Source organism: Kribbella sp. NBC_00889, assembly GCF_045207705.1.
GTDB lineage: Bacteria > Actinomycetota > Actinomycetes > Propionibacteriales > Kribbellaceae > Kribbella.
The window spans coordinates 9,060,599-9,117,115 of the sequence record NZ_CP108783.1 but is presented as its reverse complement, the minus strand read 5'-3'; the positions used below and the strand labels follow the sequence as shown (position 1 = coordinate 9,117,115).

Annotated in this window: 57 protein-coding genes and 1 pseudogene (2 of these 58 only partly in view); 17 read left to right on the top strand and 41 right to left on the bottom strand. The window is 68.4% G+C overall.

What is annotated here, in order from left to right:
* Both OG817_RS44950 and OG817_RS44945 read left to right on the top strand, forming a co-directional pair.
* Positions 1-31: the end of a PadR family transcriptional regulator gene (locus tag OG817_RS44950; protein ID WP_396396795.1), read on the top strand. It extends 671 nt beyond the left edge of the window; 31 of the gene's 702 nt are visible here — the last part of the coding sequence; the start codon falls outside the window, past its left edge; the stop codon is at positions 29-31.
* Positions 28-648, top strand: a complete 621-nt coding sequence (locus OG817_RS44945; RefSeq protein WP_406051277.1) for a DUF1707 domain-containing protein — start codon at positions 28-30, stop codon at positions 646-648. The genes OG817_RS44950 and OG817_RS44945 overlap by 4 nt, the downstream gene beginning before the upstream one ends.
* Positions 649-660: 12 nt before the next feature.
* Here OG817_RS44945 and OG817_RS44940 read toward each other — a convergent pair whose 3' ends face one another.
* Positions 661-1,050, bottom strand: coding sequence for a VOC family protein (locus tag OG817_RS44940; RefSeq protein ID WP_360447999.1), 390 nt, complete (start codon positions 1,048-1,050; stop codon positions 661-663).
* Between the two features lie 214 nt (positions 1,051-1,264).
* Here OG817_RS44940 and OG817_RS44935 point away from each other — a divergent pair, with 214 nt between their 5' ends.
* From OG817_RS44935 to OG817_RS44920, 4 genes are all read left to right on the top strand, one after another.
* Positions 1,265-1,651, top strand: a complete 387-nt coding sequence (locus OG817_RS44935) for a DUF4234 domain-containing protein (protein ID WP_396396793.1) — start codon at positions 1,265-1,267, stop codon at positions 1,649-1,651.
* A gap of 102 nt (positions 1,652-1,753) precedes the next feature.
* Positions 1,754-2,077, top strand: coding sequence for a hypothetical protein (locus OG817_RS44930; RefSeq protein ID WP_406051276.1), 324 nt, complete (start codon positions 1,754-1,756; stop codon positions 2,075-2,077).
* Between the two features lie 74 nt (positions 2,078-2,151).
* On the top strand, positions 2,152-2,781 hold the full coding sequence (locus OG817_RS44925; RefSeq protein WP_406051275.1) for a dihydrofolate reductase family protein: 630 nt from the start codon (positions 2,152-2,154) through the stop codon (positions 2,779-2,781).
* A 12-nt stretch (positions 2,782-2,793) separates the two neighbouring features.
* The gene (locus OG817_RS44920; protein ID WP_406051274.1) at positions 2,794-3,639 is read left to right on the top strand and encodes a PhzF family phenazine biosynthesis isomerase; all 846 of its coding nucleotides are present in this window, start codon (positions 2,794-2,796) and stop codon (positions 3,637-3,639) included.
* On the opposite strand, the gene OG817_RS44915 is transcribed toward OG817_RS44920, so the two are convergent.
* Positions 3,623-4,672, bottom strand: a complete 1,050-nt coding sequence (locus OG817_RS44915; RefSeq protein ID WP_406051273.1) for a biotin/lipoate A/B protein ligase family protein — start codon at positions 4,670-4,672, stop codon at positions 3,623-3,625. The two genes, OG817_RS44920 and OG817_RS44915, sit on opposite strands and share 17 nt — an antisense overlap.
* 83 nt (positions 4,673-4,755) lie before the next feature.
* Between OG817_RS44915 and OG817_RS44910 the strand changes: the two genes are divergently transcribed.
* Entirely contained in the window at positions 4,756-5,388 is a 633-nt protein-coding gene (locus OG817_RS44910; protein ID WP_406051272.1) for a hemerythrin domain-containing protein, read from the top strand.
* A gap of 45 nt (positions 5,389-5,433) precedes the next feature.
* Here the strand turns inward: OG817_RS44910 and OG817_RS44905 are convergent, their stop codons facing one another.
* The 3 genes from OG817_RS44905 to OG817_RS44895 form a co-directional block, all read right to left on the bottom strand.
* Complete coding sequence (locus OG817_RS44905; RefSeq protein ID WP_406051270.1) at positions 5,434-6,033, bottom strand: adenylate kinase; 600 nt, start codon at positions 6,031-6,033, stop codon at positions 5,434-5,436.
* 122 nt (positions 6,034-6,155) lie between these two features.
* Positions 6,156-6,530 (bottom strand): VOC family protein, encoded by a 375-nt coding sequence (locus tag OG817_RS44900; RefSeq protein ID WP_406051269.1) that lies wholly within the window; start codon positions 6,528-6,530, stop codon positions 6,156-6,158.
* 2 nt (positions 6,531-6,532) lie between these two features.
* Positions 6,533-6,907, bottom strand: a complete 375-nt coding sequence (locus OG817_RS44895) for a YciI family protein (RefSeq protein WP_406051268.1) — start codon at positions 6,905-6,907, stop codon at positions 6,533-6,535.
* A 138-nt stretch (positions 6,908-7,045) separates the two neighbouring features.
* Here OG817_RS44895 and OG817_RS44890 point away from each other — a divergent pair, with 138 nt between their 5' ends.
* The gene (locus tag OG817_RS44890) at positions 7,046-7,810 is read left to right on the top strand and encodes an SDR family oxidoreductase (RefSeq protein WP_406051266.1); all 765 of its coding nucleotides are present in this window, start codon (positions 7,046-7,048) and stop codon (positions 7,808-7,810) included.
* Between the two features lie 104 nt (positions 7,811-7,914).
* On the opposite strand, the gene OG817_RS44885 is transcribed toward OG817_RS44890, so the two are convergent.
* The 3 genes and pseudogenes from OG817_RS44885 to OG817_RS44875 all read right to left on the bottom strand — a co-directional run bounded on the left by OG817_RS44885 (position 7,915) and on the right by OG817_RS44875 (position 10,285).
* The gene (locus OG817_RS44885; RefSeq protein WP_406051265.1) at positions 7,915-8,811 is read right to left on the bottom strand and encodes a hypothetical protein; all 897 of its coding nucleotides are present in this window, start codon (positions 8,809-8,811) and stop codon (positions 7,915-7,917) included.
* 160 nt (positions 8,812-8,971) lie between these two features.
* A pseudogene (locus OG817_RS44880) lies at positions 8,972-9,771 on the bottom strand (SAM-dependent methyltransferase).
* A gap of 160 nt (positions 9,772-9,931) precedes the next feature.
* A complete protein-coding gene (locus tag OG817_RS44875) occupies positions 9,932-10,285 on the bottom strand; it encodes a hypothetical protein (protein ID WP_406051263.1) in 354 nt (117 codons plus the stop codon).
* 89 nt (positions 10,286-10,374) lie between these two features.
* Between OG817_RS44875 and OG817_RS44870 the strand changes: the two genes are divergently transcribed.
* Entirely contained in the window at positions 10,375-10,500 is a 126-nt protein-coding gene (locus OG817_RS44870; RefSeq protein ID WP_406051262.1) for a hypothetical protein, read from the top strand.
* 58 nt (positions 10,501-10,558) lie between these two features.
* Positions 10,559-11,101 (top strand): dihydrofolate reductase family protein, encoded by a 543-nt coding sequence (locus tag OG817_RS44865; RefSeq protein ID WP_406051260.1) that lies wholly within the window; start codon positions 10,559-10,561, stop codon positions 11,099-11,101.
* Here the strand turns inward: OG817_RS44865 and OG817_RS44860 are convergent.
* Positions 11,098-11,394: a hypothetical protein gene (locus OG817_RS44860; RefSeq protein WP_393379757.1), complete on the bottom strand. Its 297-nt coding sequence runs from the start codon at positions 11,392-11,394 to the stop codon at positions 11,098-11,100. The two genes, OG817_RS44865 and OG817_RS44860, sit on opposite strands and share 4 nt — an antisense overlap.
* Before the next feature lie 60 nt (positions 11,395-11,454).
* On the opposite strand from OG817_RS44860, the gene OG817_RS44855 reads away from it, so the two are divergent.
* Positions 11,455-11,982, top strand: a complete 528-nt coding sequence (locus tag OG817_RS44855) for a GNAT family N-acetyltransferase (protein ID WP_406051258.1) — start codon at positions 11,455-11,457, stop codon at positions 11,980-11,982.
* On the opposite strand, the gene OG817_RS44850 is transcribed toward OG817_RS44855, so the two are convergent.
* Both OG817_RS44850 and OG817_RS44845 read right to left on the bottom strand, forming a co-directional pair.
* Entirely contained in the window at positions 11,975-12,742 is a 768-nt protein-coding gene (locus OG817_RS44850; RefSeq protein WP_406051256.1) for a class I SAM-dependent methyltransferase, read from the bottom strand. The genes OG817_RS44855 and OG817_RS44850 overlap by 8 nt on opposite strands.
* Positions 12,739-13,680, bottom strand: coding sequence for an SDR family oxidoreductase (locus OG817_RS44845; protein ID WP_406051255.1), 942 nt, complete (start codon positions 13,678-13,680; stop codon positions 12,739-12,741). Before OG817_RS44845 ends, OG817_RS44850 begins: the two co-directional genes overlap by 4 nt.
* 96 nt (positions 13,681-13,776) lie before the next feature.
* Between OG817_RS44845 and OG817_RS44840 the strand changes: the two genes are divergently transcribed.
* The gene (locus OG817_RS44840; protein WP_406051253.1) at positions 13,777-14,442 is read left to right on the top strand and encodes a TetR family transcriptional regulator; all 666 of its coding nucleotides are present in this window, start codon (positions 13,777-13,779) and stop codon (positions 14,440-14,442) included.
* Here OG817_RS44840 and OG817_RS44835 read toward each other — a convergent pair whose 3' ends face one another.
* The 6 genes from OG817_RS44835 to OG817_RS44810 all read right to left on the bottom strand — a co-directional run bounded on the left by OG817_RS44835 (position 14,443) and on the right by OG817_RS44810 (position 23,280).
* On the bottom strand, positions 14,443-15,294 hold the full coding sequence (locus OG817_RS44835) for an HAD family acid phosphatase (RefSeq protein ID WP_406051251.1): 852 nt from the start codon (positions 15,292-15,294) through the stop codon (positions 14,443-14,445).
* A gap of 100 nt (positions 15,295-15,394) precedes the next feature.
* Complete coding sequence (locus OG817_RS44830; RefSeq protein WP_406051250.1) at positions 15,395-15,871, bottom strand: GNAT family N-acetyltransferase; 477 nt, start codon at positions 15,869-15,871, stop codon at positions 15,395-15,397.
* A gap of 19 nt (positions 15,872-15,890) precedes the next feature.
* Positions 15,891-19,493, bottom strand: a complete 3,603-nt coding sequence (metH, locus tag OG817_RS44825; RefSeq protein ID WP_406051248.1) for a methionine synthase — start codon at positions 19,491-19,493, stop codon at positions 15,891-15,893.
* A gap of 188 nt (positions 19,494-19,681) precedes the next feature.
* Entirely contained in the window at positions 19,682-20,215 is a 534-nt protein-coding gene (locus tag OG817_RS44820) for a TetR family transcriptional regulator (protein WP_406051247.1), read from the bottom strand.
* Complete coding sequence (locus OG817_RS44815) at positions 20,212-21,654, bottom strand: MFS transporter (RefSeq protein ID WP_406051246.1); 1,443 nt, start codon at positions 21,652-21,654, stop codon at positions 20,212-20,214. Before OG817_RS44815 ends, OG817_RS44820 begins: the two co-directional genes overlap by 4 nt.
* 318 nt (positions 21,655-21,972) lie before the next feature.
* Positions 21,973-23,280, bottom strand: a complete 1,308-nt coding sequence (locus OG817_RS44810; protein WP_406051245.1) for a S1C family serine protease — start codon at positions 23,278-23,280, stop codon at positions 21,973-21,975.
* A 138-nt stretch (positions 23,281-23,418) separates the two neighbouring features.
* Here OG817_RS44810 and OG817_RS44805 point away from each other — a divergent pair, with 138 nt between their 5' ends.
* Positions 23,419-23,982: a hypothetical protein gene (locus tag OG817_RS44805; RefSeq protein WP_406051243.1), complete on the top strand. Its 564-nt coding sequence runs from the start codon at positions 23,419-23,421 to the stop codon at positions 23,980-23,982.
* A gap of 40 nt (positions 23,983-24,022) precedes the next feature.
* On the opposite strand, the gene OG817_RS44800 is transcribed toward OG817_RS44805, so the two are convergent.
* On the bottom strand, positions 24,023-24,580 hold the full coding sequence (locus OG817_RS44800) for a TetR family transcriptional regulator (protein ID WP_406051242.1): 558 nt from the start codon (positions 24,578-24,580) through the stop codon (positions 24,023-24,025).
* Between the two features lie 96 nt (positions 24,581-24,676).
* Between OG817_RS44800 and OG817_RS44795 the strand changes: the two genes are divergently transcribed.
* The gene (locus OG817_RS44795) at positions 24,677-25,507 is read left to right on the top strand and encodes an oxidoreductase (protein WP_406051241.1); all 831 of its coding nucleotides are present in this window, start codon (positions 24,677-24,679) and stop codon (positions 25,505-25,507) included.
* An 85-nt stretch (positions 25,508-25,592) separates the two neighbouring features.
* Here OG817_RS44795 and OG817_RS44790 read toward each other — a convergent pair whose 3' ends face one another.
* On the bottom strand, positions 25,593-26,735 hold the full coding sequence (locus OG817_RS44790; protein ID WP_406051240.1) for an epoxide hydrolase family protein: 1,143 nt from the start codon (positions 26,733-26,735) through the stop codon (positions 25,593-25,595).
* Between the two features lie 61 nt (positions 26,736-26,796).
* On the opposite strand from OG817_RS44790, the gene OG817_RS44785 reads away from it, so the two are divergent.
* Both OG817_RS44785 and OG817_RS44780 read left to right on the top strand, forming a co-directional pair.
* Positions 26,797-27,741: a helix-turn-helix transcriptional regulator gene (locus OG817_RS44785; protein ID WP_406051239.1), complete on the top strand. Its 945-nt coding sequence runs from the start codon at positions 26,797-26,799 to the stop codon at positions 27,739-27,741.
* Between the two features lie 16 nt (positions 27,742-27,757).
* Positions 27,758-28,582, top strand: a complete 825-nt coding sequence (locus OG817_RS44780; RefSeq protein WP_406051237.1) for an alpha/beta fold hydrolase — start codon at positions 27,758-27,760, stop codon at positions 28,580-28,582.
* 142 nt (positions 28,583-28,724) lie between these two features.
* Here OG817_RS44780 and OG817_RS44775 read toward each other — a convergent pair whose 3' ends face one another.
* From OG817_RS44775 to OG817_RS44700, 16 genes are all read right to left on the bottom strand, one after another.
* Positions 28,725-30,329 (bottom strand): phospholipase C, encoded by a 1,605-nt coding sequence (locus tag OG817_RS44775; protein WP_406051236.1) that lies wholly within the window; start codon positions 30,327-30,329, stop codon positions 28,725-28,727.
* Between the two features lie 20 nt (positions 30,330-30,349).
* Entirely contained in the window at positions 30,350-31,555 is a 1,206-nt protein-coding gene (locus tag OG817_RS44770) for a Dyp-type peroxidase (protein ID WP_406051235.1), read from the bottom strand.
* Positions 31,552-32,676, bottom strand: a complete 1,125-nt coding sequence (locus OG817_RS44765) for an EfeM/EfeO family lipoprotein (protein ID WP_406051234.1) — start codon at positions 32,674-32,676, stop codon at positions 31,552-31,554. Before OG817_RS44765 ends, OG817_RS44770 begins: the two co-directional genes overlap by 4 nt.
* A 103-nt stretch (positions 32,677-32,779) precedes the next feature.
* Positions 32,780-33,688 (bottom strand): ribonuclease Z, encoded by a 909-nt coding sequence (locus tag OG817_RS44760; protein ID WP_406051233.1) that lies wholly within the window; start codon positions 33,686-33,688, stop codon positions 32,780-32,782.
* Between the two features lie 9 nt (positions 33,689-33,697).
* Positions 33,698-35,959 (bottom strand): aminotransferase class III-fold pyridoxal phosphate-dependent enzyme, encoded by a 2,262-nt coding sequence (locus tag OG817_RS44755; protein ID WP_406051232.1) that lies wholly within the window; start codon positions 35,957-35,959, stop codon positions 33,698-33,700.
* A gap of 14 nt (positions 35,960-35,973) precedes the next feature.
* Positions 35,974-36,648: an MBL fold metallo-hydrolase gene (locus OG817_RS44750; RefSeq protein WP_406051230.1), complete on the bottom strand. Its 675-nt coding sequence runs from the start codon at positions 36,646-36,648 to the stop codon at positions 35,974-35,976.
* A 69-nt stretch (positions 36,649-36,717) separates the two neighbouring features.
* Complete coding sequence (locus OG817_RS44745) at positions 36,718-38,046, bottom strand: metallopeptidase TldD-related protein (protein WP_406051229.1); 1,329 nt, start codon at positions 38,044-38,046, stop codon at positions 36,718-36,720.
* A complete protein-coding gene (locus OG817_RS44740; RefSeq protein WP_406057638.1) occupies positions 38,043-39,494 on the bottom strand; it encodes a TldD/PmbA family protein in 1,452 nt (483 codons plus the stop codon). The genes OG817_RS44745 and OG817_RS44740 overlap by 4 nt, the downstream gene beginning before the upstream one ends.
* 211 nt (positions 39,495-39,705) lie before the next feature.
* Entirely contained in the window at positions 39,706-39,924 is a 219-nt protein-coding gene (locus OG817_RS44735; protein ID WP_406051227.1) for a hypothetical protein, read from the bottom strand.
* The gene (locus OG817_RS44730; protein ID WP_406051226.1) at positions 39,921-40,721 is read right to left on the bottom strand and encodes a COG4280 domain-containing protein; all 801 of its coding nucleotides are present in this window, start codon (positions 40,719-40,721) and stop codon (positions 39,921-39,923) included. The genes OG817_RS44735 and OG817_RS44730 overlap by 4 nt, the downstream gene beginning before the upstream one ends.
* Before the next feature lie 167 nt (positions 40,722-40,888).
* Positions 40,889-41,863, bottom strand: a complete 975-nt coding sequence (locus OG817_RS44725; RefSeq protein ID WP_406051225.1) for a pyridoxal-phosphate dependent enzyme — start codon at positions 41,861-41,863, stop codon at positions 40,889-40,891.
* A 10-nt stretch (positions 41,864-41,873) separates the two neighbouring features.
* Entirely contained in the window at positions 41,874-42,683 is an 810-nt protein-coding gene (locus OG817_RS44720; RefSeq protein WP_406051224.1) for an ABC transporter ATP-binding protein, read from the bottom strand.
* 8 nt (positions 42,684-42,691) lie between these two features.
* On the bottom strand, positions 42,692-43,720 hold the full coding sequence (locus OG817_RS44715; protein ID WP_406047235.1) for a FecCD family ABC transporter permease: 1,029 nt from the start codon (positions 43,718-43,720) through the stop codon (positions 42,692-42,694).
* Positions 43,717-44,778, bottom strand: coding sequence for a FecCD family ABC transporter permease (locus OG817_RS44710; RefSeq protein ID WP_396392047.1), 1,062 nt, complete (start codon positions 44,776-44,778; stop codon positions 43,717-43,719). The genes OG817_RS44715 and OG817_RS44710 overlap by 4 nt, the downstream gene beginning before the upstream one ends.
* A gap of 1 nt (position 44,779) precedes the next feature.
* A complete protein-coding gene (locus OG817_RS44705) occupies positions 44,780-45,805 on the bottom strand; it encodes a Fe(3+) dicitrate ABC transporter substrate-binding protein (RefSeq protein WP_406051223.1) in 1,026 nt (341 codons plus the stop codon).
* A gap of 43 nt (positions 45,806-45,848) precedes the next feature.
* Entirely contained in the window at positions 45,849-47,036 is a 1,188-nt protein-coding gene (locus OG817_RS44700; RefSeq protein ID WP_406051222.1) for a C45 family autoproteolytic acyltransferase/hydolase, read from the bottom strand.
* Positions 47,037-47,237: 201 nt separating this feature from the next.
* Between OG817_RS44700 and OG817_RS44695 the strand changes: the two genes are divergently transcribed.
* Positions 47,238-48,179, top strand: coding sequence for a MurR/RpiR family transcriptional regulator (locus tag OG817_RS44695; protein WP_406051221.1), 942 nt, complete (start codon positions 47,238-47,240; stop codon positions 48,177-48,179).
* A gap of 15 nt (positions 48,180-48,194) precedes the next feature.
* Here the strand turns inward: OG817_RS44695 and OG817_RS44690 are convergent, their stop codons facing one another.
* From OG817_RS44690 to OG817_RS44665, 6 genes are all read right to left on the bottom strand, one after another.
* On the bottom strand, positions 48,195-48,770 hold the full coding sequence (locus tag OG817_RS44690; protein ID WP_131362706.1) for a Chromate resistance protein ChrB: 576 nt from the start codon (positions 48,768-48,770) through the stop codon (positions 48,195-48,197).
* Between the two features lie 10 nt (positions 48,771-48,780).
* Complete coding sequence (locus OG817_RS44685) at positions 48,781-50,598, bottom strand: FAD-binding protein (protein WP_406051219.1); 1,818 nt, start codon at positions 50,596-50,598, stop codon at positions 48,781-48,783.
* A complete protein-coding gene (locus OG817_RS44680; RefSeq protein WP_406051217.1) occupies positions 50,595-51,314 on the bottom strand; it encodes a VIT1/CCC1 transporter family protein in 720 nt (239 codons plus the stop codon). The genes OG817_RS44685 and OG817_RS44680 overlap by 4 nt, the downstream gene beginning before the upstream one ends.
* A gap of 73 nt (positions 51,315-51,387) precedes the next feature.
* Positions 51,388-53,163 carry an aldehyde dehydrogenase family protein gene (locus tag OG817_RS44675; protein WP_406051216.1) on the bottom strand — a complete coding sequence of 592 codons (1,776 nt, stop codon included), beginning with the start codon at positions 53,161-53,163 and terminating at the stop codon, positions 51,388-51,390.
* Positions 53,160-55,640, bottom strand: coding sequence for an aconitate hydratase AcnA (gene acnA, locus OG817_RS44670; protein WP_406051214.1), 2,481 nt, complete (start codon positions 55,638-55,640; stop codon positions 53,160-53,162). The genes OG817_RS44675 and acnA overlap by 4 nt, the downstream gene beginning before the upstream one ends.
* Positions 55,637-56,517, bottom strand: partial view of an isocitrate/isopropylmalate dehydrogenase family protein gene (locus OG817_RS44665; protein WP_406051213.1) — the 3' portion only. 187 nt of this gene lie beyond the right edge of the window; only the last 881 of its 1,068 coding nucleotides appear in the window; the start codon falls outside the window, past its right edge — the gene reads right to left on this strand; it ends in the stop codon at positions 55,637-55,639. The genes acnA and OG817_RS44665 overlap by 4 nt, the downstream gene beginning before the upstream one ends.

The window sequence follows — 56,517 nt, the reverse complement described above, 5'->3', positions numbered from 1 at the left end:
GCGACCGGACGACGAGCAGGACCGGTCATGAGCTCGCCCCTGCCGGAATGGCGCGATCCCGACTCGCGCGACACCGACCGGCGCGGCCGCAACCGCCGCCGCCACGACTGGCACAACCACGACTGGCAGGACCGCGACTGGCATGGCCGCGACTGGCGTGGACCCGACTGGGGCGGACCGGACTGGAGCAAGCTGGATCCCCGCGAGGACGATCGGCGCGAGACCGCCGACCGTACGCCCGAGCGGCGCCGCGGCCCGCTCCGGATCGGCGACACCGAACGCGACCAGGCCGTGGCCGTCCTCAGCGACCACTTCGTCGCGGGCCGGCTGACGCAGACCGAGTTCGAGGAGCGCAGCGAGCAGGCGACCCGGGCGCGGTACGCCGACGACCTCGAGCCACTGTTCGACGACCTCCCGGACCCGGCCGGCCTCGAGGTCGCGCAGGGACCGTGGTCGCCGCGGACCGCCAGGCCGCGGCGGCGCCAAGGTCCGCCGCCGTTCGTGATGCTCGCCCCGATCCTGATGATGGCGCTGGTGATCACCGCGATCACGTTGGCCGCGCCGTGGCTGGTGTGGGGCATGTTCTGGATCATCCTGATCAGCGGAGCGCACCGCCGCCGCTGGCAGTACCAGAACCGGCACCGCTGACACAGACCAACTTCACACGCGGCGGCCGCGCAGCCGCGGGATCTCCTGGGCGAACTCGACCACGAACCCGTCCGGATCCGCGACATGCGCGGTCCGGTGCCCCCATGGCCGATCGGCCGGCCCGCTGAGCACCTCGACTCCGCGGGCCGCGAGCCGATCGGCCCACGCGTCCACGTCGTCGACCATCAGCACCACCTCGCCGGCCGCCCCCGGCGAGACCGTCCGCCCGGTCAACCACTCCGCGCGCCGCCGCTCGAACAGCGCGAACCGCGTCCCCTCGGTACCGAACTCCGCATACCCCGCATCGGTGAACTTGTACGGCAACCCGATTACGTCCCGATAGAACTCCACCGACGCCCCGAGATCCTCGACGTACAAGATGACATACCCGATCCGCTCCACCACCCCACGCTAGACGCGTCCCGGCCGGCCAGAGATAACAAACTGAACGCGCCCGTAGTCACGATGCGTGATGACCACTAGTCTGAGCGGCCTTGACCGACTTCCGGCAGCCGGGGGGAACCAGCTGCCCGAAGTCTCATTCGGAGGGGGAATCATGTCGCAGGAAATCGTGCTGCCCGGACGCGCCGGAGCACCGGTGGCACAAGGACTTCAGATGAAGCAGCGCAATCCGGTCGGGGTGTGGCTCGGGCTGCCGCTGATCACGTTCGGCATCTACCACCTCGTGTGGTACTACAAGATCCACGCCGAGATGGCGCAGTTCGACCGTCGCCGGGTGGTCCCGGTGGCCGGACCGATGCTGGTGTTGCTGCTGCTGGGCTGGACGATCATCGCGCCGCTGGTGTCGTACTTCAACACCGGCGGCCGGATCGCGAACAGCCAGCGGGCCGCGGGCCTGCCGGTCACCTGCAGTGGGGGCGTCGGCCTGCTGCTGATGTTCGTTTTCGGCCTCGGCACGCTGTACTACCAGTCCGAGCTCAACAAGGTGACCGCCTCCTACGGCGCGGCGCCGCAGAACGCCCAGATCCCGCTCTTCGCCTAGCCGCACAGAACTGTCGGCGGGTCCACCTAGCCTCCTGGGCAGAAGTCGGGAGGAGGCTGGGTGTTCGAGGGTGCGTTGATTTTGGAGAGTCTGCGGGTTGGCGTGGAGATTTCGGACGTTCCGCTGCTGGTGCACAAGATCAGTCGGTACGCCGTGGCGAGTGCGACGCCGAGTCAGGCGGCGGTGTGGTCGGTGCTCGAGTTCGGGGTCGAGGACGAGCGGGTCGAGGTGCTGGCGGAGACACTGGCCGGGGCGTTGGACCAGCCGGGGTGGTACGCCGACTTCCATGACGCGCGGGAGGTGTTCGTTGTCTTCCCGGGCCGCGTGTTCCGCTACGAGCGCGGTGACACGGTGGCACGGGCCGAGGCACAGGAATTCGGGCGGGAGTTGGGGATTCCGGGGGTCCAGCTGGATTGGACAGACTGAGCCGTGTCAAGACGGTCGGGGCGGTTCCGACCTGGGGGTGCAAGGAGAACCGCACACAGGCTGAGGAGATTGTCATGGCACGGGTTCGGGTCCACAACTTCACGATCACCCTCGACGGGATCGCGGCCGGTCCGGGTCAGCGGCTGGACGCGCCGTTCGGCGACGGCATGGACAAGGTGCACGACTGGATGGAGGTCGCGCAGCAGGACCAGGCCGCCGGGAGGAGCGGGCTCGGGGCGGACCGGATCGACGGGTACGCCGAAGGTGTCGGCGCCACGATCATGGGACGGAACATGTTCAGCCCGCAGCGTGGTGCGTGGGAGGACGAGTCGTGGACGGGCTGGTGGGGCGACAACCCGCCGTACCATCACGACACGTTCGTCCTCACCCACCACCTGCGGCCGTCGATCCCGATGGACGGCGGTACGACGTTCCACTTCACCGACGAGCCGATCGAGGTCGTGCTGGAGCGCGCGCTGAAGGCCGCGGATGGCCGCGACGTGGTCATCGCCGGTGGCGCCCACACTGTCCAGCAGTACCTGCGGGCCGGTCTGATCGACGAGCTCAACCTCGTCGTCGCGCCGATCCTGGCGGGCGCCGGCGAGCGCCTGTTCGACGGCGTGGACGACGCGTTGGGCGCGTTCCAGGTGACCGAGACGGTCAGTGACCCGAGCGCGACCTTCGTCCGGCTGGAGCGTCAGTGATTGGATGACCGCATGACAGTGTTGCGGTACACGGCGTTCACGTCCGACCCGGCCGGCGGCAACCCGGCCGGCGTGGTCCTCGACGCGAGCAGGCTCACGTACGCCGAGATGCAGGCGATCGCCGCGGACGTCGGGTACTCCGAGTCCGCCTTCCTGACCAGCGGGACCGGCGGCAGCGATGGAGTGATCCCGGTCCGCTACTTCTCGCCCAGGGCGGAGGTGCCGTTCTGCGGGCACGCGACCGTGGCAACCGCGGTCGCCCTGGCCGAGCGGATCGGTCCCGGTGAGTTCGTCTTCTCGACCCAGGCCGGGCTCGTGCCGGTCGTGGTCGAGGAGTCACCGGACGGACTGCGGGCCACGCTGACCAGCGTCGAACCGCATGTCGAGGAGATCGACGACATCAGCGACGTACTCGAGATCCTCGACTGGCATGAGGACGAGCTCGATCCCGCATTGCCGCCCGCGATCGGGTACGCCGGGGCGCGGCATCTCATCGTGAGTACGTTGACCAGGCAACGACTGGCAGACCTGAACTACGACTTCGATCGGCTGCTCGCCTACATGCTGCAGCGGGATCTGACCACGCTGCAGTTGGTTTGGCGGGAGTCCGCGACTGTGTTCCATGTGCGCGATCCGTTCCCGGTCGGTGGCGTGGTCGAGGATCCGGCGACCGGGGCGGCGGCCGCGGCGTTCGGCGCCTACCTACGCGAGCGCGGGCTCGTCGAAGCGCCGGTCGTGCTCACACTGCACCAGGGTGAGGATCTCGGTCGCCCGAGCCGCATCCAGGTTGAACTGCGCGCCGACGACACCAGGGTCCGCGTGAGTGGAAACGCCGTACCGATCACGGGACTCGAGTGAGCCACTCGTCGGTGCCGAACTTGGCGGTGGCGCGCTCTTCGGCGAGGTCCACTGTGGCCTTGCCGATGCTGCCAGGCTTGAGGCCGTAGCGGTTGCCGAAGGACGCGGCCATCCGGTCGATCACCTCCGCGCGGTCGAGGCCGGTCTGGCTGCGCAGTGGATCGACCCGCTTGTTGGCGCTCGTCGTTCCCTTGTCGGACAGTTTCTCGCGGCCGATCCGCAGTACCTCGAGCATCTTCGCGGCGTCCATGTCGTAGGCCATCGTGACGTGATGCAGGACGGCGCCACCGGCGAACCGCTTCTGCGCGGCGCCGGCGATCTTGCCGGCCGGCGAGGTGATGTCGTTGATCGGCTGGTACGTCGCCGCGATGCCGAGATCGTTCAGCGCGCCGATCACCCAGTCGTCGAGGAACGCGTACGACTCGATGAACGACAGGCCGGAGACGAGTGACTCGGGGACGTAGAGCGAGTACGTGATCGTGTTGCCTGGTTCAACGAACATGGCTCCGCCGCCGCTGATCCGCCGTACGACTGTCACGTCGTGCTTCGCGGCGCCCGCCAGGTCGACCTCGTTGCGCAGGGACTGGAAGCTGCCGATGATGACCGCGTTCGACGCCCACTCCCAGACCCGCAGCGTCGGCGCCCGCTCACCGGAACCGACCTGCTCGGCCAGCACCTCGTCGAGCGCCATCTGCAGCGCGGGCTCCCGCGGTACGTCGTGCACGAACTCCCACTGGTGATCGCGCCAACCGGTCGCGCCGGTCAGCGCCCGCCGTACGGCGACGGCCACGGCCTCGGGCGAGAACCCGAGCATCTCGACCCCATCCCCGAGTACGGCACGCACACGAGCAGCCACCTGGGCCGCGGGCGTGGCGATCGGGAGACCGGCAAGAGCACCGTTGATCCGCTCCAGCGCATCGTCGGGCTCGAGGAAGAAGTCCCCACTGAGCTGCGCCCGCCGAACGTGATCGTCGACCACCTCCAGATCGGCAACAACCAGCTTGCCGCCCGGAACCTTGTACTCACCATGCATATCCAGCCACAACCGGTGAACGCCGGAAGATGTTCCCGGCCGACTCCCCCACTTCAAGCGCGCTTGACCCTACACTCCGAGCTATGGCTGAGATGAGCATGAACAAAGCGATTCACGCGGCGTTCCGCCGGGATCTGCAGCGGTTCGTCGACGCGCTGGGGGCGTTTTCCGCGGGGGATCAGCTGCGGGCCGAGCAGCTCGCGACGGCATGGGCGAACTTCGACGAACAGTTGACCCGCCACCACGAAGGTGAGCACGACATCGCCTGGCCGGCCTTGGAATCGGTCGGGGTGAGCCGGGATCTGCTGACCCAGATGGACGCCGAGCACGACACGATGGCGACCGCGTTGGCCAAGGCCCGCGAGGCGATCGCGTCCCTTCGCCGTACCTCGAGCGCCGAGGACGCGGCGACCGCACTGACCGCGATGCAGGAGCTGCAGCGGGTGACCGTGCTGCATCTGGATCACGAGGAGTCGGAGATCGAGGGGGTGTACCTGGAGAAGAAGGACACCGCCGAGATGAAGGCGATGGGCCGGCAGTTCGCCAAGGTCAGCCCGGCGCAGGGCGGTACGTTCTTCGCCTGGGCCCTCGACGGCGCCGCCCCCGACGAGACCGCCGCCATCACCGGCACGGTCCCGAAGCCCGTCCTCACCATCATCAGCGGCGTCTTCGGCCGCACCTACCGCAAGTCGGTCGCCCCGGTCTGGCGCAGCTGACCGCAAGAAGACGGAACAGCCGCGCGCTCGGTCAGGCGCGGCTGTTCAGAGGCCCGGGATGGGGCGTTCGGCCAGGGTGAGGCGGTAGGCGACCTGGAGGACTCGTTGGCGGACCTCGGCGACCTCGCCATCGCCGTCGACCTCGTGCACCAGGCCGCGGTCGCCGTACAGCTCGATCAGCGGAACGGTGTGGTCGGCGTACACCTTGAGGCGGCGCCGGATCACGTCCTCGGTGTCGTCGGAGCGGTGCTCGATCTCGGCTCGCCGCAGCAGGCGCCGTACCAGGACTTCCTGGTCGACCCGCAGGACGACGACCGCGTCGAGCCGGCGTTCCTGCGTGGTGAGGAGCTCGTCGAGTACGGCGGCCTGTTCGAGGGTGCGCGGGTAGCCGTCCAGGAGGAAGCCCGGCCGGGCGTCGTCCTCGGCCAGCCGCTCGCGGACCATCGCGATCGTCACGTCGTCGGGTACGTACGCACCGGAGTCGAGGTACTGCTGGGCTCTCCGGCCGAGGTCCGTCCCGGCGGCGACCTGGGCGCGGAAGATGTCGCCGGTCGAGATGGCTGGTACGGCGGCTTGCTCGGCGAGCATGTCGGCGTGCGTGCCCTTCCCGGCACCCGGCGGACCCATCAGGACGACAGTCGTCACAGCTCGCCCCTCCTGACTCTCGGTAAGTTCAATCAGGGTAGGCGAGCCGGACGCCTGGCGGTACGTCGTACGTCACGTCTCGCTGAGCGAGACCGGTGCGAGACCCGCAGTCGTGACCCGAGTCACCGATTGAGCATGTCCCAGGTGGACAGACAGAAGGGGTGACCGGCCGGGTCCGCGAAGACCAGGCAGTGGTCGGCGTTGGGCTGGTGGGAGTACTTGGTGGCACCCGCGGCCAGGACCTGGGAGGCGGCGGTATCCAGGTCGTCGACGTAGAAGTCGAGGTGGAACTGGATCGGAACCGTCGGCTCCGGCCAGGTGGGCGGGACATGGGCCGGATCGCTCTGGAAGTCGATCCGGCCCCCAGGCCCGTCCATGGTCGCCCAGACGTGGTCGGAGTACGCGATCCGCCCACCCGTGATCTCCGCGTAGAACGCCGCCAGTTCGAGGGCGTTCGGGCAGTTGAGCGTCGGCGAGCTCAGGCGGATCCCGGGCATCGTCACATCACCGGCCGCAACTCGACGGTGTCTCCGGGACCGGCGAAGCGGGACGCCAGTTCCTCGGCCCGCTCCCGGGAAGCGACGTCGATCAGGAAGAAGCCGGCGAGTTGCTCCTTCGCCTCGGCGTACGGCCCATCGGTCGCCACCCGGCGGCCCTTGGAGCCGACGCGGTAGATCGTCGACGCCGCCGGCGCCCCCAGCGCCTCGGCCGTCACGAACTCCCCCGACGCCGAGATCTCGGCCAGCATCTCCTCGAACTCCTTGTGCATCGCCGCCCGCTCGTCGTCCGGGATCGCCCGCCCCACCTCGGTGAAGTCGATCGTCGGGTGCCCCCACGGCTCCGGCTTCGAATAGATCAGAATCAGGTACTTCATCACAACCTCCTCCACAACGACGCACTGTGCGCCATCACCACGTAGGTCGGACCGCGCCGGCACTTCTCGACAAAACGATCGCTGTCACATCATCGCTGCCGCGGACGTCAGAGGGGTGGGGCCCGGAGGTGGGTCGTGATGAGTGGAGGAACTGTGGGCGTGATGCTGGTGACGGGTGGAACCGGGACGTTGGGGCGGCTGGTGGTGCCGTTGGTGGTGGAGGCGGGGTGGAAGGTCAGGGTGCTGAGCCGACACCCCAAGGACGATGGGGTCGAGCATGTGGCGGCGGACCTGTTGCAGGGGGACGGGATCGATGACGCTCTGAACGACGTGGACGTCGTGATCCACCTCGCGGGTGGGCCGAAGGGGGATGACGTCGGCACGCGGAGTCTCGTGCGGGCCGCGGAGCGGGCCGGGGTCAAACACCTGGTGCACATCTCGGTGACCGCGGTGGATCAACTCCCGCTGACGTACTTCAGATCCAAACTGGGCGCGGAACAGGCCGTGCGGGAGTCCTCGGTGCCGTGGACGGTACTGCGGGTCGCGCAGGTCCACGACTTCGCCTGGAACACCGCGCGCATGATGGCGAAGCTCCCGGTGCTGCCGATCCCCGGTGGGGTGCGGTTCCAGCCGGTGGACGGGCGCGACGTCGCGGCGCGGCTCGTCGAGCTGGCGCTGGGCGAGCCGGCCGGCCTCGTCCCGGACCTGGTCGGCCCGAAGGTGTACAGCCTGGGCGACCTCGCCCGCGACTACCTGCGCACCACCGGCAAGCACCGGCTGTCGATGCCGGTCCGCGTTCCAGGCAAGGCCGGCAAGGTCTACCGGGCCGGCGGAAACCTGACCCTGACCGGCGCCACCACCGGCCACCGCACCTGGGAAGCCTTCCTCGCCGAGCAATCCTGAGCACTCGCAGCCACCACTGGCGGGTTGTTTCACCGCTGGCGCGCAACAACCCGCCAGCCGGCACACAACCCGCCATCCACCAGCAACCACGCCCACCCCGGCCACTAAACGGGGAGGTAGGGATCGAGTAGCTCGGTCAGGGCCGGGACCGGAGTTGGGTCGGTGGCGAGCCAGCGGGCGATGCCGGCCAGGAAGTCCGCCGCCTGTACTCGCGGATCGTGCCTGGAGTCGACCTGCTTGAGGCTGAGGAGTGGTGGCGGTGCCGGCGCGACGGCCTCGGCCAGGTAGGCGCCGAGCCGCGCCATCCGACCTCGGGTGAGCGCGCTCTGCTCGTCGTGCACCACCGCGACCGACCGCTGCCCGGCGCTCCAGAACAACACCGTGTCGGCCACCGCGGGCACCATTGGTTCGAGCGGAGGCGGGATCGAACGATCGTCGTCGATCAACCGCAGCAGCACCTCCTCGACCCGCGCCCGCGTCACCTCGCGCAGAACCGGCACATCGGCCGGCAGCAACGCGAAGAACCGGTTGATCGCGGCATGGTCGAGCAGCCGCAATCGCTTGGTCCGCGTCATCGTGAGGAACGCGTCCAGGAAGTCGGTGCGATCCCGGAACCGCGCCACGACTTCCCCGTGATCCCGGGCCAGCCGGGTGCCATCGCCGTACGACGGCTCGTCGACGAGCAACTCGATCACCCGGCCCGCGACGTACGACGTCTTGTCGATGACATGGACATGGGCGTGCCCGCGCAGCGTGGTGAGGAACCACTCGAGCGCGGGTCGCTGCTCGGGCCGGAGCAGCAGGTTGGACTTGTACTCGGTGGTCCCTCGACGGCGGAACCGGGACTGCAGTACGGCGACCAGTTCGGCGGCCTCCGGTACGTCGAGATCCACACTGGCGTGGGTGATCACGGGCGACTCGGGGTCCAGGAGATTGCTCCCGGAGAACCCCGACTCGTCACACGCGATCTCGACCGACGCCGATGATGACGTGGGGTGCATGAGAAGAGCTCCAAGGCTGGTGGACTGCACGCTGAAGGGGCCCGTCGCGTGGACGGGCGTGATCAGGCGGGGAACCGCGTGATCAGTGAGCGGCAGCAGCAGCCTGAGCAGACATGTGACCCATCATCGGTGCGATCCGGGTCGATCCACCAGCGAATTGTCAGGGCTTGCGCGCGAGAGCGACGTACAGCAGCAGGGCCGCGCCGGTCGGACTGAGCTTCTGCTCGGCGGGCGGCCACCAGCCGGTCAGGTCGACCAGACCTGGCTCGATCAACTCGAAACCGGCCACGATCTCGGCGAGTTCCACGGGAGCGCGGAAGGTGAGGGCCGGGAAGGACTCCCTCAGCTTGTCCTCGACCGCGGTCGCGAACTCGCTCAGCCGGCTGCCGTCGCGGGAGTTCACCGGATGCGTGATCGCCAGGTACGACCCGGGCGGCACCGCGTCCAGGTAGTCGCAGACCAACCGCCGGACCTGCTTGGTGTCCGGGATCGCGTGCAGCACCAGCCCGAGGATGATCCCGACCGGCCGGTTCAGGTCGAGCGCCTCGGTGACGACCGGATGCTCGAGCACGGACTCCGGGTCGGTCAGGTCCGCACCGGCGCAGAACGTGCTGTGGTCGTCGGCGAGCAGCGCCTGACCGTGCGAGATCGCCATCAGGTCGTTGTCGACGTACACGACCTTCGCCTGCGGATCGGCCTTCAGTGCGACTTCGTGGCTGTTCGGCGCGGCCGGCAGGCCGCAACCGAGGTCGAGGAACTGACGCACACCGTCGCTGATCATCCAGCGGACCGCGTCGCCCAGCCAGCGCCGGTTCTCCCGGGCCAGGTCCGGTGCCTCAGGCGCGATCTCCAGGACTTCCTGGAACAGCCTGCGTCCACCTCGTAGCTGTTCTTACCGCCGAGGAACAGGTCGTAGAGCCGGGCCTCGGACGGCCGGTGGAGGTCGAGGTCGGGCAGCATCCGCTGGGCCTCGTTCCGCTCCGGCATCGCCCCGATCCACCTCGTTCCCGAATCCGAAAAGGTCGATTGCCGGAAGGCTACCGGCACTACGGGACGCGATCGCACCGGGGCTGCGCCGCGGAACCCGGCCCCCATCCGTCCCACCCCACGGGAGATCTGGTCACCTCATTGGCAAACGCTTGCCAGCGCTCTCGACCGTCCACAGACTGGGCAGCCACATCCGGACCCCGCCCCGAGTCACCCCCGGAGGACGCCATGCATCGCCGTACCTTCCTGGCCACCGGATTCCGGAGCCGCCGATCTGCTCGGTGTAGTTGTTCACGATCAGGTGATCGTTGCCGTAGATCCGGATTCCGTTGCTCCCGGCAAGGATGAAGTTGGCCTCGATCCGGGACCGGTTGCCGTGCCGGAGCACGATGCCGCCGAGGCCGAGCCGGATCGGTTCGCCGCCGTTGTCGCCGGCGAAGGTGTGGTCGGAGAAGTAGTTGCGAACGATCCGCGCACCCTGTGCCAACCCGTCCGACCCGGGCCCCTCGACGCCGAGGAAGATCCCGAGCGTCCTCGAGTCCCGCGATCAACGCCGCAAGCAAGAGCTACCCGAACGTGCCGAAGGACCTCGACGGTCAGCCGCGCACCGGCACGGCGGATGTCGGCGCCGACGAGTACAGCAAGGCCTCTGCGATCAACCGCCCGCTCACTCCGGCGGACGTGGGCCCGACGTCCCGATGAGTTTTCTCCTGCTCGCTCGTCTCAACAGGAACCAACCAGCGAGCGAGCAGGAGGACCCATGGCGAAGGTGCTTTATTCGGTGACGATGTCGGTCGACGGCTTCATCACCGGCCCGGACGGCGACATGCAGTGGATGCGCCCGTACCTCGGTCCGAACCCGGAGGTCGACGAACTGATCCCCCGGATCGGCTCGATCCTGGCCGGGCGCCGGTCGCACGACGGGGACGACCCGCACAAAGGCGAAGCCGGCGAGGGCCAGGCATTCGGCGGCGGGTGGAGTGGCCCGCTGTTCGTGCTCACGCACCGCCCACCGAACAGTCCCGAGCCGGGTGTCACGTACGTCGACGAGTTCGCGAAGGCGCTCTCGATGGCGAAGGAGGCGGCCGGCGACAAGTACGTCAATGTGATCGGCGCGAACGTCGCCAAGCAGTGCATCGAGGCCGGCGAACTGGACGAAGTACTGCTGCTGTTCGTCCCGGTCATGCTCGGCGACGGCACCCGCCTGTTCGACCAGCCGGGCGGCCGAACCGTCGGCCTCGAACGCCTGAGCGTGACCGGCAACGAGCTCGCCACCAACCTCTGGTTCAAGGTGGTGCACTAGAAGTCTGCGGCGGTCGAGTGCATCACCGCGCGGATCTCGACGGATCGCCCGGCGGTCTGGGAGTCCGGCAGTAGGCGGGCGAGCTCGACCGCCCGCTCGCGGCTCTCCACGTCGATCAAGTAGTAGGCGTCGATGGCGGCCGGAGCCGCTCGATCGGGCATGTGCACGGCCAGTTGTGGGTCGGCCAGCACCTCACCACAGACCAGTTCGCCCGCGTCGTACGCGGCTCGTTCGAACTCGTCGCGGCGCAGCGGCTGCTCGCCGTCGCCCTGCAGGATCACCAGGAATTTCATCGGCGCTCTCCTCTCACTGGTACGACGGAACCGAGGGAGCGGTTTTGACATGATGGCCGGATGCTGGTGCGCACCGAGCGGTTGAGCCTGCGTCGCTTCACCCCCGAGGACGCGGAGGCGTTCGCGGCGTACCGGTCGGATCCGGACGTTGCGCGCTACCAGTCGTGGGACGCACCACTCCCGCCGGCCGAGGCGCTCAAGACTGTCGAGGACTTCGCGGACGGCGATCCGATGAAGCCCGGCTGGTTCCAGTACGCCGTCGACCTGGACGGCGTACTGATCGGCGACATCGGCCTCAACCTGCACGAGAACCTCAGGCAGGCCGAACTCGGCTTCACCCTGGCCCCCGAGCACCAGGGCAAGGGCTACGCGACCGAGGCGGTCCGCGGCCTCCTCGACCAGTTGTTCGTCGAGCGCAATCTGCATCGCGTCTCGGCCGAGTGCGACGCCCGCAACACGGCGTCGGCCCGGCTGCTCGAACGCCTCGGCTTCCGGCAAGAGGGTCTGCGACTGTCGAACAGCTGGTTCAAGGGCGAGTGGACCGACGACCTCCTCTTCGGCCTGCTCCGGGCGGACTACCTCAGCTGACGGCCTTCGCGGCCCACGCCCGCGCAGTCAGCCGGATCGAGCCATCCGCCTCGATCGGCAACCGCGCACGCACCGCCTCCCGCAGTGTCTCCTGATCCGGCTCGGGCAGGCTGCGCAGGTACGCCGGCGCCGGTCCCTGACCGCCAAGGAACGGACGCCAGTAGTCGTCGAACGACGTGAACTCCGTCGGTACGACGACCGCCCGCGTGCTGACCGTGGTGAACCCGGCCTCGGTGAACAGTCCTTCGAGGCCCTCAGCCGTACAGAACGGGAAACGGACCGCTTCATCGTGTTCGCGATCCTGTGGACGTACTTCGATCATCGCGTCGAAGAAGTTCCGCATCAGCTGCATGCCTTCGGCGTAGTCCCAGACGTACGCGCCGACCGTCGACCCGATCTCCCGCATCCGCCGCAGCGCCTCGGCCCGCTCGGGGACGAAGTTGAGGACGAGCCCGGCGACCACCGCGTCGTACGGGCCGTCCGGCAGTTCGGTCGCCGACCTGACCTCGAAGCTCGCTCGCTCGTCGCGGACGTGCTGCCTCGCGTGCTCGATGAAGCCGGCCGACGCGTCGACTCCGAGCACCGAAGCTGGATCCGCCGTACGCAGGATCGTGCTGGTCAACGCCCCGGTGCCGCAGCCGACGTCGAGCCAGCGCAGGCCAGTGTGCTGGTCCAGCCAGCTCACGAAGTCGGCGGCGACCAGCCGGCTCCATCGGCCTACGTAGGACTCATAGATCTCTCCGCTCGACCACTGGGTCACTTGCGCAGGATAGGACCGTGATGCGGGAGCGCAACACCTGTGAGCTGCTCGGCCACTGACCAGAGCCTGGCGTTGTCCTCGACGTCGAGGGAACGCTTGGGCGCGGCGGCGAGTTTGGTGGGTCCGACCAGGCCGAAGAAGTTGGACGGGCCGTAGTACGCACCGGACTGGGCGTCGGGGCTGGTCGCGGCGAACAGGAGCGGCTCGGTGCCGATCTCGACGCCTTGCGACGGGAGTGGGTTGAGGCGGTGCGCGATCCGGGTAGCGAGCGGAAGCTGGTCACGACCCAGCGAGGCGCCGGCAGTCAGCAGGTTGGTGCGAGTGAAGCCCGGGTGCGCGGCGGCGCTGAGCAGGTTCCAACCACGGTCGGCGGCGAGCTTGGCCAGGTGGTTGCTCATCATGAGGTCGGCGAGCTTCGACTGCGCATACGCCAGGTTCGAGCGATAGCGATGTTCCCACTGCAGGTCGTCGAAGTGGATCCGGCCGTAGTTCGCGGTCCCGCTGCTCATGGTCGCGATCCGCGGGGCCGGCGCGGCCAGCACCAGCGGCAGCAGCCGCACGGTCAGTGCGAACGGGCCGAGGAAGTTGGAGCCGAACTGCAGCTCGAACCCGTCCTTGGTGACGTTGCGGGTCGGTGGGGTCATCACGCCGGCGTTGTTCACCAGCAGGTCGAGGTGCGACTCGTCCGCGCTCAGGCCGTCGGCGAACTCCTGCACCGACGCCAGGTCGGCGAGGTCGATCCGCCGTACCTCGAGCTGGGCGTCCGGGTGTTCGGCCAGGATCTCGGCCCGGGCGGCCTCGCCCTTGGCGACGGTCCGGACCGCCATCACCACCCGCGCACCGGCGGCGGCGAGACGCTTGGTGGTCTCCTTGCCGGTGCCGCTGTTGGCGCCGGTGACGACGGCGAGCTTGCCGGTCTGGTCGGGTACGACGTACATCGGTTCCTCCATAAAAGACTGATGGTCTGTTATGGCTTCGACGTTATCAGACCGGCGGTGCGATAACAACAGACCAGCGGTCTGTAGACTGTGAGGGTGACGACATTCCAGCGGGCCCGGAGCGAGGAGCAGCGGGCCGTCCGGCGGCAGGCGATCCTGGCGACCGCGGCGGCGATGCTGGCGGAGATGCCGGTCAGCGACGTCAGCCTGAACGAGCTGAGCCGCCGCGTCGGCCTGGCGAAGTCCAACGTGCTGAAGTACTTCGAGTCGCGGGAGGCTGTCCTGCTCGAGCTCAACAGCTCCGAGCTCGCGGCCTGGGTGGAGGACCTCGCGACCGCGCTCGCCGCCGTACCGCCGGCCGCGCCGCTCGATGAGCGGGCAGAACTGCTGGTGGATGCCGTGGTGAGCACGCTGGCAGGACGTCCGGTGTTCTGCGATCTGATCAGCACGCAGGCGTCAGTGCTGGAGCGCAACATCTCGACCGAGACCGCGATCGCGTTCAAGCGCGCGGCGGCGATTGGCTACGAACGGATGGTCGAGCTGGCTGTCGGCGCGCTACCGGAGATGGGGGAAGAGGGCGCGCGGCGCTTCATCCCACCGGCGAGCATGCTGGCCGGGGCGGTCTGGACGCACGCCCATCCCACCCCGGCCCTGCTCGCCGCCTTCGAGGCGGATCCGTCGATCTCGGCGCTGCGGATGGAGTTCGAGCCCACCCTGCGCCAGCACGTCACGACTCTTCTCGAAGGTGTACTGCCGCGCTGATTACGGCAGGTAGTAGTTCGGGTTCGGTAGCTTGAAGGTGCGGTCGGCGAATCCACCCTTCAGGTCGGAGAACTGGTCGCCGAAGTTCGCGACGATGTCGTAGCCGAGCGACTCGATGTGCGCCCGGGTGGCGGACTTGTAGTGGATCGTCGTACAGGATCCGTTCGGGTCGTTCGCGCAGGCCTTCTGCAGGTAGTCCGGGTAGTCGGCCACGGCCGGCTTGGTGAACAGGCCGTCCTCGCCGTCGCGCAACGTCGTCGGCTTCGGGAAACCGGCGTCGATGCCGATCCCGTCCTCGGTCAGGTTGCCCAGCGTCGCCGCCTCCTGCGCGGTGCCGCGACCGGTCAGGAAGAAGATCGCGTAGCCCTCCCGCTCCGCGGTCTTCACCAGGTCGACCATCCCCGGTACGGCGGGGAATCGCTGGTTCAGCACGTAGTCCGCATTGGTGGCAGGGTTGAACGCCCAGTTGCTGAAGATCTCGTAGTTCCAGGTCGCCAGCGAGGTGTCGTCGACGTCCAGCAGGATCGCCTTGGTCTTGTTGGTGTGGTGCGGCGCGGAGATCCAGCGGTTGCCGGACGCGGCCGCCGACTTGGCCTCCTTGGCGTAGTTGCTGTCCGCCGCGAACGTACCGGTGCCGAGCGGATCGCCGTAGTAGTTGCGCAACTGCTGCCGCAGTACGTCGATGTTGGTGACCTGCCGCTCGGTGCGCGGCGTCGATGTCTGAATGGCCGGCTGCTGCGAGGCGGCCCCGGCCGAGTACGCGACCCCGCCGACGACCGACGTGAGCGCGACGGCGGCGACGCCGGTGAGAACCAGCCGACGCGACGGCCGGCGCCAGGAACGGATTGCCATGGTGACCTCTCCAGGAACGGGAACGCTTGCCAAGGCAAACTAACTCCATTCGGAGCCGATACACCCGCCGTACACCCCAAGTGCAGGGGAATCCTCCGCGTCAGACCTGCTTGACGTACCGATGACACGGCACCGGAATCGCACCATCTCCCACGGTGGCGGGGTAATCGAAGGCTCCCCCGTCGCTCCAGCCGCTGCGCTCGTAGAAGCGTCGGGCCCGAGCGTTGCCCGCGGCCACAGCAAGCCACGCTTCGCTGTGCCCGTTGGCTTTCACCTGTCGCTCGGCTTCACTGAGTAGCGTCCCGGCTACTCCCGAACCACGGTGGTCGCGCGAGACGTACACCTGCTCGACCTCGTCGCCGGTCACCATCACGAACCCCGCGACCTCGTCCCCCACCACCGCGACGGTGGTGTCGGCCACCCGTTCCGCGGCACGGCTCCAGAAGGTCTCCTTGGTCCGCACCGCAACCAGTTCGTCCGGCACATGCCCCAGATGCCCGTCACCCCAACCGGCGTACCAGACCGCGGCAACGGCCTCGACGTCGGCGGCGGTGGCGGGGCGCAGGGTGTCCGTCATTCCGTCACTGTAGGGGAGTTCACGCCGGGTCGTAGGCCAGGTTCGGCCGCAGCCAGCGCTCGATCTCCTCGACGGACAGGCCGCGGCGTACGGCGTAGTCCTCGATCTGGTCGTGGCCCAGGCGGCCGACGCTGAAGTAGCGCGACGCCGGGTTGGCGAAGATCAGACCGCTGACGGCGGCCGCCGGGGTCATCGCGAACGACTCGGTCAGGCCCAGGCCGAGCTTCTCCGCCTCGAGCAGGTGGAACAACTCCTGCTTCTCGGAATGGTCCGGGCTCGCCGGGTACCCGAGGGCCGGCCGGATACCCCGGAACCGCTCGGCGTGCAGGTCCTCCAGCACCGGCTCGGCGTCCGGCTCGAACCACGCCCGCCGCGCCTCCAGGTGGATCCACTCCGCGAACGCCTCGGCCAGGCGGTCGGCCAGGGCTTTCACCATGATCGCCCGGTAGTCGTCGTTCTTCGCCTCGTACGACGCCGCGAGCGCCTCGGCACCGTGGATCGCGACCCCGAACCCACCGAGGTGGTCGCCGGACGGCGCGACGTAGTCGGCCAGGCACCGGTTGTGCCGTCCGGCCGGCTTCTCGGTCTGCTGGCGCAGCATCGGGAACGACGCGTCCAGGCCGTCGAGGATGATGTCGTCACCCTCGCTGTGCGCCGGCCAGAACCCGTACGCACCCTCGGCGGTGAAGGAGCCGTTGGCAACGATCTCGTCCAGGAGCGTGTTCGCGTCGTCGAACAGTTCGCGCGCCACCGGCTGATCCAGGATCGCGGGGTACTTGCCCTTCAACTCCCAGGCCAGGAACAGGAACTGCCAGTCGATCATCGCGCGCAGCGTCTCCAGGTCCGGCGACACCCGGCGCAGGCCGGTGAACGCGGGCACCGGGAGTTCGCCGTACTCGACCGGTTCGGCGTTGGCGCGCGCCTGGGCCAGCGTGAGCAACGGGCTGCGCTGCTTGTTCGCGTGCTGCTCGCGCAACCGCTCCTGCTCAATACTGTTGCTACGGGCAAGCTCTTGCGAACGCTCGTCGTCGAGCAGGTCCGAGACCACACCGACCACCCGCGACGCGTCCAGCACGTGCACAGTGGTCTGCTCGTACGCCGGGGCGATCCGGACCGCGGTGTGCTGCTTGGACGTGGTCGCGCCACCGATCAGCAACGGGAGCTTCAGTCCGCGCCGCTCCATCTCGGCGGCGACGGCGACCATCTCGTCCAGCGACGGCGTGATCAGGCCGGACAGCCCGACCGCATCGGCGCCCTCGGCAACGGCCGTGTCCAGGATCCTTGCCGCCGGCACCATCACGCCGAGGTCGATCACCTCGTAGTTGTTGCAGCCGAGTACGACGCCGACGATGTTCTTACCGATGTCGTGGACGTCGCCCTTGACCGTGGCCAGCACGACCTTGCCCTGGCCGCGCACCATCTCGGCACGGCCCTCCCGCCGGGCCTGCTCCTTCTCCGCCTCCATGAACGGCTCCAGGTAGGCGACCGAGCGCTTCATCACCCGGGCGCTCTTGACCACCTGCGGCAGGAACATCTTGCCGGCGCCGAACAGGTCGCCGACGATCTTCATGCCGTCCATCAGCGGACCCTCGATCACCTCGAGCGGACGGGGCAGCTGCTTGCGCGCCTCCTCGGTGTCCTCCTCGATGAAGTCGACGATGCCGTGCACCAGCGCGTGCGACAGCCGCTCCTGCACGGTGCCCTCGCGCCAGGTCAGGTCGACCTCGCGCTTGGTGCCCTTGCCCTTCACGTTCTCGGCGAAGCTGACCAGCCGGTCGGTGGCGTCGTCGCGCCGGTTGAAGATGACGTCCTCGACCAGCTCGAGCAGATCCTTCGGGATGTCCTCGTAGACGGCCAGCTGGCCGGCGTTCACGATTCCCATGTCCAGGCCGACCTTGCCCGCGTGGTAGAGGAAGGCCGAGTGCATCGCCTCGCGGACGATGTCGTTGCCACGGAACGAGAACGACAGGTTCGAGATCCCGCCGCTGATGTGCACGCCCGGGCAGCGTTCCTTGATCAGCGGCAGAGCTTCGATGAAGTTGTTCGCGTAGCCGTTGTGCTCGGACATACCGGTGGCGACGGCGAGTACGTTCGGGTCGAAGATGATGTCCTCGGCCGGGAAGCCGATCCCGGTGAGCAGGTCGTACGCACGGCCGCAGATCGCGACCTTGCGCTCGACAGTGTCGGCTTGGCCCTGCTCGTCGAAGGCCATCACCACCGCGCCGGCGCCGTAGTCGCGAATCCGCCGGGCCCGGTCGAGGAACTCCTCCTCGCCCTCCTTCAGGCTGATCGAGTTGACCACGCCCTTGCCCTGCACGCACTTCAGCCCGGCCTCGAGCACCGTCCACTTCGAGCTGTCGATCATGATCGGGATCCGGGCCACCTCGGGCTCGGTCGCGATCAGGTTCAGGAACGTGGTCATCGCCTGCTCGCTGTCGAGCAGGTCGGCGTCCATGTTCACGTCCAGCAGGTTCGCGCCGCCGCGGACCTGCTCCAGCGCCACGTCGACCGCGGCCTGGTGGTTGTCGCCCTCGATCAGCCGGCGGAACTTCGCCGAGCCGGTCACGTTGGTCCGCTCGCCGATCATGACGAACCCGGTGTCCGCACCGATCTTGAACGGCTCGAGGCCGGAGAACCGGCTGGTGTGGTCGGTCGGTACGACGGTCCGCGGCGGGAGGTCGCGCACCGCTTCGGCGATCTTCGCGATATGGGCAGGCGTCGTGCCGCAGCAGCCGCCGACGATGTTGACGAGACCGGAGCCGGCGAACTCCTGCAGCATTCCGGACGTTTGCTCCGGCGTCTCGTCGTACCCACCGAACGCGTTCGGTAGGCCGGCGTTCGGGTGCGAGGCGACGTAGGTGTCGGCGAACCGTGCGAGGTCCGCCACGTGCGGGCGCATCTCGGCAGCCCCCAGCGAGCAGTTGACGCCGACGACCAGCGGCTTGGCGTGCTCGACCGAGCTCCAGAACGCCTCGACCGTCTGGCCCGAGAGGGTCCGGCCGCTCAGGTCCACGATCGTCACCGAGATCCACAACGGCAGATGCGGCGCGACCTCGCGAGCCGCGGTGACGGCGGCCTTCGCGTTCAGGGTGTCGAAGATGGTCTCGATCAGCAGCAGGTCCACGCCGCCCTCGGCCAGCGCCGCGATCTGCTCGGCGTACGAGGCCTTCACCTGCTCGAACGTCACGGCGCGGTACGACGGGTCCTCGACCCGCGGCGACAGCGACAAGGTCACGTTCAGCGGGCCGATCGAGCCGGCAACGAATCGCCCACCGGCCTCGTCCGCGGCCTGGCGGGCGAGCTTCGCCGCGGCGATGTTCATCTCGCGCACGTACTCCTGCATGCCGTAGTCGGCCTGCCCGATGCTCGTCGCGGTGAACGTGTTCGTGGTGGTGATGTCGGCGCCGGCCGCGAGATACTGCCGGTGGACGTCGAGGATGACGTCGGGCCGCGTCAGGGCGAGCACGTCGGGGTCACCCGTGACGTCGTGGGTGTGGTCGCCGAACCGGTCGCCCTGGTAGTCCTCGGGCTTCAGCTTCGCGCCCTGCAGCATCGTGCCCCAGGCGCCGTCAAGCACTGCGATCCGCTGATCCAGCAGCTCCCGTAGCGCAGTTTCCGTCATCTGCCGTCCCCTCCAGAGTGACTCCGGAGGCGCCCTTGCAGTCGAAGCCACCAGTCGAGCGTGGCGGACCCGGCGGTCCGTTGCAGCGCCTCTCGGACTGGCCGACCTATGCTAGCGGCGTCGGTCGCAGAAATCAGGGCCTTTGCCCACATAGCGAGATGCCTGTCCGGGAAACAATCCGGCCGCGCTCAGTGGATCAGGGCCTGGATGCCGGGAGCGTACAGGTCGGCGATCGTGTCCGGCTCGGCAGTGGCGACCGAGCCGGTCTTGTCGATCGACATGGCGGCACCGAGGCCGAGGAGCTGGCCGGTGATCAGGCCGGCGCGGATGTCGACGTCGTCACCGGTGAGCCGGGCCGCGAAACCGCGGGTGACCTGGTCGCGGAAGTGCTCGCGGATCAAGGCGCGCTCGTTGCCGCTGCCGGCCGCGAATACCACTCGGACCAGGAGGTCGAGGCCGTTCGTCCGGCGGTAGTTCACCAGTGTCAGCACGGCATGCCGGCCGAGCTCCTCGTCGGGCGCGGCGAGCAGCAGCTCGGCAGCCTCGCTGAAGTCGGCGACCCGGTCGAACAGTGCTTCCTTGCTGCCGAAGTGTTTGACGATCAGCGCCGCGCTCACATTCGCGTCCGCGGCGATCCCGCGGAGCGTGACCGCGTTGTAGTCCTGCAGTGCGAACGCCCGTCGCGCTGCGCGCAGGATCGCGATCCGCCCCGGATCGGTCACGTCGTACTCGCCGTTGTGCTCGCCGATGCCTTGGTCGTCGTCTCGAGGTGGACCGGGGTCTGCCGCCGGGCCGGGATGAGCGTCACGAAACCGGCCGCGACCACCGCGGCCACCCCGGCGATGACGAACACGATCAGGTACGCCGACAACGCGGGCGCGACCTGGCCGTCCTTGGCGATCGTCACGCTCGCCAGCACGGTCGCCACGATCGTGCTGCAGATCGCGGAGCCGATCGTGCGCATCAGCGTGTTGAGGCCGTTCGCCGCGGCCGTTTCGGTCACCGGCACAGCATGCATGATCAAGGCCGGAAGCGCCGAGTAGGCGACCGCGGTTCCGGCCGAGACGACGGTCGCGCCGATGACGATTCCCGCGATGTTGCTGCTGGTGAAGAGCCGGACGACGTACCCGGCCGCCATCAGGATCGACGCGATGATCAGGGTGAACCGCGGTCCGCGGGCGGATGAGATCCGGGCCGAGACCGGCGACAGCAGAACCATCGCGACACCGCCTGGCAGGAGGCAGAGACCGCTGACCACGATCGACGCGCCGAGGCCGTACCCGGTCCACTTCGGCTCCTGCACCAGCTGCGCGGTCGACAGCGAGTTGGCGTAGAACGAGAAGCCGATCAGCAGGGCACCGAGGTTGGTGAACAGAACGGCGGGGCGCGCGGACACCCGGAGGTCCACGAGCGGGCTGCGGGTCCGGAGTTCGAAGATTCCCCACAACGGCACGAGCAGGACGGCGACGGCGTACAAGGCGACGATGGTCGTCGTACTCCACGTGCCGCTCTTCGACACGGCGAGCAGGAGACAGACGAGGAACGCACTCAGTCCGAGGGCGCCGGGTACGTCGAAGCGTCCGCTGGTCCGGACCGCGGACTCGGGGACGATCAGCAGTACCAGGAGGACGTCGAACAGGCCGATGCCGACGCAGATCCAGAACATGGTGTGCCAGTTCGAGTACTGCACGACCAGTGTCGCGGCCGGGATGCCGAAGGCCGCGCCGACGCCGAGGGTCGAGCTCATCAGCGCGATGGACGGGATCACGCGACTCGGTGGCAACTCGTCGCGCAGGATGCTGATGCCGAGCGGTACGACGGCGACCGCGGCACCCTGGAACGCACGCCCGACGATCAGCACCGTCAGGTCCGAACTACTTGCGCAGAGCAGCGAGCCGATCACCATGGAGCCCAGCGCGATCAGGAGCACCCGGCGCTTGCCGTACATGTCGCCGGCCCGGCCGAGCAGCGGGGTGAACACCGCGCCGGTGAGCAGAGTCACAGTGATCAGCCAACTCACGTCCGAAACCGGACTGTGGGTGATCCCGGGAAGCTCGGGCAGCAGCGGTACGACGATGGTCTGGCTGACGGAGACGAGAACGCCGCACGATGCGAGCGCGGCAAGAATCAGCCGCGGACGGGCGGCAGGACGAACGCTCAAAGCACTTCCTCACGGCGGTGAACCCACGTTTACTTAGCAAGACTAACGAAATCCCGCCCGCACCGAAAGTTGTTTTCCCCACACAACGAATGACCCCCACCCCTTAGGAGGAGTAGGGGTGGAGGTCGTCCTTTTGTTGGCCGATCGGGCCCGGGCGCCCCAGGGGAAGGGCGTGGCCGGGCCCGATCGTTGTCGGTCCGCCTAGAGCGAGGGGTTGCGTCGGCGGACCGAGTCTGTCGCCGGCGCGCCGGCCTTGCGGCGGCGCGCCGGGCTTGAAGCCAGTGCGCTGATCCTGAGGTCAGCGCACCTGGCCTGGGGTCAGCGCACTGGGCCGGTGATGAGTTCGATCGTGGCCTTGTGCTGCTGGCCGGACTGGTCGGTCCAGCCGACCTCGACCTTGTCGCCGGGGTGCTGTTTGTTCAGAAGGCTCGACAGGGCGTCGGCCGAGTCGACCGCGTGGCCGGCGAAGGAGGTGATGACGTCGCCGGCGGCGATGCCGGCGTCGTCGGCCTTACCGTCCGCGATCACGTCGCCGACTGCCGCGCCGGTGACGCCGGCGTCGGTGACCACCGAGATGCCCAGCATCGGCGAGTCACCGATGTGTACGGCGTCCGACGCCTTGCCGTCCTGGATCTGGTCCGCGATGTCCATAGCCTGGTTGATCGGGATCGCGAAGCCCTCGGTCGTGCTCTGGCCCTGCCCGTTCCCGCCACCACCGTTGCCCGAACCGTCGCCGTTGCCCGAACCGTTGCCGCCGGACCCGTCGCCGAAGCCGTTGCCGCCCGAGCCGTCGCCGAAGCCGTTGTCGCCGCCGTTCCCGTTGCCGAACGGGTCCTGGGATCCGTCGCCGAACGGGTCGTCGTTGCCGTTTCCGGTCCCGTTGCCATCCGCAGCCTGAATCGCGGTCGCCGGGGTTCCGTTGGTCGCCGCAGCCTGGACCGCGGTCGTGGAGGCGCCGGTGGTTGCCGCCGCCTGGCCAGGCTGTCCTTGCCCGCCGTTGTTTCCGCCGGACCCAGCCGTGTCGACACCGATCACCTCGCCGGACGCGTTCGCTAGCGGTCCGCCGGAGTCGCCGGCCTGGATGTTCGCGTCGGTCTGGATCAGCCCGGTGAGGTTCTCCGGGTCCTGCCCGTTCTCGTCGGTCGCGGTGATCGCCTGGTTCAGCCCGGTCACCTTGCCGGCCGCGTGGCTCGGCGTACCGCCGGTACCACCCGCGTTGCCGATTCCGACCACCTGGTCGCCGACCGCCACCTTGTCCGAGTTGCCGATCTTCGCGGTCTCCAGCCCGGACGCATCCTTCAGCTTGAGTACGGCGATGTCGTGCTGATCGTCGTACCCGACGACACCCGCCTGGTACGTCTTGCCGTTCCCGATGTCGGTCACGGTGATGGAGGTGGCGCCCTCGATGACGTGGTGGTTGGTCAGCACTTCACCGTCGGAGCTCAGCACGATCCCGGTCCCGGCGGCGCGAGCACCTTCGAACCCGAGCACCGTGTTCACATCCACCAGCCCGGGCGAGACCTTCGCCGCGACTGCCGACGCGTCGAACTGCTGCTGCGAGAGTTGCGACCCGTTCCCGCCGGCCTGCCGACCGATGCCCCAGGCAACAGATCCGGCCACTAGCACGGCGGCCAGCCCGAGCGCACCCGCTCCCAGCAACCGACGCCCCCGCCGTCCCGGACGCGGCGCTTGCGGGCCAAACGGGTAGTACGGCGGCTGCCCATACGGCGGCTGTCCCGCGTAGTGCGGCCCGGGGTACTGCTGGTGCTGCCCGTACGGCGCCTGCCCGGGATGCTGCTGTCCGACGTGCTGCTGCCCGTACGGCGGCTGCCCCGCAAACTGCTGTCCCATGTGCTGCTGCACAAACGGCGGGTGGCCCGCCTGCTGCTGCGGTGCATTCTGCTGTCCCGGGTACAGCTGTCCGGCCTGCTGCGGCCCGGCGTACTGCTGCCCCGGCTGCTGCTGTCCCTGATACACCTGTCCCGGCTGCTGCGGCGCCGGCTGCTGCGGCGCCTGCTGCTGCGGTGCCGGCTGCTGCGGTGCCTGCTGCTGCGGTGCCTGCTGCTGCGGCGCCGGCTGCTGCGGTGCCTGCTGCTGCGGCGCCGGCTGCTGCGGTGCCTGCTGCTGCGGTGCCGCAGTCTGTGGTCCAGACTGCAGCGGACTCGCTTGCTGTGGTTCCGCGTGCTGCGGGTCCTGCGGTGCCGCTTGCTGCGGACCGGCCTGCCAGCTGTCCGGTTGCTGCGTAGGCTCCTGTCCAGCTTCCTGCCGTTCCGCGCCCTCGTTCATTCCCCTTGCCTCCTCAGCCCAGTTCTCTCTGCAGTCGATTAGAGCGCGCCAGACTGAGAGCCTCATTGGGCCAGCCAATGAATCAGCTGAGAATCTTTTCCACCGCCTCCACCACCGCCCGGCGCCGCAACGCCCGGCTCGGTACGCCGGTGCCGTACTCCGGGTTCATCGACGACCAGCTCGTCGCGATCGCCTGGATCAGCGAGAGCAGACTGACCGCCGCGAACTGTCCTGGCACGGCCCGTCGCCGCTGAGCCCGGACGAGATCGTCCAGCCGGCTCCGATTGACCGCGAGAATCGCGTCCAGCGGATGCCCTTCCGGCCGCTCCAACCGGTACCAGACCGACAACCGCAGGTGCTCGGGATGCTCCTCGAAGTAGTCGAACACCCGCCCCGCGTACGCCGGCAAGTCCGTCGCGTCGAACCCCACCTCCTCGAGGTAGGCCTCCACCGACGCGGTGAAAACCGCGTCGAACAGCCCGTCCTTGCTCCCGAAGTACGCGTAGAGCATCGCCTTGTTGCACCCAGCGACCTCGGCGATCCGCTGGACTCGCGCCCCGGCGATCCCCCGCGCGGCGAACTCCTCGGTGGCGGCCGCCAGGATCCGCGTCTTGGTCCGATCGGCGTTCCGTTGCTGCATGCCTCCAGCGTACCAACCAACCGGTTAGTTGATTTCTCGTGGATCGCGAGGTTAGCTTGGCGAAGTATCCAACCGTTTGGTTAGTTAGGAATGATCATGAGCAAGATCTGGCTGATCACCGGCAGCTCCCGCGGGCTCGGCCGCGCCCTCACCGAAGCTGTCTTGGCCGCCGGCGATCGAGTCGTCGCCACCGCCCGCAAGCCCGAGCAGCTCGACGATCTGGTCGCGAAGTTTGGCGACCAGGTGCGGGCGGTTGCCCTGGACGTGACGGACGCGGCCACGGCGCGGGACGCCGTACGGACCGCGCTGGACGAGTTCGGCGGTCTCGATGTGGTGGCGAACAACGCCGGCTACGCGAACAGCGCCCCGATCGAGGAGACGCCCGACGAGGACTTCCGGGCGCAGATCGAGACGAACCTGTTCGGCGTCGTGAACGTGACCAAGGCCGCGCTGCCGGTGTTCCGTGCGCAGCGGAGCGGGCACTTCCTGCAGTTCTCGTCGATCGGCGGCCGGGTCGGTGGTACGCCGGGGATGGGCGCGTACCAGACCGCGAAGTTCGCGGTCGAAGGGTTCTCGGAGGTGCTGAACAACGAGGTGAAGCCGTTCGGGGTGAGGGTGACGATCATCGAGCCGGGCGCGTTCCGGACCGACTGGGGTGGTTCGTCGATGGCGATCGCACCCGTCGGGGCCGACTACGACGCCACGGTCGGCGAAATGAACCGCTTCCGGCTGGAGACCGACGGCAAGCAAGCCGGAGACCCGGCCAAGGCGGCCCGCGCGATCCTCGACATCGTCGCGCTCGACACCCCACCCCTCCGCCTCCTCCTCGGCAACGACGCGCTCACCCATGCGGACCGAGCCTCCCGATCCCGCGCCGAGGAAGCCGCCACCTGGGCCCACATCAGCACCTCAACCGACTTCGCCTGACCACCGATGGCTGACCTGCCGAGCCGACCCCGGCGACCGGGCCGGCTCGGCGTGCTGAGCAGGCTCGGCGAGTGAGGCTGGAGCTTCAGCGCAGGTCGCGGAAGAACTCACGGACGTCAGTGATCAGGACGTCTGGGATCTCCAGGGCGGCGAAGTGGCCGCCGTGGTCGAGGTCGGTCCAGCGGGTGATCGTGTTGTCCCGCTCGGCGTAGCGGCGGATCGCGACGTCGTGTGCGGTGGCCAGCACTGCGGTCGGGACGCCGGAGTTCTCCTTGTGCGCTCCCCACCGCTCCTGCTCCGCGTACCCGACCAGCGCCGCCGAACCCGCCGTCCCGGTGAGCCAATAGAACATCACGTTCGTGAGCAGCCGGTCCTTGCTGATGATTGCATCAGGCAAGGTTTCCATCGGGTGGGTCCAGGCGCGGAACTTGTCCATGATCCACGCGAGTTGCCCGACCGGCGAGTCCACCAGCCCGTAGGCCAGCGTCTGCGGCCTGGTCGACTGGATGGCGATGTAACCGAACTCGTCCTGCATGAACTGGCCGATCCGCGCGATGCGGTCCTGCTCCAGCGGCGTCAGGGTCTTCAGTTCGTCGTCGCTCAGCGGGAACGGCGGCAACGAGGGCCCGCCGTTGGTGTGTACGCCGACCACGTGCTCGCTGGCCGCCCGCGCCACCTCGGGAGATACCGCGCCGCCGATGTCACCGCCCTGTACGCCGTACCGCTCGTAGCCGAGGCGATCCATCAACTTGGCCCAGGTACGGCCGATCTGCTCCCTGGTCCAGCCGCGCTCCGAGACCGGTCCGGAGAAGCCGAAGCCAGGCAGCGACGGGATCACCAGATGGAACGCGTCCGAAGCCACCCCACCAAACGACACCGGGTCGGTGAGCGGCCCGATCAGGTCCAAGAACTCGACGACCGACCCTGGCCAGCCGTGCGTCAGGATCAGCGGAAGCGCGTCCGGCTCCGGCGACTTCACATGCAGGAAGTGGATCTGCTGATCGTCGATCACAGTCGTGAACTGCGGATACGCGTTGAGCTCCGCCTCCGCCGCGCGCCAGTCGTAGCCGGTTCGCCAGTAGTCGACCAGCTCGCCCAGCCAGGAGACCGGTACGCCGGTGTCCCAGTCGTCTCCCGGGAGCGCGGCCGGCAGCCGGGTGTTCTCGAGGCGAGCAGTCAGGTCGTCGAGCCTGCTCTGCGGGATGTCGATACTGAATGGCTTGATCATGCTTCGACTCTCTCATCCGGTTAGGACAGCTTCAGTCCTAGCTAGATGGCAGAATCCGATCATGCTGGAAACCTCCGCTCGACTGCTCAAGTTGCTGTCGCTGCTGCAGTCCCCACGGGACTGGAGTGGAGCCGACCTTGCCGCCGAGCTCGGCGTCGGTGTCCGGACCGTCCGCCGGGACGTGGACAAGCTGCGCAATCTCGGCTACCCGGTCGACGCCGTGCCAGGGGTGGCCGGCTACCGGCTCGGGGCCGGCGCCGCGCTGCCGCCGTTGCTGCTCGACGACGACGAGGCGGTGGCCGTCGCGATCGGACTCAGAGCGGCCGCGATCGGCAGCGTCGCCGGGATCGAGGAGTCGTCGGTCCGAGCGCTGACCAAGCTCGAACAGGTGCTGCCGTCGAGGTTGCGGCATCGAGTCAAGTTGCTCCAGGCAATCGCCGTTATGCCGTCGGGCGGAGCGGCTGTGCAGCCAGAGGTGTTGCTCGCAGTGGCGGAGGCCTGTCGCGATCGGCAACGACTGCGGTTCGACTACCGCAGCCACGACGGTACGGCGGGTCGTCGTACGACGGAGCCGCATCGGATGGTGCACACCGGGCGACGGTGGTACCTGGTGGCGTGGGATCTCGACCGCGACGACTGGCGTACGTTCCGGCTCGATCGACTGGAACCACGGATCCCGACCGGACCACGGTTTACGGCACGCGAGGTCCCGGATCTGGACGCGACCGCGCGCGGGGTGGCGTCGGGTGGTTATCGCTACCAGGCGCGCTTCATCATCGAGGCACCGGTCGAGGTGATCACGGATCGGCTGGCGCCGAGCGTCGCGACGGTGACGCCGATCGGCGCGAGGACGACGCAGGTCGATACCGGCGCCAACTCACTCGACGAACTGGCGTTGCACGTCGGCCTGCTCGGCTATCCGTTCCAGGTCCAGTCGCCACCGGAGCTCGTTGCCCACATCCGCGAATTGACGACTCGCCTGGCTGCCGCGGTCCCGGCGGACTGAGCGGTAGCGTTCGGTCATGGTGCTCGCCGGGGTGGAGGATCGGTACGTCGAGACCGTGCTGGGGCGGATCCGGTTGCGGGTCGGCGGCGAAGGGCCGGCGATGCTGTTCTGGCCGAGCCTCCTGATGGACGGCACACTGTGGTCGGGCCAGGCAGCGCACTTCATCGACCGGTTTCAGGTGATACTCGTCGATCCACCTGGGCATGGTGGAAGCTCAGCACTGACGGGACCGTTCAGCTTCGAGCAGTGCGCCGAGGTGATCCGCGCGATCGTCGACGAGCTCGGCGTCGGCCAAGTACATGTCATCGGCAACAGTTGGGGCGGGATGATCGGCGGCACGTTCGCCGCGCTGCATCCTGATCGGACCGGCATCGCCGTACTCATGAACGCGACCGCGTCACCAGCCGGCCTCAGGCAAAGGTTCGAGTACGGCGTCCTGATCCGGACAGCGCGAGCGCTCGGTGGGATCAAGGGTCCGTTGGCCGGCCCGGTGATCAATGCGTTCCTGGGTCCGACGGCGCAACGCGAGAAGCCAGATGTTGTTGCCACGGTCAACGAGCTGGCACGACGGGTGGACATCACCTCCGGCCGGCACGCAGTCACCAGCGTGGTCCCGCGGCGGCCGGATCAACGGGAGTTGTTCGGCCGGATCCGCACGCCGGTCCTGGTCGTCGCGGGCGCCGAGGACGCAACCTTTCCGGTCCTCGAGACGGAGGAGATGGCCGACTCGATCCCCGGCGCGCGTTTCGTCGTACTCGAGCAGTCCGCCCACCTGGCCGCATTGGAGTCCCCCACCGAGGTCAACGCCCTGATCGATGACTTCCTCGCCGACCACCCGTAGGTGTACCCCGTCGGCCCGGCCCGGTGCCGTGGACAGGATCTGGGGACCGCGGACATGGCATGACCTGTGCGCGGTCACCAGAAGTTGTTCACAGGAGCGGTAGGCAACCACCCTTCCCGGTGGGAAGGGTGGTTGCCGAGGGTCAGTGGTTGCTGACGACTGCTCCGGTGTTCGGGTTCAGGATCAGCTTGTTCTTGCTCGGGTGCCGGAAGTCGAACATGCCGCTCAGGCTGCCGGCGCGCTGGTCGAACGAGTGGTCGCCGATCTGGCCGGTCCGCCAGTTGTCCTCGATGAACTTGAGGATCGAGGTCTGGTCGGTCAGCGAGTGGTCGACGTGGTTGGTCTTCGCGTACGGCGAGATCACCAGGAGCGGCAGGCGCGGGCCGTAGCCGCAGCGGTCGGCGTAGCCGCCGGACACCGGGGCCTTGCCACACAGCGCCGACTGGTCGAGCGCGGCGTCCTCGGAGCCGTTCACCGTCGGCGACTTCACGTGGTCGTACCAGCCGTCGGAGTCGTCGTAGGCCAGGACGACCGCGGTCGACGACCACTCCTTGGACTTCTGCAACTGGTTGATCTCCTTGACCACGAACGCCTGCTCGTCCAGCGGGTCGGAGTAGCCGGCGTGACCGTCCTGGTACTCGCCGGCCTTCAGGAAGCTGACCGACGGCAGGTTGTTCGCCGCCACGGCCGCGTCGAAGTCCGACGTGTCGTACTGGTGGTTGGCCTGGTCGGTCTGACCGATGGCTTCCACCGAGCTCGGCGGCAGGTGCTTCGGGTTCGCGGTCGACTCGTAGTACTGGAACGGCGCGTGGTGCGGGCTGTAGTCCAGCGCCGCGATGCCGCCGACGTTGGTGTGCTGCGCACCGCAGACGGCCTTGCCGTTGGCGGTGCTGGTCGGCTTGAAGCCGCCCTGGAACCAGCCCCAGGTGACGTGCTTCTGGTTGAGCAGGTCACCGATGTTCTGGCCGTGCATCGCGGCCAGGTTGTTCGTCGACTTGCCGTTGCTGTTGGAGCAGTCGTCGTAGAACGGGTCGGGGTCGTTGGTGACGGTCCCGATGCCGTTCTTGTCGGGCGACTGCACGGCGTACGCGTCCGTGGTGGGCTTGCCGGTCTTCGGGTCCATCGCCTGGACGCCATGGGTCTGACCGGAGATCAGGTTCAGGGCGCCCGGGGTGGACGGGCCGTACACGGTGTCGAACGAGTTGTCGCTCAGCGCGTAGTGCTGGGCGTAGTTCCACATCGCGGTGACGGTGTTGCCGTCGTAGTAGTCCATCACCAGGCCCGGCTCGCCGAACAGAACCGGCTGGCCGGTGCACTTGTCCGTCTCGGTGTTCTCGACGAACTTGTCCATCTTGCGGCCGTCGACGGCCTTCTGCTCCGGACCGTAGCCGTGGTTCTGGTCGCAGGTCAGTGCCTGCGACGGCGCCAACCGCTTGGGGTCGTAGGCGTTCGGGTTGTGGGTCAGCAACTGCTTGGACAGGCCGTTCACCTTGGGCGTGTGCCGGTCCGCCTTGAACGTCGTGCCGTCCTCGTTGGTGGCGTTCGGGTAGGTGCCGAAGTAGTGGTCGAACGAGATGTTCTCGCCGAAGATCACCACCACGTGCTGGATCGGTGTGGCCGGGTGGGCCGGCTTGTACGAATAGGCGGCGTTGGCCACCTGGTTGGTGTCGCCGCCGCTACAGCCGGCCAGCAACACGCTGGCCGCGGCCACGATGGCCGTGGCTGCGACACGAAGTCTTGCACGCATGCCTTCTCCTCCTGAGTAACTCATGCGAGCAACGACCGCCCGAAGTGGTCGTTGCTGTCCCGTACACCGGGAAGCGTGAAGAAGTACCCGCCGCCGACCGGCCGGATGTAGTCGACGAGGGGCTCGTCGATCAGCCGGGTCTGCACGGCCTCGAACTGCCGGGCGATGTCCTGCTGGTACGCGCAGAACAGCAGTCCCATGTCCAGGTCCCCGACCGAGTCGGTGCCCTTGTCGTAGTTGTAGCCGCGGCGCAGGAACTGGCTGGCCGCCGTGTCCGCGGTGCGGGGGTTGGCCATCCGGATGTGGCTGGTCAACGGGATCGCGCCGCCGGTCGGGTCGGCCGGGTAGTTGGGGATGTCGCTCTCGCTGTTGCCGTCCAGCGGCGCGCCGGAGTCCCGCCGCCGGCCGAACATGTTCTCCTGCTCGCCGACCGACACCCGGTCCCAGAACTCGACCAGCATCCGGATCTGGCGCAGTACCTGGTAGCTGCCGCCCTCGGTCCAGGCCGGCTCGCCGTTCGCCGTGTCCTTGTCATTGCCCAACCACACGAGCTTGTCGTGGTCGGCCGGCCCCGGCTTGACGATGCCGTCCTTGAAGCCCATCAGGTTGCGCTGCGTGCCGGACGGCCGCGGCGGGCTCTGGAAGCCGTCGACGCGCCAGCGCAGCTGCATCGCGCCGCGAGTGTGCCGGGCGATGTCCCGCAGCGCGTGCAGCACGGTGTCGGTCTCCGAAGCGCACAGCTGCAGGCTCAGGTCCCCGTGGCACTGGCTGTCGTCCAGGCTGTCGTTGGGGAACTCCTTCATCGCCGTCAGCTTCGCTGGCTTGCGGTCCTTGAGGCCGTACCGGTCGTCGAACAGCGACGCCCCGACGCCCACGGTGATCGTCAGGTCCTCGCCGGGCATGTCCGGACCGAGTACGCCGGAGTCGGCCGGCGGAGCGGTGATGCCCAGCGGCGGCAGCGCACCGCCCGCGGTGAGCAGTCGCGCCCGGTCGGTCAGCGTCGTGAACAGGTCGGTCAGCTCGCCCTTGTTCGCGGCGATCACGTCGAACGACGCGAAGATCGCCTGCTTCTGTGGGTCGGTGGTGATGCCGGCCTGGTGTACGCCGTGGAACGCCACGGAAGTCGACGTCGCCGCGTCGGCGGACACAGTCAGCCCGGTCACCGCAGCCGCGCCGGCTCCGGCCAGCGCGCCGCGCAGGAAGGATCGACGCCCGACGCCGCTCATGAGGCGCTCCTCCGTACTTCGCAGATGGCCGCGACGGGGGCGAGTAGCTCCAACAGTTCACCGACCGCGCCGTTGAGCTGCTCCCGGGTGGTCTGGTCCAGCTGAGCGACCGGGGTGTTCCGGTGCGCGGCTAGCAGCGTGCGCACCCGGGCTTCCCACGTCTGCACCTGGGTCAGGTCCGGGTAACGGGGCTTGAGCACCGGGTCCAGCATGGTCAGCACCCTCGCCGTACCGTCCAGGTTGGCCAGTGCGGTGTTCAGCGACGTACCGCTGCCCTGGTCGTTTTCGCCGGTCAGCTCGAACTGGAGGGCGTTCTCCATGATCTCGTGGGCGCGCAGCCCGAGATCGTTCGGATCCACCTGTTCGTTCGGCAGGTCGTGCTGCAACCCGTGCACATCGGCGGCCAACTGGTCCGCGATCGGCTTCAGGGCGGCAGCGGAAGCGTTGTGCCACAGGCCCTTTTCCAGCGGATGGAAGCCGGCGGATCCGTCGATCTTGTCGGCGAAGTCGCCGAACGCGTCGTAGGCCGCACCGAGCGAGTTGTACGCCAGGTGCGCAGGCAGCCAGTCGGCCCGGGCTGCGGCCAGGTTGCCCGCGTCCACGTCGCCGCGCAACTTGTCCGTTTTGACCGCCAGATCGGCGACGCCGCCCGCGACGGCCGCCTCGTACTGCTTCACCAGCGGCAACATGTCGTTCTTGGTGACGGCGACCGCGGCCGGGCCGCCCTGCGCGTCGCCCGCAACAGTCACCGTCGGACCGGTGATGGCGTCGGTATCCTCGATCAGGCAGCGGATCGCGTACTGCCCGGCGCCGAGCTGCACGTCCATCGGCGCACTCGTGTTCGGGCCGAGGCCCTCCACCTCGCCGTACACCTTGTTGCTGCTGACCTCGACGAGGTCGACCTCGGCGGACGCGTCGCCGGTGTTGTGTACGACGAGCGTCTGCCGACCGGTCTTCGCGCCGGTCCAGCCCTGGCCGCACTGACTGCGGGACACGGTGATCTGGGGCGGGCTACCGGCCGCGTCGGCGGAGCCTGACCAGGGCCGCCACACCGCCACCGCCACCGCCGCGCCAACAACGACCAGTGCGATCGCCGCCGGCAGGGGACGGGTAGTGCTCACGCGAGGGACTCCTGATGATCGGCAATTTACATTCGTGGGTGATGTTAATTGGCCGATCACGGGAATCGAGCGGTGTTGGTCCGCTCGTCATGCACTGTTCGTTTTAGCGGCGGGACGGGACCGGGGTGCGGCTGAGGTCGGAGGCGACCACGATCTCGCCGGAGAACTCGGCGGCGGCTTCCTCATGGAAGCGTTCGGGCTCCAGGTAGCGCTGGGAGAAGTGGGTGAGGACCAGCTTCCGCACTCCACATTCGGCCGCGACCCGGGCGGCTTGGCGAGCCGTGAGGTGGCCGAAGCGGCGGGCCAGTTCCGTCTCCGACGACAGGTAGGTCGACTCGATCACCAGGAGATCGGCACCGTCCGCCAGGCGCAGGACGTTGTCGCAGAGCCGGGTGTCCATGATGAACGCGAAGCGTTGGCCCGGGCGAGGTTCGCTGACGTCCTCGATCCGGACCACCCGTCCGTCAACCTCCAGCGAGCCGGCCTGCTGCAACCGGCCGATCGCGGGGCCGGTGACGCCGGCGGCAGCAAGCTTGCCGGGAAGCATCCGGCGCCCATCAGGCTCGATCAACTGGTAGCCGAAGGACTCGATCGAGTGCTCCAGCCGCCGTGCCCAGAGCTGACCGAACGACCCGACGGACAGCATGCCGTCGTCCTCAACCGGTTCCTCGAGCAACTCGGCACGCTCGAAGAACGAAGCGGCGTACCGAAGCCTGGTGAAGTACGTCTGCCCCGACGCCGGGTAGTGCGCGTGGACCGGATGCTGCACGCCGTCCAGTGACAGGCGCTGCACGATCCCCGGTACGCCGAGGCAGTGGTCGCCGTGGAAGTGCGTGACGCACAGCCGCGTGATCGCGCCGGCTGCGACCCCGGCGTACAGCATCTGCCGTTGGGTCCCTTCGCCCGGGTCGAACAGGAATCCCTCGTCGTCCCAGCGCAGGAAGTACCCGTTCTGCGTGCGTTCGCGGGACGGCACCTGGCTTCCGGTGCCCAGCACAACGAGTTCACGCACTCGCCCAAGCTAACGCAGTGCCGCCTCGAATGCCGACAGGAATACCTCCACGTGCGACGACTCCCAGATCAGCGGCGGACGGATCTTCAGCACTCCCCCACCGGGCCCTGTGGTCCCGACGAGTACGCCGTTGTCCCGCAAACGCTCGGCAAAGTCGCCGGCGCCCGGCATCTCGACCCCGACCATCAGGCCCTGCCCGCGCACCGGCAGATCCGGCACCAGCGACTCCAGCCCGGCCCGCAACTGCGCACCGACCTCACCGGAGCGAGCGACCAGGCCGGTCTGCTCGATCACGTCCAGCACGGTCAGCGCGGCGACGCACGAGACCGGGTTCCCGCCGAAGGTGCTGAAGTACTCGTCGACCTCGACGAACGCCTCCGCGATCTCCCGCCGGGTGATCAGCGCGGCGACCGGATGCCCGTTGCCCATCGGTTTGCCGAGCGTGACGAAGTCGGGCGTCAGCCCGAAGTCCTCGAACCGCCACAGATTCCGCCCGCCGCGACCGAACCCAGCCTGCACCTCGTCGGCGAGGAACAGCCCGCCGGACGCCCGCGCCTCGTCCTGCAACCCGCGCATGAACGACGACCCCGGCGTCAGGATCCCCGCACCGCTGAACACACTGTCCACCGCAAGCAGTGCCAGGTCGTGGCCAGCCCGCCCCAGCTCACCACGCGCGCTCCGGACTCGCTGTGCAGCCGCCATCCCGTCATCCGACGGGTCCCGAGGTGCCTCGAAGACAGCTACATGGGCCGGCCGCGCTGACGCCGGATACGTGTTGGTCGAGAACGCCGCCGTCGCCTCACTGACCCCGTGATACGAGAGATCCGCGACGACCGCACCATCACGACCGGTCACCACCCGCGCCATCCGCCAGGCCAGATCGTTCGCCTCGCTTCCCGAGTTCGCGAACACACACGTGTCCAATCCAGCAGGCATCGACGCGACCAACCGCTCCGCCAACTCGACCACGTTCGGATGCAGATACCGCGAGTTCAGATTCAGTACGGCGGCCTGCCGCGAAAGCGCCTGGACGACGGCCGGATGCGCATGTCCGACGACGGGAACGTTGTTGTAGGCATCGAGATACCGCCGTCCATCGGCCGTGTGGATCCAGGCGCCCTGACCCCGCACGACCTGCAACGGCTGCCGGTAGAACAGCGGCGACAGCTCACCGCCGAGCGCGGCCTGGCGGCGTACCAGCAAGGTCGGATCGGCGGCCTGTGCGGACGCGACCCGCGAGGTGCCGCACAGGCGATGAAAGCGCTGCGCGAGGTCGGCAGGCTCTACAGCGGTCAACAGGTCGAGGATCCGCCAGCTGCCTGCTACCAAGCTGGTCAGATACTCCTCGTTGTCCGGATAGAGCGGCGCACGCCAAGCCGAGATGAGCACGCTGGCCGCGGACCGAGCGAGCACGAGCTCACCGATCAGCTCCACCTCGGCCGGCTCGAGCGGAAGCACCCGCTGATACCCGTCGAGGAAGCGGCCGGCGTCCGCCCAGAGGTCGTCGGACTCCCGCAGCAACGAGGTCAGACTGATCGCCAACTCGGCGACGCGGGCGGTGTGGTGCATGTCGCCGAAGTCGATCACGCCCGTGATGCCGCCGTCCCGCATCAGCACATTGCTCAACGTCACGTCGCCATGCAGCACGGATCCGGGCAGCGCCCGCGTCGCCGCATCGAGTCCTTGAAAGCGATCGAGCAGTCTCCGCATCGGTTCCCGGCGATGCTCCTCCGGCAGGCGATCGGCGTACGCGCGAAGGCTTGTGACGATCCGCGGATCCCAGTCCAGCCGCCGGTACGCCGCCGGATGCCCGAAGCCCTGCAAGGCGCGGGTCAACCGGGCAGCCACCGCCCCGAAGTCGGCCGCGAACCATTCGGGCAGCGCGGCGAGATCGGCGACCTGGCCAGGCATCACCGTCATCACCCGCACCTGGTGCTTACGGCCGTCCGCGGCGTCGACCATGACCACCGCGCGACCGTCGATGCTGGTCACCACGCGCGGAATCGGCAGACCGGCATCGACCACCGCGACGTGGTCCATCGCTGCGCACTCCATCGCGATCTGCTCCGGATCGTCGCCGGAGTTCGACACCTTGACCACGAGCCGTTGCCCGTCGGCCTCGGCGAGGAAGTTCCGGTCGCGCTCACTGCGCAGCTCGGTCACCTCGGCGTCGAGGCCGTACTCGGACCGCAGCAGTCGTGCCGCCGCCCGGATGTCGACCTCCGGCGGATCCTCGAGCATGCTCGGCGTCCGCTCGGGGATGGTGTCCACGGCAACTCCTCTGCTCACGGGACCCGGAATTCCAACGGCTTCGGCTCCTCCGCGTAGGAGAACTCGCCGTTCTCGTCGACGCGGATCGCCTGATCGTGCCCCGGGTACACGATGTCGGCCAGCGCCGCGACGCGTTCGACGGAGGCATCCGCGCGCTCTCGATCGTACGGTCTGCCCGATGCCCGGCAGGCTCGGAGGACGGCGAGGGTCGGAACCGCATCGGCCGCGAGTACGGCGGTTCCTTCGGCCGTCGCGACCGACAGCCCGACCGAGCCCGGAGTGTGTCCCGGCAACTCCACGATCTCGACGCCCGGCATCAACTGATGCCCCTCGACCGCCTCGCGGAGCTCCAGGCCGTCGAACATCGCCTTGGCCCAGCGCGGAGCGATCGGGGTGTCGGACAGATGCGGCAGCTCGGCTGGATGGATGAAGACCTGCGCACCGGCGAAGAGGTCGACGTTCTGCGCGTGGTCCCAGTGCGCGTGGGACAGCACCACCTGGTCGAGGTCACCTGACGCCAGGCCCCGGTGCGTCAGCGCCTCGAGCAGGTGCCGCCGACGGCCGACGTGCCCGAAGTCGAACAGGATGCGCTGGTTTCCGTCCTCGATCAGGAGCACCGAGCAGAAGGCCGGGTTGCCTTGGTCCGAGGTCAGTAAGTGACCGGTCAGGAGCGTGGTCACCGTCGGCATGGAGCCTCCAGGAGGTGGAGCAGCAGCGCCCCGCGGCTTGAGCACGTACGCACACGGGGCGCTGCTGGATCAGGTGAGGACGAGCGGTCCGGCCTCGATCAGCAGGGACGGGACGACCACGCTGTCCATGAAGGTCTGGTCACCGATCTCGCGGACGGCGCCGACAGCCAGAACAGCGTTCAGAACCTCGTCCATGCGGAAGGTGAACCGCAGCTGCGGGTGCCAGGCGACCACCTTGCCGTCCTCCGCCCAGTAGGTGGCGTCTCGCGTCGTACCGGTGACGAGGGTCTGCTTCGGGTGCAGCACCCGCAGGTAGTCGAGCCGGTTCACCACCAGTCCGCTACCGCACTCGGCGAGCAACTCGTCCTCGGTTGCGTCACCGGCGTCAAGCAGCAGGTGCGACGGAACCGGATCGCCGCCGAATCGCCAACCGTCCGGTACGGCGTGACCGGTCGGGACTCCACCGGTCAGGCCGGCCCGGCGCCGGTCGGACACCAGTCCGGTCAGCACCCCGCGCTCGATCAACGGCGTCCGGCGCCGAACGTTGCCTTCAGCATCGAATCCGCTGAGCAGCCCGGCCGCGTCGGTAGCGTCGTCGACCAGCGTGAGATTCTCGCTCACCACCTGCTCGCCCAACCGGCCGGTCAGCACCGACCGCCCGCTCGCGTAGTGCTGCGCACCGAGAGCCCAGAGGCCGAAGGTGGCGATCAGCGTGTTCACCGCTGACGGCTTGAGCAGCACCCGGCAGCTGCCGTGGAACTTCTCCCGCACCGGCAACGGGCGCAACGCCTCGCGCAGCCGACCCGGGATATCGCCGACCGGGATCAGGTCGGCATCGCGGTGCACCAGCTTGACGCTCGCGGACTGTCCGTCCTGCTTGGCGATCGCCTGGATCGATGCCTTGGTCAACGTCTCGGACCGGAACAGCCCGGTCGAGTCGGCAACGGCACGGTCCAGTACGTCGTACCGGATCGCACCGCCGAGACGCGCGGCCGGATCCAGACCGTCGCGGACGGTGCTGAACCACTGGTGCCGTACGGCGGGGTCGCAGTCGACGATGGATTGCGCCGGCTCGACCGGCACCTGCTCACCATCGGCCACCGGCTGATCGGGGGCGCTGTCCGTCGAGTCGGACGTGGGGAGCTCCGCGAGGGCGGCGTTGAGCCGATCGGCGAGGACGCGCACGGCTTCCGGGTCGAGGGTCTCCAGAGTGCCGCCGGCGATCCGTCCGTCCCGGTTCACCTTGACCCGGACACGCAGCCTGCGCTCGCTGTGCTGTGCGGTGATCTCGGATTCGGCGTACCGGAGCAGGTCGGCGTTCTCGCCGAGCACGTCCAGCCGGCTGCCCGGCCCGAGGATCTCCAGCGCCTGCTCGATGTCTGTCCGCTCGATGCTCATCGTCCCACCTGCACGTTCTGGAAACGTCCCGGCACGGTGCCGTGACCGACATGAGCCACCTGCAGCGGCTCGCCCTTGTTGCACGACGGGACGCCGTGCAACTTCCACTCGTCCGGTCCGCCGAGCGCGTCCAGTCCGGCCCAGAACTGCGGGGTCACGCTCTGGTAGCTGCAGTTCTTCAGCAACCGGCCGAGCTTGCCGTCGCGGACCTCCCAGCCGAGTTCGGTGGTGAAGCGGAACGACATCCGCTGGTCGTCGATCGAGAAGCCGCGGTTGGTGTCGACCAGAATGCCGCGCTTGGTGCCGGCGATCATCTCCTCGAGCGAGGACTCCCCCGGCTCCAGGCAGATGTTCGTCATCCGCACCAGCGGCAACCGCTGCCAGCCATCGGCCCGGGACGCACCGGTCGGCTGATCGCCGAGCGCCGCCGCGGACTCCCGGCCGGACATGTAGCCGAGGAAGATCCCATCCTTGACCAGCTGAGTGCGCTGGGCCGGCACACCCTCGTCGTCGTACCCGAAGGAGCCGAGCCCACCGGGGATGGTCGCGTCCGCGTACGCCGAGACGATCGGTGAGCCCCAGCGGAAATTGCCCCGGCGCTCGGGCGTCGCGTACGTACCGCCGGCCAGACTGGCCTCGGTGCCGAGCGCGCGGTCGGCCTCCATCGGGTGGCCGGCGCACTCGTGCAGCACCATCGCCAGCTGGTTGCCCCCAGCAATGAGTGTGGTGACCTCGTCCGGGCACTGCGGCGCGGTCAGCAGCGCGACCGCCTCGGACGCGACCCGGGCCGCGTTCTCCACCAGGCCGAGCGACTCGACGTGCTCCCAGCCGGCAGTGGCGAAGTCGCCACGCTGGCCGCGGATCTGCCGCGGGACACCCTGCGGGAAGGATCGGCGCTGCAGGTCGTCGCCGTTGCCGGCGTTCACCATCAGGCCGCCGCCGCTCTCGGTCAGGGTCTGCTCGATCAGTGCGCCCTCGGTGTTCGCGAACACCTTCTCGTCGCGGTACAGATCGATCGACGCCTCGATCTGCTGGACCAGCGGACCCGCGGTCGACGCCTCCTTGACAGTGGCGGACAGCAGGTCGAGCTTGGTGCTCAGCGGAACCTCGAAGGGATCGATCCGCATCGGCGACGACCAGGTGGCCCGGGTCGTCACCGGCGTACCGAGGTTCACGTGGCCACCCCCGCCGGTCGCCCGCGCCTGGCCGACCGCCTGCGCGATCACGGCGTCGAGGCCGCGGGAGTCCAGCCGATGGGTGGCGGCGAAACCCCACTGGCCGCCGATCAGCACCCGGAGCCCGAGGCCGAGCGAGTCGTCGTACCCGACCTCGCCCGGACCGTCGAGCTCGACGAGGACCTGTTCGTGGGTGCGCCGGACCACCCGGATGTCGCCGTACTGCACGTCCGCGGGCAGCAGGGCCAGCACGGTCTCGGCGGTGTCGCGCATCACGGCGCGATCACCTGCTCAGGTTGGGAAGGAGTCACGGTCGGACCTCCGGTTCGGGGACGGATGGATCGGCGCCTCGACCTCACCGTAGCAGGTACTACGAGATTTTGAATAGATGTTGTGATTGCTACAGAACCTTCCCGCCGGACGTACGGCGGCCCCGGTCGCGCACAGGCGCGGCCGGGGCCGATCGTCAACCGGGCTTGGGTTCTCAGCGCTTCTTCGGTCGTACGTCGATGGCCAGGCTGATGCTGAACGCGACGATGATCAGCGCGCCGCCGAGCAGGGTCAGTCCGGTGTCACCGAACAGTCCGGCGGTCATCGCGGCGAACAGGACGACGAGCGACAGCACCACGGCGACCGCGATCTTCCAGTCGTCACCGATGATGAAGTCGTACCAGAACTGGCCGAACGCCTTGAGGAACTTCACTTCTTCACCTCCACAGGGATGTCGCCGGCCACGACCGGCGCCGGTACGGCGGGCTTGCGCAGCACGCTCACGAAGATCCGGCTGAGCAGCAGCCAGGCGGCCACCAGGACCAGGATCATCAGGTCGTGGCCCGGCCAGTCGAGGCTCTCGCGGCCGTCGCGGAAGATGCCGATGCCCTCGACCGCCCAGTAGGTCCCGAACGACGCGAGCAGCAGGCCGACGCCGTACTTGAGCAGGTTCTCGTTGATCATCGACAGCGGCCGGCGCAGCGCGATCGCGATGCCGAGCACGATGACCACGGCCGCGGCCGCACCCAGGCTGGCGCCGGGGATGTTGTCCGCGTTCAGGCCGAAGGTGAGCACGATGAACACGACCTCCATGCCCTCCAGGAAGACGCCCTTGAACGAGACCATGAAGGCGAACAGGTCCAGGCCGCTCTTGCTCTCACCGGCCGCCTTCGCCGCCTCGACCTCCTCGCGGTAGATCGCGTCCTCGTCGTGGACCGCCTTGCGCCCGGACGATCTGAGGATCGCCTTGCGCAACCACTGCAGGCCGAAGATCAGCAGCAGACCGCCGATCGCCAGCTGCAGCGCCGATTCCGGCAGCCAGTTCGCCAGCGCGTAGCCGGCCGCCACGGTGACCACCGCGAGCGCACCGAGCGCCGCGAACGTACCGACCAGCGCCGACTTCCAGCTCCGCGTGTAGCCCATCGCCATGACGATCGTGGTGGCTTCCACCATCTCCACGAAACACGCGACGAACGTCGCGACGATCAACCCCCACGTTGCCGCGTCCATCTCTCACCATCCCTCTGTCAGTTGCAACATCTGTTGCACGAAACGATAGTTACACAGATGCGGGAGTGTCAACGGACCGTCTCGTACGTCGGGCCGCACCCGGCCGCGGGCATGCCGAAGCACCCGAGGTGATCAGGGAGTCACCTCGGGTGCATCGGCAGGGAGGGTCAGGCCAGCGCGGCCACCAGCGTGGACGCGGAGATGTTGCCGCCGCAGGACACCACGGCGACGCGCTTGCCCTCGAGTTCGGTCCGCCGGGCGCGCGTGGCGGCGAAGGCCATCGCGGCGGAACCTTCGATCAACTGGTGCTCGGTGTCGATCACCATCCGCAGCGCGGCGCTGATCGCGTCCTCACTGACCAGCACCCAGTCGTCGACCAGCTCACGGCACAGCTCGAACGTGATACTGCCTGGTTCGACGCTGCCCGCCGTACCGTCCGAGAGCGTCGCCTGGGCGTCGACCTGGATGATCTCGCCGGCTCGGACCGACGCCGCCATCGCGTCGTCGCGGACCGGCGAGGCGCCGTACACACGGATGCCGGGCAGGTGCTTCTTGAGCACCGACGCGACGCCGCTGATCAGTCCGCCGCCACCGACCGCGACCACCACCGCGTCGAGCGGTTCGCCGCCGAGTTGCTCGAGGATCTCCACGGCGACCGTACCCTGCCCGGCGATGATGTCCGGGTCGTTGTACGGCGGCACGTAGGTCAGGCCGTGTTCGTCCGCGTAGGCCCGGGCCTTCGGTTCGAGCACACCCGAATCGTTGCCCTCGGCCCGTAGTTCCAGGCCGAGCCGGCGCAGCGCGGCGACCTTGCTCGGCGACGCGTTCTCCGGCAGGTAGACGATGCCGTGCCCGCCGAGGGTCGCGAGCGCGTTACCGACACCGAGTCCGTGGTTCCCGGTCGAGGCGGTCACCACACCGGCCTGGCGCTGCTCGTCGGTGAGCGTCAGGATCTTCGCCATCGAACCGCGTGCCTTGAACGAGCCCGTGCGCTGGAGATGCTCGGACTTCACCAGCACCTCGGCGCCGAGCTCGTCACTGAACGCGCCGAAGCGGACGAACGGCGTGAGCGGCAGGTGCTCACGCAGCTTCGGTGCGACCAGTTCCGACCGCTCGGCGGCTTCCGCGGGACTCAACGTCATGCAGTACTCCTTATCCGGTTGCCACTGAGAGCTGAGCTCTGAGCCCGGCACGCAGCGGGATACACATCGGTTTACCACTCACCGGGTGCGGCACGACCTTGGACTCCACCCCGAACACGTCCCGGATGGTGTCGCAGGTGAACACGTCTTCGGGCGTGCCTTGGGTGACGAGGGTGCCGGATTTCATCACGAACACGTGGTCGGCGTATTCGGCGGCCATGTTGAAGTCGTGCAGCACCATCGCGACGGTTTTGCCTTGTTCCTGGTTGAGTTGGTGTAGCAGGTCGAGTACTTCGAGTTGGTAGGCGACGTCGAGGTAGGTGGTGGGTTCGTCGAGCAGGATGAGGTCGGTGCCTTGGGCGAGGCAGAGCGCGATCCAGACGCGTTGGCGCTGTCCGCCGGACAGTTGGTCGACGTGTTGGTGGCGCAGTTCGGTGGTGCTGGTGACGTCCATGGCCCATTCGACGGTGTCTTTGTCGGCCTGGCTGGGGACTTTGAGGGAGGTGCGGTGGGGGTGGCGGCCGAACCAGACCAGGTCCTCGACCGAGATCGACTCGGGTGTGACCAGGACCTGGGGCAGGATCGCCAGCAGCCGGGCTACTTCCTTGGTCGGTGTGTCCTGGATCGATTTGCCGTCCAGGATCACACTGCCTTTGGCTGGTGGCAGTAGCCGGGCCAGGGCCCGCAGTGCGGTGCTTTTGCCGGAGCCGTTGGGGCCGATCAGGACGCTGACCTTCCCGTCGGGGATGGTCAGGGTCAGGTCGTGGGCGATGACGGTTTGGTCATAGGCGAGCTGGACGCCTTGTGCCTGCAGACGCATGGCGGTTCCTACTTTCCGGTCTTCACGAGCAGGTAGAGGAAGTACGGGCCCCCGACGACCGCTGTGACCAGGCCGGCCGGGATCTCCAGCGGGGGTGCGAGGCCGCGGCCGATCATGTCGGCGAACAGCATCAGCAGGACGCCGAACAGCGCGGCGGCCGGGATCGAGGCGAGGTGGCGGCCGCCGAAGACGCGGCGGGCCATGTGCGGGGCGATCAGGCCGACGAAGCCGATCGTGCCGGACACCGCGACCGCGGCCGAGGCCAGCGCGACCGCGAACAGCAGCAGCACCCGGCGGGTTTTCTCGACCGGTTCGCCGAGCCCGGCGGCCAGGTCGTCGCCGAGGCCGAGGACGTCGAGCTTGCGGGCCCAGATCACGATCAGCGGCACCAGCACCAGCACCCACGGCAGGATCTGCAGCACCGAGCCCATCGACCGGCCGAACAGGCTGCCGGTCAGCCAGATCAACGCCGCGGACACATCCAGCGGGTTGCGCACCAGCAGGAACCGGATCCCGGCCTCGAACGCCGCCGAGACCGCGATCCCGACCAGCGCGATCCGTACCGGCGTCGCGCCGCGGCGATAGGCCAGCAGATACACCAACGCGGCCGCGGCCAGGCCACCCACGAACGCGGCCGGGACGACCGCGAACACCGGCACACCCGGAATCGCCAGCAGCAACACCATGCCCGCGAACCCGGCCCCCTTGGTCACACCGACCACATCCGGCGCGGCCAGCGGGTTACGGATCACGCCCTGCATCACCGCACCAGACACCGCCAGCGCGATCCCGACCAGCCACGCCAGCAACACCCGCGGCAACTGGAACTGCACCACGATCTGCGCGGCCTGATCACCGGTGTCACCGATCACCGCACGCAAAACATCACCCATCGAGACATCGGTCGCGCCGACACTGAGACTGTAGAAACTCAGCACCACCGCCAACACACCCAGCCAGGCCATCAAGGCACCCGGATGCCGCCTGGCCAGAGAAGTCCGGCGCACATGCTGCGCCACAATCGCCGAACTGGTCATGAGGTCACCTTCTGCCGACGGGCCAGATACACGAAGATCGGTGCGCCGATCAGGGCGGTCACCACACCGGCCGGGACCTCGAACGGCGGCTTGACATAGCGCGACAAGATGTCGGCATACAGCACCAGCACCCCACCGCCGACCGCACACAACGGCAACAAAACCGTGTAACTCGAACCCACAATCCGGCGCATGATGTGCGGCACAATCAACCCGATGAACGCGACCGGACCGGCAACCGACACCGCCGCGCCACACAACACGATCACCAGCGCCGACCCGATCATCCGGGTCCGCTCGACGTTCTGGCCCAGACCACGCGCCATGTCATCGCCCAGCGCCAGCAGATTCAGCGGCCGTGCCATCGAGAACGCACCGATCAAACCCAGCACCAACCACGGCAGCAGGTTGCGAACGTCCTGCCAGGTACCGAAGTTGACCCCGCCGACCAGCCAGAACAACACACTGTCGGTCGAGTTCTCGTCGAAGATGATCAGCACCTGCGTCAACGAGATCAACAAGCTGCTGGCCGTGACACCTGCCAGCGCCAGCCGGACCGGACTCACCCGCCCGCTGCCCGAACCGGCCAGCAGCATCACCGACACACCAGCCACGGCCGCACCACCGAACGCCAGCAGGATCGTCGGCGCACCGCTCAGCGACGGCACCACAGTGATCGCCAGCACGACCACGAACACAGCACCCGCGTTGACGCCCATGATCTCCGGCGCCGCGAGCGGGTTCGCCGCGACGGCCTGCATCAGCGCGCCCGCCACCGCCAGGGCGGCGCCGACGCAGAGCGCCAGCACCACCCGCGGCAGCCGGATCGACTGAAGGATCAGCTCATCGGGCTGGTCGGCCTTGATGAGCGCTCCCGGCAGCCGCGCCAGCGAGATGTGCTGACTGCCGATCGACAGTCCCCACGCGACGCCGGCCACGACCACCACCAGCAGCACCAGAGTCACCCAGGTGACCCGCTGCTTGTTGGTGACGATCTTCGGACGCTTGTGTACGGCGTCCTCGGAAGGTTTGGGCGCAGTGCCCACGGACAAGGACATGTCACTTCCCGTAGAGGAGTTTGACGGCTTCCTGAGCGACCACTTCGGAGGCGATCAGACCTCGCGACCGGGACCACTCGTTCGGGTCGACGTCGAAGGTCGCGTTGTTCTTCACCGCCGGGATCTCCTTCCACAGCGGGCTCTTGGTCCACTGGTCGCGCAGCGTCGGTCCTTCGTTGGCGGCGATGAACATCACGTCCGGCTTGTTGGCGACGAGCGTCTCCAGCGTCAGCGAGACCGAGGCGTCACCGGAATCGTCCGGCAGCGACGACTGGATCCCGATCACCGACAGAACACCCGGCGTGTAGCCCTTCGGCGGGAACCCGGTGAAGCCCTTCTCGGAGGCGCGCACGAACAGCGCCTTGCGGCTCTCACCCGCGGGCGCCTTGGCCTTCAGGTCGGTCATCAACTTGGCGTGCTCGGCGAGCCGGGTCTTCATCTCGTCACACTTGTTCAACGCGATAGCGGTCGACATCTCACTGTCCAGCACCTGCTGGTAGTTCCCGTTCAGGCTGGGGTAAGCGATGGTCGGCGCGATCTTGGACAGCTGGGCGTAGATCGCCTTGTGCCGTCCGCTGTCGGCCACGATCAGGTCCGGCTTCAGCGCGGTGATCACCTGGATGTTCGGCGTCGCCCGCAGGCCGACCGACTTGTACTCGCCGACCTTGTCGCGCAGGGCGGCGATGATCCGCTTCGGCTGGTCGTCGTCGGCGACACCGACCGGCGACATCCCGACCGCGACCAGGGCGTCGACGAAGGAGTACTCCAGCGCCACCACCTTGACCGGGTTGCCCGTGATCGTGGTGGTGCCGAGGTCGTGCTTGACGGTACGGGTCGCTTTCCCGCACTGCTCCAGGTTGACATCCGGGCTGACGCCTTCGGCAGCCGCGGCGCGGTCGGCGTTCGGCGCCGCACCGGTGGAGGGTGAGGCCGCGGCGCCGCAGCCGGACAGGGCGACCGCGGCAGCAGCTGCGGTCAGAGTGACGGCGGCGAGGACGCGCCGCAAGCTCGAGGATCGGTGGACCATGGCATTCGCTCCTGATGTCGACAATGCCTTGCAGGGGTGGGTTTCATCCGGCCACGGCGAGGGACAGCGCCGGGTCGTCGACGCCCGGCCGGTCGGAGAGACCGGGGCCGTCGTAGAGGTTCCAGGGAGCCTGCTGATAGCTGTTGCTGCAGGGCAGGCCGGGGGTCAGCCGGTAGGTGCCAGTGGTCAGATCGACCAGGCTGGACACGATCGTGGCGTAACGGTTGAGCTCGTGCCGGCGCGGATCGACGTGCTGGCAGACGGCGTTGGGGTGACTGAAGTGGTCGCTCATCGTCGTTTGCACGATGGTCTCGACAGCCTTCTCGGTGGTGCCGTCGCTGCGGACCTGACGCAGGCCCTCCTCGACGCGCGGCACCCGGTAGAGCGAATCCACCGAGAACGGCTTGTAGGTCTCGTTGATCTGGGGTGGGACGAACGCCTGGAAGTGGTTGCCGTGCACCAGCAACCCGTCGGTCGGATACATCCAGCCGTGCCGGCCGGGTGTCGTCTCCACGTCGATGGCGAATCCGTCGCGGTGAGTGAGGAGCAGGTTGCTGGACAGGCTCTGCCGGGCATTGAAGACCACCTGCAGCGCGTCGTACATGTCCCAGCTCTCCAGCACCATCCGGCGTACGAACGTGCCAGGGACATTGAGGCCCGAACCGAACCCGGCGCCGAGGCCGTTGGCGTTCAGCGCGAGGCCGATCGAGTTCGCACCGTGCCGGGCCAGTTGGCCGGCTTCGACATGACCGATCACGGTCGGCTTGCCCGGTTGGGAGATCCGCAGCAGTACGACGGTGTCCGCCACCCCGGCCCACAGGTCCCAGTTCTGCCCGGCCCAGACGTGCCCGAGCGGGTTGGCCTGCTGGAGGATCGCGAACGACGTACAGCCGTCGTCAGACTGTCCTGTCGCGGCGCTGTCCTCGAACGGGTTGCCCCGCGTCAGTTCGCCACGGCTGTTCAGCGCGAGGATCTCCGCGAAGGTGCGTCTGGAGCCCTCGGCGATGCCACGGACCTCGTCCAGCAGGTCGGGCGCGACTGGCTCGATCACCGGGACCCAGCGCGGAGCCCGCTCCAGTACCTCGGCCCAGGGCAGCCCGGTGGCGCGGGGAACGGACTCGGCGTAGAACGCCAGCGAGCGCTCGATCAGCGCTCGTGCGCCCTCGCCGTACTGCCGGCCGCGGTCGCGGGCGTCGGCGCCGGAGATGTCGATCGTCGGAAGCTGTGACACGGAAGTCGCTCCAGGGAGAGGACGGAAACCGGACTCGAACCGTTTGCTTGTTCGTTGTGTTCACTACGAATATTCGTCTGACGGTAGTGATTGCTACAATCGCTGTCAACGGGTCGCGACATCGTTTACCTGGCGGTGACAAACCGATCCGGGTGACATGATCTGCGTACTGACAGGCACAACTGGGAGCCGGAGGACACCGTGGCCAAGACAAAGGCACCCACCCTGCCGGAGCGGGTGGCGAGCCGGATCGACGCACTGACCGCGACCGAGCGGAGGATTGCCGAGTACCTGTCGGCCCACCCTCAGGAGGCCGCGTTCTCCTCCGCCGAGGAGCTCGGGCGCGCCACCGGCACCAGCGACGCCAGCGTCGTCCGGACCGCCAAGGCGCTGGGTTTCGACGGCCTGCCGGGCCTGAAGCGATCGCTACAGGGCGAACTGCAGGCCCTGCTGACTCCCGCCAACCGGCTCAGCAACAGCCTCGAGTCGTTCGACGACGGCGCCGAAGGGATCCTCACCGCGACCCTGCGCGACCACGTCGAGCGGCTCCAGCAAGCCGAACGTTCGATCGACCCACAGGCGTTCGAGCACGCCGTCGAGCTGATCGACCAGGCCCGCGAGACCGTGATCTGCGGCTTCGCCGGCCTGGACGGGATCTCGGCGTACACCGCGACCCACCTGAACCGCATCGGCCGCCGCGCACGGACCGCGACCGACACCGGCTACCGGCTGGCCGACCGGTTGCTGATGCTCGGCCCGGAGGACGTGGTGATCGTGATCGCCCACAACCGGATCATCGTGGAGACCCGCGTCATCCTCGACCTGTGCGCCGAGGTCGGTGCCCGCGCGGTGCTGATCACCGACACTCTCGGTGAGGCGTTGCGCGACCAGGTCGACGCGGTGCTGTCGGCGCCGACGAGCCGTCCGGGGACGTTCACCAGCCAGGCGACCGTGCTCATCCTGCTCGAGGCACTGGTGATCGCCGTGGCCGCACGCGACCAGGGCCGTTCGCTGGAGACCACCGACCGGATGAACCAGTTGCGCGAGGAGCTGATGGGCTTCTCCCGCGCCGACGAGGTGGCCCTGAATCTGCCGTCCCAACGGCGCGCCCGCAAGCGCACCAACCGGACCGAGAGCGCCTGAGCGCACCCGCTGCGGTCAGACCGTGCCCTCGGTGCGTTCGTAGACGTCCGCCTCGAACTCCTCCAGCAGACGCTCACAATCGGCCACCTTGGCCCGGGCCAGGTCCTTGCCCTCGGCATCCATCCAGTCCCGGCCCTCCACCTTGGTCAGCCAGCGGCGGAGCTTCTCCAGGTCCTGGCGGATCTCCTCGGCCTCCTCGAAGGTGTAGTTCTCCCGGAACCGCTCGAACTCGATCTCCTTGACGAACTTGGTCTCGCACTCCTCGACGATCTCGGCGTACTCCTTCGCGGACTGGCCACGGAAGCCGTCCACGAACTGCTCACGAGCGTCGTCGTCGACATCGGTCAGGGTGAGGAAGACGCTCGAGCCACCCAGCTCGGTCACCTTCTCCCGCACCTTCTCCATGCCGGCACGCAGCTCGTCGCGGTCCGGCAGCACGCACACCGCCTGCTGCACGTAGAACCCGCCGAGCCGCTTCAGCTCCCGCCACACCGCCACCCGGGCCCGCGAGGACTCGCTCGGCACCTTGTAGATGAGCAGCAGCCAGCTCTCCGCTGCGGGACTCTTGGGCTTGGTACGACGGGTTGCCATGCCGGACAGGTTATCCGCTGACACGACTCCGGATCCCCCCGACGAGAAACGGCATCACCTCCCGCCAGTCCGCGACCAGACCGACGTCGCAGTGCGCGAAGACCTCCGCCGCCGGATCGGTGTTGATGGCCACGACGGTCCCGGCTCGGCTCGCGCCGGCCAGGTGGTTCAGGTTCCCGGACAGCCCGACCGCGACGTACATCCGCGGTGCGACGCTGCGTCCGGTGATGCCGATCTGCCGGCCGTGCGCCATCCAGCCTTGGTCGGTGACCTTCCGGGTGGCGGCGAGCTCGGCGCCCAGGAGGACGCGCATGGGCTCCAGTTCGGCGTACGTGTCGGGTGAGACGCCTCGGCCGACGCTGATGACGACCTCGGCCCGATCCAGTGCGTCACCTTCGTTGCCGGTACGGCGTTCTGCTCGGCGCAGTGCTGGGTCCGCGGCCACCGGCAGCGTGTGTTCCTTGAGTGTGCGGTCGGCTCTTGGCGTGCGCAGTGGCAGCAGACCGGTCCGGAGGGTGGCGATCTGTGGTGAGCCGTGGCTGATGATCTCGGCGAGGGTGCCGCCGCCCGACGGCTTCAGTCCGGCGAGGCGGGGCGTCGTACCGCCGGTGACGTTCAGGCTGACGAGGTCCGACATCAGCCCTGCCCCGGAGGCGACCGCGAGCCGCGCGAGCACTTCGCGATCCCACGGCAGCGCGGCGCCGAGCACGGCCCACGGCTGCCGGTCCGCGATCCAGTTCGCGACTGCTGCGGCGACCGGCCGGGGCTCGTCATCGGTGAGCATGACCACCGAGTCAGCTCCCCACCGTGCGAGATCGTCGGTGCCGTCGGCTGTTCTTACTGCGGTCACGGATCCGCCGACCTCGGCTGCAAGCGTCGCCGCCGCACCCAGCAGGGCGCGAGTGCCTGCTTCTGGTCCCGGCCCGACCAACACCATCACCTCAGCTCCCGGCCCTCCGGGCCGGTCGCCGGGAGAAGAAGAAGGAGACGTCGCCGGGTGGGGTGCGTCCGGGACGGGGTCGGATGCGGCTGGGGCTTTGGGGGTGAAGGAGCCTCGGGAGAGGAGTTCGGTGATGGCTCGGGTGGCTTGGGTTCGGGGGTTGCCGCGGAAGATGACGGGGTCGCGGGTAAGAGGGGCGGGGTGGACCTGGGCGACCTTGGTGGGGCTGCCGGGGAGACCCCAGTCGGCCGGGGCGAGGTCGGCGGTGGTGACTTGGCGGATCGTGTCCGTCGGCGGCCAGGTCTCGGGCGGCGCCTTGCAGGGGTCGCAGGAGCGTTCGGCTACTGCCACGACGGCGGGGAGGTCGACGACAACTGATTCGGTGCCTGTGTCGTACTGGACCGTGGTCCGAAGCTGCCTTCCGCTGGAGTCCGGCTCTAGAGTCAGGACCGGACCAGTGAACGGCAGACCCAGGATTTCGGCGAGCATCGCACCCACCGCGCCGGTGCTGCCGTCGACCGAGCTGGCGCCGACCAGGATCAGGTCCGGCGGTTCATCGAGCAGCGCAACAGTCGACGCCAAAGCGCGAGCCGTGACAAGACAGTCCGATCCGGCCAACGCCGGATCCGTCAGGTGCAGTGCATCGTCAATTCCCCACGCCAGCGCCTCACGCAGTACGTCGGCCGCCACAGGCGGACCCATGGTGACAGCCGTACTGCGGCCGCCGGACTCCCGGGCCAGCCGGACCGCCTGAGCGACGGCCCGGCGGCACCACGGGTTCATCTCGGTGATCGCGCCGGCCCGTTCGAGCCGGCCGTCGGCGTCGAGGCGCCCACTGTGATCACCCTTCGGCACCTGCTTCACCAGGGCCGTGACGAGCAGGTTCATGATAACCCGGTCCCGACTGCCATCCCGATCGCGAAGGTCACCGCGGCCGACACACCACCCAGGAGCAGTTGCCGCCCACCGCCGTACCAGAACGGCCGCGCGGTGATCTTGCCGACGATCCCGCCGGTGACGACCAGACCGAGCGCGCTCAGCAGCAGCGCAGGCAGCACCGACCCGGCCCCGAAGATGAACGGGATCAGCGGAACCAGCGCGCCAAGGGCGAAGGCGGCGAACGAGGACCCGGCCGCCAGCCACGGCGACGGCAGGTCGTTGGGGTCGACGCCGAGCTCTTCGCGCACGTGGACGTCCAGCGCCACGTCGGCGTTGACGGTCAGCTCGCGCGCCACCTGGGCGGCGAGCTCCGGGCGCAGGCCCTTCGCCTCGTACATCATCGCGAGCTCGCGCTCTTCTTCCTCCGGGTGGATCTGCAGCTCGCGCCGCTCCACCTCGATCTCGGCCTTCATCAGCTCGGTCTGCGACGAGACCGAGGTGAACTCGCCGGAGGCCATCGAACAGGCCCCGGCGACCAGGCCGGCCAGTCCGGTCATGATCACGACCTTGCCGGTCGCCCCGCCGCCGACCACACCGGCGACCAGGGCGAAGTTCGACACCAGGCCGTCCATCACGCCGAACGTCGCCGGCCGCAGCCAGCCACCGGTCACGTCACGATGCGAGTGGTGGATCTCCGACTGTGTCTCCGCAACTTCCGCGGTCATCTCCATACGTCCTTCCGAGTGAGGTGAGCGCAACCTTAGTTAATCTGCATCACCTGTTACATAAGTCTATTCGTTACTTTCCTGAAGCGGCAACGGCTCCACGGTCGGCCGCTGAGAGATGCGCCACCGTCACGCCGGTCGCGGTCATCGTCCGGGTCACCGCGCGGCCGCCGTACACCCAGTAGATGGTCAGTTCGCCGTCGCCGCGGTTGATGAACTGGTGCGGTACGCCGGCCGGCACCCAGGTCGCGTCGCCGGCCTCCAGGTCGATCCGCTCGTCGCCGATCACCGCGGTCGCCTGCCCCGCGAACACGAGCACCGACTCCTCGACGTTGTGCGAGTGCAGCGGGATCCGGGTGCCGACCGCGAAAACCGTCGTCCCGGTGGTGATCTTGTTCGACTCGCTGTTCCAGGCGCCGACGTACGGAACGGTCCGGACGCCGCTGCCGCGGTCGAAGACCTCGACGTCGTCCGGCTTGATCACCAGCCGCGGCGCCGGATCGCCCGACCAGACGGTCTTGAGGTTCATGAACTCGCGCATCCCGTGCGCTCCGAGCTCGCGGCCGTAGCCGGACCGTTTGATCCCGCCGAACGGCAGCCGCGGATCCGACGCGACCATCGCGTTCACGAACACCGCGCCCGCGTCCAGGCGACGGACCAGCTCGGACGCTCGCTCCTGCGCGGTCCACAACGAGGCGCCCAGCCCGAACTCGGTCTGGTTGGCCAGCCGGATCGCTTCGTCGGCGTCGCGCACCCGCGTGATCGCCGCGACCGGCCCGAACGTCTCCTCGTCGAACGCCGCCATCCCCGGCAGCACGTGGTCGAGCACGGTCGGCTGGTAGTAGAAGCCAGCCCGGTCGGCCACCTCTCCACCGCGCACGAGCGTCGCTCCGGCCTCGACGGTACGGCGTACCTGATCGTGCAAGGTGTCGCGCAAACCAGCCCGGGCCAGCGGACCGATCGTGGTGCCGTCGTCGACCGGATCACCGACGACCAACCTGCCGACGGCAGCGGAGAAGCGGGCGACGAACTCGTCGGCGACGGACTCCTCGACGATGAACCGCTTGGCGTTGACGCAGCTCTGCCCGGCGTTGAGGAAGCGTGCGGTGACCGCCGTGGTCGCGGCAATCTCCAGATCGGCGTCGGCCAGGACGATGAACGGGTCCGAGCCGCCGAGTTCGAGCACCTGCTTCTTCAGCGCCCGGCCCGCCCGCTCGGCGATGATGCTGCCGACCTCGGTCGAACCGGTGAACGTCACCGCCGCGACCCGATCGTCCGCGATCAGGCCGGCCACCTGGTCGGTCTCGACCAAGAGCACTCCGACCAGACCATCAGGCACTCCGGCGTCCCGCAGTACCGACTCGATCGCCAGCGCGCAGCGCGGGACCGAGTTGGCGTGCTTGAGGATCGCGCCGTTGCCCGCGGCCAGCGCCGGCGCGATGAACCGGAAGAACTGCCAGAACGGGTAGTTCCACGGCATCACCGCGAGTACGACGCCCAGTGGATCGACCTCGACCCGGCCTTCCGCGGTGATCGTCTCCGCGGCCAGGAACCCGGGGGCGTTCGTGGCGTAATACTCGCAGTTGATCGCACACTTCTCGATCTCGGCGGCCGCCTCGGCCAACGGCTTGCCCATCTCGCTGGTGATCAGCGCGGCCATCTCGGCCTTGCGGTCGCGGAGTGTGCCGGCCAAGGACTCCAGCAGTTCGGTACGCCGCTGCACCTCGGACCGCCGCCAGTTGCTCTGAGCAACCACCGCGGCGGTGAGCAGGCGGTCGACACGGTCCGCGTCGTACGGATCGAAGGTGGCGAGTTGCTCGCCGCTGGCAGGGTTGATCGAGACGATCACTGGGCTTGTCCTTCGCTCAGGCGGTGCAGTACGTACGGCAGCACACCGCCGTGGAGGTAGTAGTCGTGTTCACGAGGCGTGTCGAGACGGATCCGCAGCCGGTAGCTCCTGCCCGCGCAGGACGCGGTGGCGAAGCCGTCCTCGCCGAGGCGGATGTCGATCGGGTCTTCGCCGGTCAGGTCGTCGCCTTCGCCCGGCAGGAACTCCAGCGGCAGGATGCCGAGGCCGACCAGGTTCGACCGATGGATGCGTTCGAACGACTGCGCCAGCACCGCCCGCACCCCTAGCAGAGCCGGGCCCTTCGCCGCCCAGTCCCGAGACGATCCGGTGCCGTACTCCTTGCCGGCGAGAACGACGACCGGTACGCCGGCTGCACGGTAGGCCTCGGCCGCATCGTAGATCGAGGTCAGCTCGCCGTCCGGTCCACGAGTGACCGGACCTTCGGCGCCCTGGGCAAGCTGGTTGCGCAGCCGAACGTTGCCGAAGGCACCACGCATCATCACCAGGTGGTTGCCGCGCCGCGAGGCAAACGTGTTCAGCTGATGGCGCGGCACACCCGCGTTGATCAGATATCGACCCGCGACGCTGTCCGGAGGGATCGCCCCGGCGGGTGAGATGTGGTCCGTGGTGACCGAATCACCCAACCGCACGAGTGCACGGGCACCGATCAGGTCACCAGGGCTCGCCTCCCTACCGAAGTACGGCGGCTGCTGCAGGTACGTCGAATCGCCCCACGCGAAGGTTTCCCCAGCCGGTGCGTCCAGTCCTTGCCACCGCTCGTCGCCCGCGAACAGTTCGTCGTACGCGTGGTCGAAGAGGTCGGGAGTCACGGTCGCGCCGATCACCTCGTCGATGCCGGTCGGCCAGATGTCCTTCAGGAAGACGGGCTGTCCGGACGGGTCGGTGCCGAGTGGTTCGGTGAGCAGGTCGATGTCCATCCGGCCGGCGAGGGCGTAGGCGATCACGAGCGGCGGCGAGGCGAGGTAGTTCAACCGGACGTCGGACTGGATCCGGCCCTCGAAGTTGCGGTTCCCGGACAGCACGGCGGCGACGGTGAGATCCTGCCCGCGAACCGCCTCGCCGACCTCGTCGATCAGCGCACCCGAGGCCCCGATGCAGGTCATGCAGCCGAACCCGGCCAGGTGGAACCCCAGCTTCTCCAGGTACGGCGTGAGTCCGGCGGCGCCGAGGTAGTCCATCACGACCCGCGAACCAGGCGACAGGGTCGTCTTCACCCAGGGCTTGCTGGTGAGACCGCGCTCCACCGCGTTCCTGGCCAGCAACCCGGCGGCGACCATCACCGAGGGGTTGGAGGTGTTCGTGCAGGAGGTGATCGCTGCGACGACGACCGCGCCGTGCCCCGGGACGTCCGTCGTACGTGGACCGGCGGGGAGTTCCAGAGCCGCCGCCTGCTTGGCGTCGGCCAGGGCGACGCGCTGCTGCGGACGGCGCGGACCGGCGATCGACGGCACCACGGAGCCGAGGTCGATGTCGACGTACTCGTCGTACCGAAGCTCCGCCGATGGGTCGTGCCAGAGGCCCTGTTCCTTCGCGTAGGACTCGACCAGCGCGACCTTCTCCGGCGAGCGGCCGGTGAAGCGCAGGTACTCCAGTGTGCGGTCGTCGATCGGGAAATACGCCGCGGTCGAGCCGAACTCCGGGCTCATGTTCGCGATCGTCGCCCGGTCCGGCACCGGCAAGCCGACCAGCGCGGGACCGCCGAACTCGACCAGCTTGCCGACCACGCCGTGCGCGCGCAGCGCCTCGGTGATCGTCAGCACCAGGTCGGTCGTGGTCGTCCCGACCGGCAGTGCACCGGACAGCCGCACGCCGACGACCGGCGGCAGCACCATCGACACCGACTGTCCGAGCATCGCGGCCTCGGCCTCGATGCCACCGATCCCCCAGCCGAGGACGCCGAGCCCGTTGATCATCGTGGTGTGCGAATCCGTGCCCAGGCAGAGATCCGGGAACACCCAGCCATCGCGCTCCTCGACTACCCGGGCCAGGTGCTCGAGGTTGATCTGGTGCATGATCCCGGCACCCGGCGGAACCACCTTCAGCTGCTGAAACGTGCGCTGACCCCAGCGCAGGAAGCGATACCGCTCCGCGTTGCGCTCGTACTCCAGCTCGACATTCAGCTGTAGTGCGTCCGGCCGTCCGAACACGTCCGCGATCACCGAGTGGTCTACCACCAACTCGGCCGGGATCAACGGATCGACCAGCGCCGGATCGTTGCCACGGGCCACCATCGCGTCGCGCATCGCGGCCAGATCGGCCAGCACGGGTACGCCGTTCGTGTCGTGCAGGAACACCCTGGACGGGAACACCTCGAGTTCACCGGCCGCACCCGGCTCCCAGTTCCGCAGTACGTCGCTCGCGGTGCCGTGCCGCAGCGCGTTCTCCAGCAGGATGCGCAGAGTCCGCGGCAGATGATCCGGAGCGACACCCCGCAGGGACTGGGTCCGGGCGGTCATGCCGACTCGTTGATCGCAGCAACGACAGCGTCGGTGAACTGCATCGTACCGGCGGTGCCGCCGAGATCCGCCGTACGGACGCCACGCGCGACTGCCGTCCGGAGCCCGCGATCGACCAGCGTCGCCGCCTGCTTGGCGTGCTCGCTGCCGAGCCAGTCCAGCAGCATCGCGCCGGAGGCGATCATGGCGGTCGGGTTGGCGAGGCCGCGGCCGGCGATGTCGGGCGCCGAGCCGTGCGCGGCCTGGGCCATCGCGCGGTCGTGCGAGGCGTTGATCGACGGCGCGATGCCGAGCGAGCCGGCCAGTTCACCGGTCAGGTCGGACAGGATGTCGCCGAACATGTTCTCGGTCACGAGTACGTCGAAGTCGGCGCCGTGCCGGACCAGGTGCACGGTCATCGCGTCGATGTGGAAGTCGTCCACCTCGACCTCGGGGTACCCGGCCGCGAGCTCGCGGCAGATCTCCAGGAAGAAGCCGGTGCTGGTGCGCAGCACGTTGGCCTTGTGCACGATCGTCAGGTGCCGGCGCCGACGGCTCGCCAACTCGAGGGCCTGCCGTGCGATCCGCTCGATCGCCGGCCGGGTGAAGATGCCCATCGCGATCGCCACATCCGCGGTCGGCATGAACTCGCCCGTGCCGCGATAGGTACTGCGGTCCGCGTAGAAGCCCTCGGTGTTCTCCCGGACCACGACCAGGTCGAGGCCAGGCACCAGCGCGGGCGTCCCCTCGAAGGCCTTGGCCGGGCGGATGTTCGCGAACAGGTCGAAGTGCTTGCGCAGGAACCCGCTCGGGTTCAGCTTGGCCCGGTGCTCGGCGGGGTACGCCGCGCTGTCGTGCGGGCCGAGCAGCCAGCCGTCGAGCTTGTCGAGCGTCTCGA

Bases quoted from the DNA above. Each gene is read 5' to 3' on its own strand.
- OG817_RS44945 (WP_406051277.1), top strand. From the start codon at position 28: ATGAGCTCGCCCCTGCCGGAATGGCGCGATCCCGACTCGCGCGACACC.
- OG817_RS44935 (WP_396396793.1), top strand. From the start codon at position 1,265: ATGAAGCAGCGCAATCCGGTCGGGGTGTGGCTCGGGCTGCCGCTGATC.
- OG817_RS44925 (WP_406051275.1), top strand. From the start codon at position 2,152: ATGGCACGGGTTCGGGTCCACAACTTCACGATCACCCTCGACGGGATC.
- OG817_RS44920 (WP_406051274.1), top strand. From the start codon at position 2,794: ATGACAGTGTTGCGGTACACGGCGTTCACGTCCGACCCGGCCGGCGGC.
- OG817_RS44915 (WP_406051273.1), bottom strand. From the start codon at position 4,672: ATGCATGGTGAGTACAAGGTTCCGGGCGGCAAGCTGGTTGTTGCCGAT.
- OG817_RS44910 (WP_406051272.1), top strand. From the start codon at position 4,756: ATGGCTGAGATGAGCATGAACAAAGCGATTCACGCGGCGTTCCGCCGG.
- OG817_RS44900 (WP_406051269.1), bottom strand. From the start codon at position 6,530: ATGCCCGGGATCCGCCTGAGCTCGCCGACGCTCAACTGCCCGAACGCC.
- OG817_RS44895 (WP_406051268.1), bottom strand. From the start codon at position 6,907: ATGAAGTACCTGATTCTGATCTATTCGAAGCCGGAGCCGTGGGGGCAC.
- OG817_RS44890 (WP_406051266.1), top strand. From the start codon at position 7,046: ATGAGTGGAGGAACTGTGGGCGTGATGCTGGTGACGGGTGGAACCGGG.
- OG817_RS44885 (WP_406051265.1), bottom strand. From the start codon at position 8,811: ATGCACCCCACGTCATCATCGGCGTCGGTCGAGATCGCGTGTGACGAG.
- OG817_RS44865 (WP_406051260.1), top strand. From the start codon at position 10,559: ATGGCGAAGGTGCTTTATTCGGTGACGATGTCGGTCGACGGCTTCATC.
- OG817_RS44860 (WP_393379757.1), bottom strand. From the start codon at position 11,394: ATGAAATTCCTGGTGATCCTGCAGGGCGACGGCGAGCAGCCGCTGCGC.
- OG817_RS44855 (WP_406051258.1), top strand. From the start codon at position 11,455: ATGCTGGTGCGCACCGAGCGGTTGAGCCTGCGTCGCTTCACCCCCGAG.
- OG817_RS44845 (WP_406051255.1), bottom strand. From the start codon at position 13,680: ATGTACGTCGTACCCGACCAGACCGGCAAGCTCGCCGTCGTCACCGGC.
- OG817_RS44835 (WP_406051251.1), bottom strand. From the start codon at position 15,294: ATGGCAATCCGTTCCTGGCGCCGGCCGTCGCGTCGGCTGGTTCTCACC.
- OG817_RS44830 (WP_406051250.1), bottom strand. From the start codon at position 15,871: ATGACGGACACCCTGCGCCCCGCCACCGCCGCCGACGTCGAGGCCGTT.
- metH (WP_406051248.1), bottom strand. From the start codon at position 19,493: ATGACGGAAACTGCGCTACGGGAGCTGCTGGATCAGCGGATCGCAGTG.
- OG817_RS44800 (WP_406051242.1), bottom strand. From the start codon at position 24,580: ATGCAGCAACGGAACGCCGATCGGACCAAGACGCGGATCCTGGCGGCC.
- OG817_RS44795 (WP_406051241.1), top strand. From the start codon at position 24,677: ATGAGCAAGATCTGGCTGATCACCGGCAGCTCCCGCGGGCTCGGCCGC.
- OG817_RS44790 (WP_406051240.1), bottom strand. From the start codon at position 26,735: ATGATCAAGCCATTCAGTATCGACATCCCGCAGAGCAGGCTCGACGAC.
- OG817_RS44785 (WP_406051239.1), top strand. From the start codon at position 26,797: ATGCTGGAAACCTCCGCTCGACTGCTCAAGTTGCTGTCGCTGCTGCAG.
- OG817_RS44780 (WP_406051237.1), top strand. From the start codon at position 27,758: ATGGTGCTCGCCGGGGTGGAGGATCGGTACGTCGAGACCGTGCTGGGG.
- OG817_RS44775 (WP_406051236.1), bottom strand. From the start codon at position 30,329: ATGCGTGCAAGACTTCGTGTCGCAGCCACGGCCATCGTGGCCGCGGCC.
- OG817_RS44770 (WP_406051235.1), bottom strand. From the start codon at position 31,555: ATGAGCGGCGTCGGGCGTCGATCCTTCCTGCGCGGCGCGCTGGCCGGA.
- OG817_RS44750 (WP_406051230.1), bottom strand. From the start codon at position 36,648: ATGCCGACGGTGACCACGCTCCTGACCGGTCACTTACTGACCTCGGAC.
- OG817_RS44745 (WP_406051229.1), bottom strand. From the start codon at position 38,046: ATGAGCATCGAGCGGACAGACATCGAGCAGGCGCTGGAGATCCTCGGG.
- OG817_RS44740 (WP_406057638.1), bottom strand. From the start codon at position 39,494: ATGCGCGACACCGCCGAGACCGTGCTGGCCCTGCTGCCCGCGGACGTG.
- OG817_RS44730 (WP_406051226.1), bottom strand. From the start codon at position 40,721: ATGGACGCGGCAACGTGGGGGTTGATCGTCGCGACGTTCGTCGCGTGT.
- OG817_RS44725 (WP_406051225.1), bottom strand. From the start codon at position 41,863: ATGACGTTGAGTCCCGCGGAAGCCGCCGAGCGGTCGGAACTGGTCGCA.
- OG817_RS44720 (WP_406051224.1), bottom strand. From the start codon at position 42,683: ATGCGTCTGCAGGCACAAGGCGTCCAGCTCGCCTATGACCAAACCGTC.
- OG817_RS44715 (WP_406047235.1), bottom strand. From the start codon at position 43,720: ATGACCAGTTCGGCGATTGTGGCGCAGCATGTGCGCCGGACTTCTCTG.
- OG817_RS44710 (WP_396392047.1), bottom strand. From the start codon at position 44,778: ATGTCCTTGTCCGTGGGCACTGCGCCCAAACCTTCCGAGGACGCCGTA.
- OG817_RS44705 (WP_406051223.1), bottom strand. From the start codon at position 45,805: ATGGTCCACCGATCCTCGAGCTTGCGGCGCGTCCTCGCCGCCGTCACT.
- OG817_RS44690 (WP_131362706.1), bottom strand. From the start codon at position 48,770: ATGGCAACCCGTCGTACCAAGCCCAAGAGTCCCGCAGCGGAGAGCTGG.
- OG817_RS44685 (WP_406051219.1), bottom strand. From the start codon at position 50,598: ATGAACCTGCTCGTCACGGCCCTGGTGAAGCAGGTGCCGAAGGGTGAT.
- OG817_RS44680 (WP_406051217.1), bottom strand. From the start codon at position 51,314: ATGACCGCGGAAGTTGCGGAGACACAGTCGGAGATCCACCACTCGCAT.
- acnA (WP_406051214.1), bottom strand. From the start codon at position 55,640: ATGACCGCCCGGACCCAGTCCCTGCGGGGTGTCGCTCCGGATCATCTG.